The following is a 56,137-nucleotide window of genomic DNA, read 5'->3' as shown; positions in this document are numbered from 1 at the left end:
TCGGCGAGGTGGCTGGTTGGATCTCCAGCCGCGCCTCGCGCCGGTCCTTCTCGCCGGGGCGTCCGGCGCGTCACGTCGGCGAATTCGCGCTGGCCAGCGTCCGCGGCTCGCGGCAAGTCCCGTGGTGCGCCGCCGGATTACCCGCTACCGAGTCGGGTCCTTGCCGTTCGGCTGAGACGGCCCCGGTCCAGGCGACCACCAGCCCCACACCGTCTTCTCCCCGTGCCGCACCGTCGGCGCCACCCCGGTCGTGTAAGGCTCGATCTGCAGCAGCTGTCCCCATGACTGGTACGGCTGCCCGTTCAGATAGCTCGGCACCTCGGGCTCTTCCGCGATCTCTTCGAGCCAGCCGTTCGGGCCGCCGTTGGTGCTGGACGCCCACTTCGCCTCGTCGGCCAGCTGGCCGGGCGTGATCCGGTAGTCCGGCATCGCGGAGATGCCGTCGTGCGAGGTGACTGGGTTCGCGCACGGGTACACGAACGACGCGGGCCAGTCGATGTACACCGATTTGCCCGCGAGCTTGTCGGTGAGCGTGGTGAAGGTCGGCACGCGCGGGGCGGAGGCGGCGATCCAGCCGTCCTCGGTGAGGTCGTTGTCCACCATCACGATCCGCACCGACGTGGTTTCCGGCGGCAGGTCGCGCAGGTTGATCCGGGTGTCGTTCCAGCCGCCGGTGCCCGCGCCGGGCGGGAGGGCGAACTGGCCGCGCAGCACGCGCACGCCTTCGGGGGTGGTGACGCCGTACTCCAGGCTCACCGACGTCGGACGCCGGGGCTGGCTCGCGGTGGCGACCACGATCTGGCCGTTCTCGGTCCGGTCGGTGAGCGCGTACCAGTCGCTGCGCAGCCGTCCGGCGCGGGTCGTGGTGTCGAGGTAGCTGCTCCACATCGGCACCTGGTCCTGCTTGAACCCGTGCGGCGGTTCTGCCAGCGGGTCCTTGTCGTCGACCGGGCTGGTGTGGAAGCCGGTCTGGACCCGGCCGTTGTCCTGGTCCGGGTTCGGCAGCGGGTTCGGCGGGTTCTGCGTCACCGGCTTCTCCGGCACGGTCCGCTGCTCGGGCTGCGGGTGCAGGATGCTCTTCGCGGCGTCGCGTTCCACCATCACGTGGTCGGACAGGTTGCAGCTCTTGCCGAACAGGTGCCCGAAGTTGGCCGCGCCCAGGCTGTAGCTGTCGCGCTGGAAGTAGATCGCCGCGCCCATCGTGTAGATCTCGCCCGCCGCGACCAGGCCGCACACCACGACCAGCGACAGCGAGCCGAGCCGCAGCGACCGGCTCCGGCCTTCCTGCTGGGTCAGCGCCGGGCCCGGCCGGTGCGCCCGGACGTTCTCCACGAACGCGTAGATCCCGGCGACCGCGGCGGCCCCGAGCAGGATCGTCGACAGCGGGACGCCGCCGATCGACGGCGCGACGTTCGTCCACGGCACGCCGATCCGCGAGACGAACCAGTAGGTGTTCGGCCCGGTCGCGGCGAGCGCGCCGACCACCAGCAGCACCGAGAGGAAGGCCGCGCGGTTGCGGTTGGAGCGCAGCACGGTCGAACTGGTCGCCAGCGCGGTCAGCGCCGCCATCGACGCGCCGACCGCGGCGAACGCGCCGAAGTGGTGGGTCCATTTCGTCGGGGTCAGCGCGAGCAGCAGGAAGAACAGCGCGGTGGTGCCGATCAGCCGGCGGCTGGGCCCGAGCGCCGCGCCGGGGATCCGGCCGCGGCGCAGCAGCACCACCAGGCAGGTGACCGTGCAGAGCAGCACGAGCAGCACCGGGAACCGGCGCGGCGCGGAGCCGTCCGGCAGGTTCTCGAACAGCAATTGGTACCGCGCGAGTTCCTGGAACCAGGACAGGTTCGGGCCGACCGCGGTGCGGATGCGGGTGGCCTCCTGGACGGTCGCGAACGTCTGGTCGGCGAACATCACCACGAGCACCAGGAAGCCGGACGCGAGGATCGGCGCGAGCATCGGCAGCCAGCCGCTCGCCGACCGCTGCCGGACCAGCTTGAACAGCGGTTTCCCGGCGACCAGGAACGGCGCGACGGCGATCAGCCCGGTCGGCGTCGCGGCGAGGGTGAACGCGGCCGCGGTCAGGCCGAGGCACAGCGGCAGCAGGCGGCGGGTGACCAGCGCGCGTTCGACCGCGCAGATCGCCAGCAGCGACCCGAGCGCGGCGACCGGTTCCGGCCGGACGCCGTTGTTGTAGGGCATCCACCAGACCAGGAACACCGCCGCGGCGGCCCAGCCCGCCGCGCGGCTGCGGCGGACCTGGGTGCCCAGCCGCGGCATCACCTCGCGGCTGATCAGCAGCCAGCTGATCACGCCGAGCAGGTACGAGGGCAGCCGGATCCACGGCGGCACCGTGCTGACGTGCGTCATCAGCTCGTACAGGTGGTAAAACCACCCGAACGGGGCCTCCGCGACGCCGAACCAGCGGTGGTAGTTCGTCAGGTACCCGGTGGCCTCGGTGACCCGGGCCATGGTGAGGATGTAGCCGTCGTCCGAGGTCACCGGCCCGATGAAGACCCACGCGCCGAGCACGCCGAAGACCGTCGCGTCGCGGCCGGTCAGCCGCCACCAGCCGACCGGGGCCCAGCGCGGCGCGCGGCGGGCGAAGCCGGAATCCATCCGCCAGACCGCGATCAGGCAGCCGAGGAACGACAGCGCGGCGAGGATGCCGACGACGAGCTTGAGCGTGGTCGGCGAGGTCTGGTAGCGGGTGTCCGGGACGACCGACACGTGCAGCCCGGCGATCGGGTCGCGCGCGGAGGTGATCGAGGAGTAGATGCCGAGGACCCGCGGCCGGACGTCGCCGGTGGTGTGGAAGATCGGGGTCTTGCCGACCGACAGCGTCATCTGGGTCGCGTCCGAGTCGAGCGTGACCGAGCAGCCGGTCTGCGGGAGCGGCTGCTGCGAGATTTGCTGGCCCTGGCTGGACGCGAGCAGCACGCCGTTGTCGACGCGCAGCTGCAGGCCGACGCCGTTGGCCGCGTGCTTGCCGGTGCGCCCGTCCGGGACGGTGGAGAACAGCAGCGCGGGGCCGTTCGTGCGCGCGTCGAGCGAGCGGATCGTCTCGCAGGGCAGCTCGGCCTTGAGGTTCTGGGCCCAGTACCCGGTCAAGGGCGCGTTGACGGCACGCGTGTCGGAGGCGGTGGGCCAGACGACTTCCGCGGTGTCCTGCACGACCGGCAGGAAGGGATAGGCCAGGGCGCACAGCGCCGAAAGCAACCCCAGCACTACGGCAATCGGACGCATTGGAAGAAATCTATTGGGTCATGGTTGACGCGGTTGCGCTGACCCCTCGTCCCGGGGCGTGAACCGCTCGTGGTGTACCGCGCTGGCCAGCGGCGCGCGGCTGCGCCAGCCGTGCCGTTCGAGGTCGGGGACCTCGGCCAGATTCGTTACCGGTCCTGCACAAAGCCAGGCCACCGGGCGGATCCCGGCGGGGATGCCGAGCAGCTTCGCGAGCACGGGTTCGCGGTAAAAACTCACCCACCCGACGCCGAGTCCCTCCGCGGTCGCGGCGAGCCAGAGGTTCTGGATCGCCAGGCAGACCGAGTACAGCCCGGCGTCGGCGATCGCGTGCCGTCCGAGCACCGCCGGGGCGCCGCGCTGCTCGTCGTAGGTGACGACGATGCCGAGGGTCGATTCGCGGATGCCTTCGACCTTGATCCTGGAGAACGTCTCCGCGCGCTCGCCGTCCAGGGAGGCGGCGAACACGTCGCGTTCCTCGTGCACGTGCCGGGCGAATTCCTCGCGCGCGTCCGGGTCGCGGACCAGGACGAAGTCCCACGGCTGGCTCATCCCGACGCTCGGCGCGGCGTGCGCGGCTTCGAGCACCCGGGTGAGCACGGCGTCGTCGATCGGTTCGCCGGTGAATTCGGCGCGGACGTCGCGGCGGCGGTGCAGGACGTCGTAGAACAACTCGTTCATTGGCTGAGCACCCATTCGACAGCGGCGGCTACGTCCGCGGTTTCCGTTGCGGACGGCCGGGGCGGGCGGCGCACGACGACCACCGGCAGGCCGAGTTCCCGCGCGGCGGTCAGCTTCGCGGCGGTCATCGCGCCGCCGCTGTCCTTGGTGACCAGCACGTCGATGTCGTGTTCGGTCATCAGCGCGCGTTCGCCGTCGAGGCGGAACGGGCCGCGGTCGAGCACGACCTCGTGCTGGCGCGGCAGCGGCTGGCCAGGCGGGTCGACGCAGCGGATCAGGAACCACAGCGGGTCGAGGTCGGCGAACGCGGCCAAGCCCTGGCGGCCGCTGGTGAGGAACACCCGGGTGCCGAGGCCGGGCAGCAGCGCGGCGGCTTCTTCGAGGTCGTCGGCCCAGTGCCAGCGGTCGTCGCCGGCCGGCTGCCAGCCGGGGCGGGCGAGCCGCAGGAGGGGAATGCCAGCAGCTTGCGCGGCGTGGAAAGCGTTGGCGCCGATGCGTTCCGCGAACGGATGTGTGGCGTCGACCACCGCCCGCACGCTGTGTTCGCGCAGCCAGGCCGTGAGTCCTTCGACACCGCCGAACCCGCCGATCCGCACCTCGCCGACCGGGAGGCGTGGTCGCGTGACGCGTCCGGCCAGCGACGAGATCACCGGGACGGCGCGTTCGTGCAACTGGGCGGCGAGATCGCGGGCTTCGGCGGTGCCGCCCAGGATCAGGACGGTCATCGCCCATACCCGACGGCCGAGCGCCACCGGTCGAGGGTGCGCAGGTTGGCGAGCGTTTCCGCCCAGGTCAGTTCCGGGCCCTGCCGGTCCGCGACGTGCGCGGCGACGTAATCCGCTTCCCGGGCGTAAATCCCTTGCGTGGCTTCGATTTCGATGACCTCCGGCTCGCCGTCCGACGGCGTCAGCACGATCGTCGAAACGCCCGGAGCGCGCAACTCGTGGATCCACGCGGGCTTCGGCACGTACAGTTGACCGGCGGTGCCGTAGATCCGGATGTGGTCGTCCTGCGTGAGCAGATAGCCGCAGGACATTTGGGCGATGATGTCGCCGGGCAGTCGCAGCAGGCCCATCGCGAACTCGTCGACGCCGCTTTCGGTGAGCCGTGCCATGCCGGTGACGCGCGTCGGCTCCACGGCCGGGATTCCGGTCGCGGCCTGCGAAACCAGCCGGGCCAGCGAGGTGCAGTAGCAGCCGACGTCGAGGATTCCGCCGCCGCCGAGCGCGGGGTCGCCGAGGCGGGCCGCGTCGTTCTCGTCGGAGTCGAAGCTGAACGTGACGTCCACGGCCCGGACCTCGCCGATCGCACCGCTTTCGATCAGCTCGACCAGCCGTCGCGTCTGCGGATGCATTCGGTACATGAACGCTTCCATGAGGAAAACGTCGTTGCGGCGCGCGGCATCGATGACCTTCTCCGCGTCGGCCGCGGTGAGGGTGAGCGGCTTCTCGCACAGCACGTGCTTGCCCGCTTCGGCGGCTCGGATCGCCCATTCTTCGTGCTGCGCGTGCGGAGTGGCGACGTAGACCGCGTCGACGTCCGGGTCGGCGAGGAGTTCTTCGTAACTGCCGTAGGCCTTCAGGATTTCGTACCTGGCCGCGAAATCGCGCGCCCGTTCGGCAGTGCGCGAAGCCACCGCGGCGAGCACGCCGTGGCGGCTTTGCTCGACTCCTGCGGCGAATTCGGCGGCGATGGTCCCGGTGGCCAGCAGGCCCCAGCGCAGATCTGTCACAACGACTCCGGTTGGCTCGCCCGGTCCCGGGTGCTCGAATAGAGGAAACTGTCCGGGAATCCGCCCGCGGCGAGCACCCGGCCGACGAAAATCGTGGCCGCACGGGTCATTCCGGCGGCCCGCGCCTGTCCGGCGATGTCCTTGAGCGTGCCGCGCACCACCGTTTCGCCGGGCTGGCTGGCCAGCGCGACGACAGCGGCGGGACAGTCCTCGCCGTAGTGCCCGGCGAGTTCTCCGGTGACGCGCTCGATGTGGTTGATGGCCAGGTGCAGCGCGAGAGTAGTGCCGGTGCGGGCGAAGTTCTCCAGCGTTTCGGCCTCCGGCATCGCGGTGGACCTCGCCTGCGCGCGCGTGATCACCAGGCTTTGCCCGATGCCCGGCACGGTCAGTTCGCGGCCGAGCACGGCGGCGGACGCGGCGAACGCCGGAACCCCGGGCACCATCTCGTACGGCACGCCTTCCGGTTCCAGCCGCCGGACCTGCTCGGCGACCGCGCTGTACAGCGACGGATCTCCCGAACACAGCCGTGCGACGTCATGTCCGGCTCGATGTGCTTCGACCAGTTTCGCGGTGATCTCGTCCAGGCTGAGGTTCGCGGTGTCGACGCGTTCGGCGTCCGGCGCGCAGTAGGCGAGCAGGTCGGTCGGCGTCATGCTGCCCGGATACAGGCACACCTGGCAGCGGGCGAGCAGGTCGCGGCCGCGCACGGTGATCAGGTCGGCCGCGCCCGGTCCGGCGCCGATGAAGTAAACGGTCATTTCCAGCTCCACTGCGTGACTGCTCGCGACGGCGTCCATCCGGTGAAGCCGCCGAGCGGTTTCGCGTGCTCCACGGAGATCCGTTGCAGTTCCCCGCCGTGCCGGGCGTACGCGGCGGCCAGGATCTGCTCGGCTTCGAGGGTGACACCGTGCGCGACGATCCGGGCGTCGGTTTCGACACACTGGTCGAGGACGCCGGGCACGGTCAAGCCTCCGCCGATGAAGATCGCGTCCGGGCGGGGGAGCCCGGCCAGCGCCTCGGGCGCCGGGCCGGTGACCACCTGTAATTCCGGTACGCCAAGGGCATTGGCGTTGCGCTGAATGCGTTCGGCGCGTGCCGGGTCGCGTTCGATCGCGACGGCGCGGTTCAGCGGATGCGCGCGGGACCATTCGATGCCGATGCTGCCCGCGCCCGCGCCGACGTCCCACAGGAGTTCTCCCGGAGCTGGCGCGAGGCGGGCGAGGGCGGACGCGCGGAGGTCGCGTTTGGTGAGCTGGCCGTCGTGTTCGAAGGCCTCGTCGGGGAGACCGGTGAGGGGGAGGCCGGGGCCTTGGCAGAGCACGGCGAAGACGGTGAGCGGGCCGGGGTCGTGCGTCCAGCCGTCGGTGATCCGTTCGTCGTCCGCGCCGAGGTCTTCCAAGGCGGTCAGGGAGGAATCGCCGTAGCCGCGGGCTTTGAGCAGCTCGCGCAGTTCTGTCGCGGAGCCGCCCAGGACCAGCAGTTTCCGGTTGGGGGCCAGCGCTCGCGCGACGCGGTGCACGGCGCGGCCGACGACCGTCACGACCTCGGTTTCCTCGAAGGACCAGCCGAGGCGCGCGCGGGCCAGCGTGGCTGAGGAGACCGCTGGATGGACGTCGAGCGCATAGCCGCGGTCACGGAGGGTGGTGGCGATGCCGGACAAGTACGGATCGCCGCTGGCCAGCACGCAAACCCGGCCGGTCTGCTTCGCCAGGATGTCGTCGAGCGCGGGGAGCAGCGGGCTCGGCCAGGACTGGGTCCGGAGGTCCGCGGGCAGGGATTTCAGCTGCCGTTCCGAACCGAGCACGACGTCCGCCCGCCGGACGGCGTCCCGGGCCGCGGGAGCGAGCCCGGCCCACCCGTCGGCCCCGATCCCGACCACCGTCAGGCGTGATTCTTCGCGCACGATTTCCCACCCTAAGCGAAGGCTTCGCTGTGCGATGATCGGCCGGACGCCGACCCACGAGGGAGTGCTCTTGAAGCCCTATCCGTTCACCGCTGTCGTCGGGATGCCGGACCTGCGTCTGGCGCTCGTCCTGTCCTCGATCTCGCCCGCGGTCGGCGGGGTGCTGGTGCGGGGCGAGAAGGGCACCGCGAAGTCGACCATGGTGCGCGCGCTCGCCGGGCTGCTGCCGGGCGTCGACGTGGTGGACGGGTGCCGGTTCTCCTGCGACCCGGCGGCCCCGGACCCGGCGTGCCCGGACGGCCCGCACGCGGCGGGCGCTCCCGCGCACCGGCGGCCGGCGCGGCTGGTGGAACTGCCGGTCGGCGCGGCCGAGGACCGGGTCGTCGGCTCGCTGAACCTGGAGAAGGCGCTGGCCGAAGGCGTCACCGACTACCAGCCCGGCCTGCTCGCCGCCGCGCACCGCGGGCTGCTGTACGTCGACGAGGTCAACCTGCTGCACGACCATCTGGTGGACACGCTGCTCGACGCGGCGGCGATGGGCCGGGCGACGGTCGAGCGCGAGGGCGTTTCGGTGTCGCATGCGGCGAGGTTCGTGCTGATCGGGACGATGAACCCGGAGGAAGGCGAGCTGCGGCCGCAGCTGCTCGACCGGTTCGGGCTGACGGTCGAGGTCGCGTCGAGCCGGGATCCGGAGCAGCGCGTCGAGGTCGTCCGGCGGCGGCTGGCCTATGAAGCGGATCCGGACGGTTTCGCGGAGGGCTATGCCTCGGCGGACGCGGCGCTGGCGGCGGAAATCGAGGCGGCGCAACGACTTTTGCCGTCGGTGAAACTGCCGGACGAGGCGCTGCGGCAGATCGCCGAGGTATGCGCGTCGTTCGAGGTCGACGGCATGCGCGCGGACATCGTGACGGCGCGGACGGCGGTCGCGCACGCGGCGTGGGCCGGGCGCGCCGAGGTCACCACCGAGGACATCCGGGTCGCCGCACGGCTCGCGCTGCCGCACCGGCGGCGGCGGAATCCGTTTGACGCGCCGGGGATTTCCGAGGAGCAGCTGGAACAAGCACTGGAGGACGCGCAACCGCCCGAGGGCCCGGACGACGACGGTCCTGGCGAGGGCGGCCCCGGTCCGGACGACGGTGGCCCGGTTCCGGACGGCGGCCCTTCCGATGGCGCTCCGCCCGCGAACAGCGGCGAAACTCCGGCCCCGTCGGGCAATGGGTCCTCGCCGCAGAAGACGGTCGGTGCCGGGGATACGTTTCGCGCCCGGGTTTTCCGGGTGAAGGGCACCGGCGAGGGCGAGCGTGGCCGACGGTCGCGCGCCATCACCGACACCGGCCGGACGATCGGGGTGCAGCCGCCCAGCGTGCGGGACGGACGTCCGCATCTGGTCGCCACGATCCGCGCGGCCGCACCGCATCAGCGGGCGCGGGGCAGGTCCGGAGCGGGTCTTGAAGTGCGGCCGGCGGACCTGCGGTTCGCGCTGCGCGAAGGCCGCGAAGGCAATCTTGTGCTGTTCTGTGTGGACGCGTCGGGTTCGATGGGCGCGCGGGCGCGGATGCGGGAAGTGAAGACCGCGGTGCTTTCCCTGCTGCTGGACGCATATCAGCGGCGGGACAAAGTCGGTCTGGTCACGTTCCGCGGCACGGACGCCGAACTCGCGCTCCCGCCGACGATCAGCGTCGAAGCCGCCGCGGCCCGGCTGGACGGCTTGCCGACCGGTGGCCGCACGCCGCTCGCCGAGGGATTGCTGGAGGCCGCGCGGGTGCTGCGGGTCGAGGCGATCCGGGACCCGAGGCGTCGGCCGCTGCTGGTGCTCGTCACCGACGGCCGCGCCACGAGCGGCGCTGACGCGGTGGCTCGAGCTAAGGCCGCCGCGGGCTTGCTCACCGACGTGACAACGATTGTGATGGACTGCGAGACCGGCCGGATGCGGCTGGGCTTGGCCGCGGAATTGGCTGGGCACTTGGGAGCCGAGCACGTGCCACTGTCCGATGTGGCCGCTGAATCGCTGGCTTCGGCAGTGCGGGAACGGACGGGGAGGGCTGCCTGATGCCGCAGGGAAAACCGGCTGTCGTGCCGAAGGACGGGCTCACCACGCGGCAGCGGCGCAACCGTCCGCTGCTCGCCGTGCACACCGGTGAAATGAAAGGGAAATCCACCGCGGCGTTCGGAATGGCGTTGCGCGCGTGGAACCAGGGCTGGTCGATCGGCGTGTTCCAGTTCGTGAAGTCGGCGAAATGGCGGGTCGGCGAGGAAGCCGCGTTCAAGGCGCTCGGGAAGCTGCACGACGACACCGGGCAGGGCGGTCCGGTCGAGTGGCACAAAATGGGCGAGGGCTGGAGCTGGTCGCGCAAACAAGGGTCCGAAGAGGACCATGCCGCCAACGCCCGCGAGGGCTGGGCGGAAATCAAACGCAGACTCGCCGCCGAGACGCATGACTTCTACGTCCTGGACGAATTCAGCTACCTGCTCAAATGGGGCTGGCTGGAGGTGGACGACGTAGTGTCCGCTTTGGCCTCGAGGCCTGGACACCAGCACGTCGTGATCACCGGCCGGTACGCGCCGCCGGAGCTGATCGAGGCCGCCGATCTGGTCGCCGAAATGACGAAGGTGAAGCACCCGATGGACGCCGGGCAGAAGGGCCAGCGGGGGATCGAGTGGTAGCACGGGTCGTCATCGCCGCGCCCGGTTCCGGGCACGGCAAAACCACCATCGCGGCCGGGCTGATGGCCGCGTTGCGCGCCGCCGGGCACACCGTGTCCGGGCACAAGGTCGGCCCGGACTTCATCGACCCCAGCTACCATTCGCTCGCCACCGGCCGTCCCGCGCGGAACCTGGACCCGTTCCTGCAGGGTGAGGACACGCTGGTTCCATTGCTGCGCCACGGTTCCGCGGGCGCGGACCTCGCCGTCATCGAGGGCGTGATGGGCCTGTTCGACGGCGCGTTGGGCACCGAGGGTTATGCGTCGACCGCCCATGTCGCGCGGCTGCTCAACGCGCCGGTCGTGCTGGTGGTCGACGCCTCGGCGGCCTCGCGCAGCGTCGCGGCGACCGTGCTGGGGTTCGCGCAGTACGACACGCGTGTCCGGCTCGCCGGGGTGATCCTGAACAAACTGGGCTCGCAACGGCACGAGGACGAGATCGTCACCGCTCTGGAAGCGACGGGCGTTCCCTTGCTGGGTGCGTTGCGGCGCAACGAAAACGTGCACGCGCCCAGTCGGCACCTCGGGCTCGTTCCGGCCGCCGAACGGGCCGCGGAGTCGCAGCGGTTGCTGCCGGAACTGGCCGAGTGGGTCGCTGCTGGCGTGGACCTCGAAGCCGTCGTGCGGGTGGCTCGGAGTGCTCCCGCGCTGACCGGTCCTTTGTGGAACGCCGGACCGGAGTGGGACAGTCCACGTGCGACACTCGCCGCTGCTGGCGGTCCGGCGTTCACTTTCCGCTACGCCGAGAACATCGACCTGCTGGCGGCTCGCGGGATCGACGTCGTGGACATCGACCCCTTGCGGGACAAAGACTTGCCACCTGGTTGTGCTGGGCTCTACTTCGGTGGCGGATTCCCGGAAGTGCACGCCGCCGAGCTGTCGTCCAATGAGGAACTCCGGACGGCCGTCGGCGCGGCGATCGACGCGGGAATGCCGGTGAGCGCGGAATGCGCGGGCTTGCTGTACTTGTGCCGGTCGCTGGACGGATTGCCGATGGTCGGCGCCGTCGCCGCGGACGCGACCATGACTGCGCGCGGAAAGCTCGGCTACCGCCGGGCGGTCTCAGTCGCGGACAATGTGCTCGCCGCGGCCGGGCAGCGCGTCACCGGGCACGAATTCCACCGCACCGAAATCGCTCCCGCACACGGGGAAACCGCCGCGTGGGGCTGGGACCGCGGCCTGGACGGCTTCGCTTCGGCTTCCCTGCACGCGTCGTACCTGCACGTTCATTGGGCCGGACATCCCGAGCTGGCGGACCGGTTCGCCTCGCGGGTACGCGCCTATTCCCTGGCTGCGGTCCATGGCTGAGTACGACCTCCACCACCACGGCGATCGCGAAGTCGGCGAGGGTCTCGTCGATCTTGCTGTGAACGTTCGGCTCCCGGCTCCGCCAGCGTGGCTTCGCGCGGAACTCGCTGCCGCCCTGGACAATCTCGCCGCCTACCCGGATCCGACTCAGGCCGCGGAAGCCGTTGCCGCACGGCACGGCCGGGAGTTCGACGATGTCCTGGTAACCGCTGGCGCCGCGGAAGCGTTCACGCTGCTGGCTTCGGCAATTCCGGCTCAGCACGCGGTGGTGATCCATCCGCAATTCACCGAACCGGAAGCCGCTCTGCGCGCCGCCGGACATACTGTCGACCGAGTGATCCTGTCCGAAGTGGACGGATACCGGCTGGACCCGGCGTTGGTTCCTTCTTCCGCCGACTTGGTCTTCGTCGGCAACCCGACCAACCCGACGTCGGTCCTGCACCCGGCCGATTCGCTCCGAGCTCTGGTACGCCCTGGCCGGGTGCTCGTCGTGGACGAGGCTTTCCTCGACGCCGTCCCCGGAGAAGTCGAAAGCCTTGCTGGGGAACGTATTCCGGGTGTGGTGGTATTGCGCAGCCTCACCAAGACGTGGGGCCTGGCGGGCTTGCGAGCCGGATACGTCCTCGGCGAACCCTCGCTGCTCGCCCGGCTGCGCACGGTTCAGCCACCCTGGTCAGTGTCCACTTTGGCCGCTGTCGCGACGGTCGCCTGCTGCCGTCCGGAAGCGTTGGAAGAGGCCGAAAAACTAGCCGTCGCAGCGGAAGCCGATCGCGACTATCTCGAATCCGGCCTCGCCGCCTTGGGCATTCCCGTGCTCGGCGTGCCGCGTGGCCCGTTCGTCTTGATCCGGGTCCCCGACGGAAACCAGGTCCGGCTGCGCTTGCGGGAAGCGGGTTATGCCGTCCGCCGCGGCGACACTTTTCCCGGACTGGGGCCGGAGCACCTGCGAATCGCCGTCCGCGACCGCGCGACGACGGACGCTTTCCTCGCCGCACTGGTCAGCGTTTCTGGAGCGCGATGAATTCGTCCAGCCAGGCGTAGTTCGGCGCTGCCGTGCCGTCCGGGTTCTTGTGGACCGTCGCTCGCGCGAACACGCTGTTGAGCAGCCAAGGCGGGGTTTCGGGCCCGAAGTCCGCTCCCTTGAGTGCGGAAATGCCCTGGTCGATGCCGTAGGTGGCGACGGCGAGCTTGCCGGTCGCGCGGAACTTCGTCATCTGGTCGGTCAAGAAGGTCTTGTTGTTCTCGAACCACGGGCTGGTGCGGAGGAAATCGTCCCAGCGAGGTCGGAGGAACGGCTCGTGCAGCGCGTTGCGAATGACCTGCCAGACTTTGGTGTCCCGGGGAACGCGGTACTTGGCCGCGTACTCGGCCGAGATCGGGTCGGCGAGGTGTTTCTTCCACAGCTGAACCAGTGAAAACTCGGTGACGAGGAATTTCTTGCCGCCGAGCTTGGGCAGCACATAGTCGAGAAACGGCTGCACGTCGCCCGGCGCTCCGACGTGCGGATGAAGGTCGGTGCCCGCGATCTCCGGCGTGTCGCGAACGTAGTTCATCCAGCGTTCCGTGCCCGCGCCGGTCCACTTCGGATCGTCGAGATTGTTGAGCGCGCCCATATACAGGACGGTCTTTCCCCGGTGCTGCTTGAGCACGTGGGCGGCGATAGTCTCGTAGAATTCGTTGAGCGCGCCGTTGTTCCAGTCGGCTCGTGGGCATTCGATGAACGGCTCGTTGCCGATCACCAGGATGTCGACCTTGTCCAGGACCGCGGGGAGCACCTTGTCGACTCGCGCGAGATCGGCCTGCATCGCCGGAGTCCCGGGGCGCGGAATCTCTTTATGGGACTCGGGAAAGTACGGAAACTTGAGCGACAGCACAGTGCCGTAGTGACGATTGGCCGCTTCCAGCAGTGTCTTGATCGTCGGGTTTTCGGTGGCGTCGTGCTTGTCCAGATCGGGCATCGCGGTGAATCCGCGCACCCACTTCGCACCGGATCGTTGAAGCTCGTCCCAGCCCATGGTGTCCGGATCGGCGTTGAAGTTCGCGCCGAGTGCTCCGTCCGGTTGGGGTGCCGCTGTGTCCGGAGTCGGGCTTTCGGGCGTCGCGCTGCAGGCAGCCGTCGCGAGAATCGGAAGACCAGCGGACAACTGCAACAGCCGACGCCGGGTGAGGCGCGCGGAGGCGGGCGAACTGGGCGGCATGAGGTCCTTGGTAACACGGATCCGGCGCTCGCCGCAGCCTGGGACGGCTCGACCGCGCGGGCTTTGCCGGTACGATGGTGTTCCGGGGGTTTGGTCGTTCTGAGGGGAACGAATGGTGGTGTTCTCTTACTCGCGATTCGACACCTCGGATCTGCGTGGCCGGAGCGAGGGCGACGTCTTCGTCAACGTGGAAGCCGATCTCGCGGTCGTGGACGACGGAATCGTCCTCTGCGCCTGGGAGTCGTTTCCGGTGGCGGAGCTCTCCGCGGCGCTGCGGGAGTGGAAGTCCCGGCCGGAGGCGGATCGGCCGGACTTCGAGTTCTTGTCGCTTTCGATGAAAGAACGATGGTCGCTGCGGATCTGCCGCGCGCCCGGCGGCTGGCAGCTGATCGACGACGCGGCCCAGGTGGTCCGCGGCGTCGTGCGCCCCGTCGCGGAGATCGACGCGGCGATCGACGCCTTCGCGCGGAAGGTGCGTGCGGATGCCGTGCGTACGGAAGGTTCGTGGATCGCCGAGTTCGTCGGATGACGCGGCCGCTGAATCCGGACGAGCGTGCGGTGCTGCGGCACATCCTCGCCGGACATCCGGTGCTGCTCGCGCAGGTGGACCGGGCGGAGGTTGTTCGGGCCTGGGCTCCGGGTTCGGTGAGCGTCGACCTGACTGTGCCCGGTGCGATCCCGGACGGCGAGCTGAGCGGAGTGTTTCCCCGGGGCGCCGCGGTGGCGGACGTCGGCGAGATCCTCGTCTGGGTCACCCGGGGCGTACTGTCCGGTTTGGAATACGCCTGGTACACCGACGAACCCCCGGACTCCCTGCCGGACCCCGCGTCGATTTCGCTCTCGTGATTCAGGCTGTCGCCAGCAACGCCGCGGCCACCGCCGTCTCGACGCACCCGCCGAGGACGTCGCCGGTCACTCCGCCGAGGCGCTGGACGCATCGGGCCAGCAGAACCGCCGCTGCCGCGTAACCGAGTGCCACTGCGAGAACCCCGCGCCACCAAGGCAAACCGGGCGTCAGCGCGGCGACTCCCGCCGCGAGCGCGAAGACCGCCGCGGCGACCAGGACCGGGACCGATCCGGCGACCGTCGCGCCGAGCCCTTCGGGACGGGCCGAGGGAACCCCGCGCGCGCAGCACAACGAGAGCACGCACCGTCCACACAGGACAGACAGGACCGCCGCGGCGATCCCGTGCCCGTGCGCGATCGCGCCGGTCAGCGCGCCGGTCTGGACGAGCAGCACGAAAAGCAGCGTCGCGACGCCGGTTGGCCCCGAGTCGCCGCGGCGCATGACGTCAAGGGCTTTCGCGCGGTCGTAGGAGGCACCGAGCCCGTCGGCGGTGTCGGCGAGCCCGTCGAGGTGCAGCCCGCGGCTGCCCAGCGCCACCGCGCCCAGCCCCAGCGCGGCGACGGCCAGCGCCGGAAGCCCGAGCGCGACCCCGCCCGCCACGATGAGCCCCGCCACCGCGGCGAGCGGAAGCGCGGCTAGCGGGCCGAGCACCATCGCCACGCGCGCCACGCGCCGATCGATCTTGCGCGGTGCGGGGACCGGGACGGTGGTCAGGGTGCCTACGGCGAGACGGATGCCGTCGCTGAGCGGGGTCACGGCTGGAGTCCCACTGTCGCGGTGGGTGCGGGGGACGCAGCGGACGCCACAGTGGGGTGATTCACCGTGGCGGAACGGATCTCGCGCTGAGTGGCCGACCGGGCGCGGGATCGGATGTCGGCTCGAACTCGGAGCTGAACTTTGGACCGTGGTGCGGGCTGGGCTTCGGCGCGCGTGGGGTGGGTTTCGTGCGAGGCCTCGGGTCGTGGTGCGGGCTGGGCTTCGGAGGGAGCTGCGGACCGTGGTGCGGGCTGAGCCGTCGACTGGTCTGCGGGCCGGGCTCCGGTGCGCGTGGGTTCGGCTCCGTACGGGGCTTTGGGTCGTGGTGCGGGCTGAGTCGCCGACTGGTCTGCGGGCCGGGCTCCGGTGCGCGTGGGTTCGGCTCCGTACGGGGCTTTGGGTCGTGGTGCGGGCTGAGCCGCCGACCGGCCTCCGTGCCCGGCACCGGCCCGCGTGGATTCGGCTCCGTACGGGCCTTCAAGCCGTGGTGCGAGCCGAGCCCCGAACCGACCTCCGCCCGGAGCCGCCGACCGGCCCCCGAACCGAGTCCCGCATCGCATCGCGCGCTCAACCCTCGCCAAACCCCCGAACCGGCCCTCGGACAAACCCCCGCCCGGCAGCAACCCCCGCCTTCCCCGCACCCCGGTCACCCGAGGTCCGCCAGCAGGCCCATCTCCGCGATCACCGCGCGCGCCGCCCGCAGGGTCGGCACCGCCTGCACCGCGCCGCTGCCCTCGCCGAGCCGCAGGCCCAGGTCGAGGATCGGCGTCAACCCCAGCGCCTTCAACGCAAACGCTTGCGCGGGCTCGGTCGACCGGTGCCCGGCCAGCCACCACTGCTCCGCCCCGGGCGCGATGTCGCGGGCCACCAAGGCCGCGGTGGCGGAGAAGATTCCGTCCAGCACCACCGGAATCCCGCGGACTGCCGCTTCCACCAGGAACCCGGCCGTCGCGGCGAGGCAGGCGCTGCCGAGGGCGGTGAGTCGGTCGAACGGGTCGGAAACTGGGCGTCGCGCCAGCGCCGCGGCGACGACAGAGGTCTTGCGTTCCAACGCTTCCCCGGAAACACCGGTGCCGGTGCCGACCACCTCGGCCGCGGGCAGGCCCAACGCCGAAGCCACGACCGCGGCGCAAACCGTGGTGTTGCCGATGCCCATGTCGCCGGGGATGAGAATGTCCGCAGCGGACTCCGAGGCAGCGATGGCGCGTCCCGCCTCAAAAGCGGCAAGAGCCTCGCCGGGGGCCAAGGCGTCCTCGACGTCGATGGCACCCGAACCGCGGCGGATCTTGTGCGCGGTGACGTCCTCGGGAACGTCCTCGGCGTCCCAGTCCACGGCGATGTCGGCGACCCGCACCCGAGCCCCGACCTGAGCCGCGAGCACGGTCACCCCGCTGCGCCCGGCCAGGAACACGCGCACCATCGCCGCGGTGACCTCGCGGGGATACGCCGACTGGGCCGACACCCCGTGGTCGCCGGCGAAGACGACCACGCGGACGTCGTCCAGCGGGCGCGGCGGGACCACGCCGTGCGCGGCGCTCAGCCAGGCCGCGAGTTCTTCCAGCCTGCCGAGCGAGCCGACCGGTTTGACCAGGCCGTCCAAGCGCTCCAAGGCGGCGGCGCGGGCGGCGGCGTCCGGGACGGGGATGGCGAAACGCGGCACGGCTGGCTCCTTACGGAAGGTCGAGCGCCCGCCCGGCGACGATGAGCGACACCCGGTCGCTGTCGGCGGACACCCGGTTGTTGAGTGCGCCTAGCACATCACGGAACAGCCGTCCGGACACCGTTGCGGGCACCACACCGCTGCCGACCTCGTTGCTGACCGCGACGATCGGCACCCGCGCCTGGCTCCACGCGGCGAGGAAATCCTCGAGCCGGTCGTCCAGCCTGCGCTCCCAGCCCGTTTTGCCCGACCACGCGCCGACCTCGTCGAGCACCCGCGACAGCCAGGTGCCGAGGCAGTCGATCAGCAGCGGGCTCGTCGCGGTGCGCAGCACGGTCGCCAGGTCGGTGGTCTCGACCGTGGTCCAGTGGCGCGGGCGGCGGGCGCGGTGCGCCTCGACGCGGGCGGCCCATTCCGGGTCCTCCGCGGACGGGGGCAGCCCGGGAGCGACGTAGGTGAGGTGGGAGTGGTGCGCGACGAGCCGCTCCGCGTGCCTCGACTTGCCCGAGCGGACCCCGCCGAGAACGAGCACCTTGCCGTCGTCGCGTCCGTACCGGCGGAGGGCCTGCGCCAGGGTTTCGAGAGACCCGGCGAGCCGGTGCGTCAGCTTGGTCATACCCGGCATTCTCTCCCGCGCGCTACGGTTCGCCACGTGCCACTCCGACAAGCCGTCACCGCGGCCGGGCTGATCGCCGGATACGCCGCCGACGCCTGGTTCGGCGACCCCCGCCGGGGACATCCGGTCGCGGCCTTCGGCACCGCCGCTGGCCAGCTGGAACGCTGGTGGTGGGCCGATTCCAAGCCGCGCGGGGCGGTCTACGCGGCGGTCTGCGCGGGGTCGGCCGCCGCCTTCGGCTGGCTCGCCGAAAAAGCTTCCGGGGACCGGCTGGGTGTCCGGTTTGTCCTGACGGCGGGGGCGACGTGGGCCGTCCTCGGCGGCCGCGGGCTCGCCGCGGAGGGCCGAGAAATGGCGCGATTACTCGAATCGGGTGAATTGCCCGCCGCCCGGAAGCGGCTCAGCCACCTCTGCGCGCGCGACGCGACCGGCCTCGACGCGGCCGAACTGACCCGCGCGGCCACCGAATCGATCGCCGAGAACACTTCCGACGCGGTCGTCGCGCCGCTGCTGTGGGGCGCGGTCGCGGGCGTGCCGGGGCTGCTCGGGTACCGCGCGGTGAACACGCTCGACGCGATGGTCGGCTACCGCTCGCCGCGGCACCGCAACTTCGGCTGGTTCGCCGCGCGTACCGACGACTGGGCCAACCTGGTGCCCGCGCGCGTCGGCGCGGTGCTGACCGCGGCGGCCGCGCCGCTCGCTGGCGGGCACGCGCGGGCGGCTTGGCGGGCTTGGCGACGCGACGGCAGCGCGCATCCGAGCCCGAACGCGGGACAGGTCGAGGCCGCGTTCGCCGGGGCGCTGGGCATCCGGCTCGGCGGCACGAATACCTACCACGGCGAGGTCGAGCGCCGAAGCACGCTGGGCGACGGACGTCCGCCGGAGCCAGGGGATCTGCGGCGGGCGGTGCGGTTGTCGCGGCTGGCCGGAGCGGCGGCGCTGGTGGTCGCGGCGGGGATCGCGGCGGTTCGGTGAGCGGGTTGCGAGATGTCGGCCGCCGTGGGGAAGCGGGGCTGTGGGAGAAGACGGCGGGGCGAGCGCGTGCGGATCGGGACACCGCGAGCGGGGTTCTGCCGCGATGGTCGTCCGTCGGAGCCGAGCGAGACGCGTTGGGCTGGAGGATTGTGGCGTGGTGAGCAAGCAGTGGTGAGCGAGTCGGGGGAAACGGTGGCGCGATGAGCGGGCTGCTGATCGCCGGTACCACGTCGGACGCGGGAAAAAGCCTGGTCACCGCCGGGATCTGCCGTTGGTTCGCGCGGCGCGGCGTGCGGGTCGCCCCGTTCAAGGCGCAGAACATGTCCAACAACTCGATGGTCTGCGCGGACGGCGCGGAGATCGGCCGCGCGCAGTGGTTGCAGGCGCGGGCCGCGCGGGTGGAGCCGGAAGCCGCGATGAATCCCGTGCTGCTCAAGCCGGGCAGCGACCGGCGCAGTCACGTGATCGCGCTCGGCAAGCCGTACGGCACCCTCGAAGCCGGGGAGTACGCGACCGGCCGGGCCGGGCTCGCCGAGATCGCCTTCGGGGCGTTTGCGCAGCTGCGGCAACGGTTTGACCTCGTCGTCTGCGAGGGAGCGGGCAGTCCGGCGGAGATCAACCTCCGCTCCGGCGACTACGTGAACCTGGGCCTGGCCCGGCGGTTCTCCCTGCCGGTGCTGGTCGTCGGCGACATCGACCGCGGCGGGGTGCTGGCGGCGATGTTCGGCACGCTCGCCTTGCTGTCGGCCGAGGATCAGGCACTGGTGGCGGGGTGGCTGGTCAACAAGTTCCGCGGGGACGTCGGGTTGCTGCGGCCTGGGCTGAACAGCCTGGAGAAGGTCACTGGAAGGCCGGTGCTCGGCGTGCTGCCGTGGCTGGACCGGGTGTGGATCGACTCCGAGGACGCCCTCGCCGCGGCGGGCTGGCGGCACGAAGCCGCCCAGCGCGGGTTGCGGGTGGCGGTGGTCCGGTTCCCGCGGGCGTCCAACGCGACCGACGTGGACGCGCTCGCGGCGGAGCCGGGCGTGACGGTGAGCCTGACCGCCGATCCGGACACCGTCAGCGCGGCGGATCTCGTCGTGCTGCCGGGCTCTCGGGCCACTGTGGACGATCTGAACTGGTTGCGCACCAGGGGTTTGGCGGACGCGGTGACCGCGCGGGCCGCGGCGGCACGGCCAGTGCTGGGGATTTGCGGCGGGTACCAGATGCTCGCCGAGTCCATTGAGGACGACGTCGAATCCGGGGCCGGGTTCGTCGAGGGGCTGGGGCTGCTGCCGACTCGCGTCACGTTCGCCGAAGAGAAAGTGCTCGGCCGTCCGGTCGGCGAATGGCGCGGGCATCGGGTGGCGGCGTACGAGATCCACCACGGCAGTGCCGCCCCGGCGGACGCTGAGTCGTTTTTGGACGGTTATCGCGTCGGATCGGTCTGGGGCACGACGTGGCACGGTGCGCTGGAGAACGACGGGTTCCGCCGGGCGTGGCTCGCCGAGGCGGCGGCGCAGGCGGGCGTCGAATGGCGGGCCGCCGAGGGCGCGCCGGGGTTCGCGGACCTGCGCGAGGACATGCTGGACCGGCTGGCGGACGTGATCCAGTCCGAAGTGGACACCGGAATGCTGATGGCGCTGGCGGAGGCGGGCGCTCCGGGCGGGCTGCCGTTCGTGCCGCCGGGAGCGCCCTGACCGCTCAGTGCACGACCCGGCCGGTGGTGGGGAAATCGGTCTCGAGCGTGCACACCGCGTGCTGCTCCGGCGAGTCTGATGTGGACGGTTGCCGCGCTCCCAGGTGAACGTAGTCCGGCGGGACGCTGCTGGCGAAGTACTGCTTGGCTTCGGCCGAACACGCGCTGTGGAGCGTATCGGCGGCACCGCCGGGCAGCACGTGGAAGACCTCGATGTCGTGCGCGTCCTCGCAGGACACGGAACTGGCCTTGGCACCCGAGCGGAAGCAGTCGCCTGGGCTGGCGTGGAAGAGCGGGTCCGAACTGGCTGACGGACCGGCCACCGCGAGCGCGACCAGGAGCACTGCCAGCCACGCGCCGCTGATCGACAGCCCGGCGATCGCGAGCCCGCGGCCCGGGCTGCCGGACACCCGGATCCGGCGGAGCGCGATGATCCCGAACGCGATGCTGAGCGGCAGGCTGAACGCCGGAACGGCAAGGACCAGCGACGCGATCGCGAAGCCGTCGGCGCCGCGCGGTTGCACCGGCGGCGGTGGTGCGTCTTCGTAGCTCGGCCCGGTCGGTTTCGGCGGCAGCATGGGGTCCCCTCGGAAATGGCCCCCCGACCCGGGGTCGAGGATAGGGCCTGGCAACCCGTTGCGGGATAACGATTCAGGCCAGCCCGGCGTCGTGCACCAGGATCGCGACCTGGGTGCGGTTCGCGGCTTCGGTCTTGGCCATGATCCGTCCCAGATGGACCTTCACGGTCGCCTCGCTGAGCCCGAGCCCGCGGCCGATCTCGGCGTTGCTCGAACCCTGTCCAACGGCTACCGCGACCTCGCGTTCGCGGGGAGTCAGCGGTTCGAGCCGGGCGCGGGCGGACGTCGGGGTCGCGGCGGCGGCGAAATGCGTCAGCAGCCGCCGCGTGATCGACGGCGACAGCATCGCCTCGCCGCTGCCCACCACGTGCATCGCCTTGACCAGTTCGCGCGGCGGCGTGTCCTTCAGCAGGAAACCCGTGGCACCGTGGCGAAGCGCTTCGTGCACGTACTCGTCCAGGTCGAACGTCGTCAGCACGACCACCGCGGGCGCGTCCGGTTCGGCGGTCACCAGGCGGGTCACCTCCAGGCCGTCGACCTCGGGCATCTGCACGTCGGTCAGCACGAGATCGGGCCGGTGCTCGCGGACCAGCGCGAGCACTCCACGGCCGTCCCCGGCTTCCGCGACCACCTCGATCCCCGGATCGGACTCCAGGATCATCCGGATGCCGCTGCGCACGAGCACTTCGTCGTCGATCAGCAGGATTTTCAGCACGATTCCTCCGCTCGCAACGGGAACTCGGCCCGCACCCGGTAGCTGCCCGCTCCGTCCGGACCGGCGCGGAGCGTTCCGCCGGTCAGCGTGACGCGCTCGCGCATGCCGAGCACGCCGTAGCCCGCGCCGGGCAGCCCGGACGGATCTGCGAGCGGGTTGGCCACCTCGACCACCAGGTCGTCGTCGGAAGCGGACAGCCGCACGTCGATGGTCGTTCCGGGCGCGTGCTTCGCGGCGTTGGTCAGAGCCTCCTGCACGATCCGGTACGCCGCGCGCCCGATCGGATCGGGCACGTCCGGCATCGGATCCGGCAGGCTGGCGCGCACCCGCGCCCCGGCGGCGGCGAGGTCGTCGGCGAGCTGGCGGACCCCGCCGAGCGTCGGGTCCGGCAGCGAACGCGGTTCCGGGCCGTCGTCGCGGAGCACCCGCAGTATGTCGCGCAGCTCGTTGAGCGCGGCGGAACTCGATTCGCGGATCACCTCGGCGAGCTGCGCGGTCTCGTCGTCCTTGGCCCGTACGGAAAGCGCACCCGCCTGCAACGCGACGATGCTGACCCGGTGCGCGACGACGTCGTGCATCTCGCGCGCGATCCGCCGCCGCTCGGCCGTCACGGCCCGCTCGCCGAGCAGGTCACGCTCGCGTTCGGCCTGTTCCGCGCGGTCGCGCAGGGCGGCGAGCAGGGCCGCGCGCTGGTGCATCCACAGTCCGGCCAGCGCCGGGACCACGACCTGCAGCACGAGCGCGAGCCCGAACGTCTTCCAATCCGGCAGGTTCGCCGGCCGGACGAACGACACCATCAGCCCGGTTTCCGCCAGCACGGCGACCGCGGTGGGCCAGCGCAGCCCGCGCAGCGACGCGACGGTGTAGAGGGTGACGGAGGTGCCCCAGAGCGGCGGCGTCGCCAGCGCGACTCCTACCGACACCAGCATCGTGCTCAACGGGAACCGGCGGCGCAGCAGCACCGCCAGGAACATCACCGCGACCGCGATCGGCCAGAACCACGGACGGTTCGCGTCCGGCGGTTCTCCGGCCAGCGTCAGGCCGAGCACGGCCAGCGCCGCCGCCAAGTCGATCAGGTGGTTGCGCACCCCGCCACCGTAAGCCCTGCACAAAATTCCCCCACCGGCTGTGCGCGGGGGAAACGCCGGGTCAGCGGTCGGCGAACCCGGCGATCGAGCCGAGCAGACCGTCCACATGGGACTCGAAGCCGGGACGAGGCGGCTCCGGGCAGCCGGGCAGTTCCGTGCACCCGGGCACGATCCGCTGGAGGGCATCGGCGGTGCGGCGCTGGTGGAACGGATTGTCCGGGACCGAGGGGAGCACGCCGACCGGCATGGCTAGCGTGGCCAGTTCGGCGTCGGTGACGCCGCGCAGGGTCTCGCCGCGCAGCAGAGCGCGCGGGACTGGGCCGGTGCGGGCGTCCACGGCGGCGTCCCCGGCGGTGGCGGGCCAGGCCAGCAGGAGCCGGTCGATACGCCGCGGGAAGGCCAGCGCGAGCCGGACGGCCGCGGAGCACCCGTTCGAACCGGCGACGACCACGACGGGCCGGTCCGGCAGGAACGCGGCGAGGTGCGCGGCTTCGGCGGACCAGTCCGGCGGCCTGCGGAGCCGGTCGGGCGCCAGCACGGTCCGGCCGTCCCGGCCGAGGCCCCCGGTGACGCCCGGGCGCGTCCAGAACCGCTCGGCGTCCATGTCGTCCCAGAGTCCGCCGTGGACCAGCAGAAGGGTGCTCGCCATCGCGCGCTCCAGTTGCCGAAGGGCCTGCCCGGGGTATTCTGCCGGAAGTCGCGACCAGACCCAGCCGGGGAGTGCGGATCATGTCCTACGCCGTCGATTTCACCACCGTGTCGACAGTCGGCCTGGAGTCGTCCCCGGTCGCGGACGCGCTCGCCGGGCTGCGCGCGAACGAGGCGCGCTACTTCAAGAACAAGTACGACCACGTCTTCACCGTCGAACCCGCGGCCGACGTCCCGGAGATCGTCGACTGGGTGCACCGGATCCTCAAGGAAGAACGCGATCTCGTCATTTCCTCGCGGCCGCTGGAAGCGACCGAGTTCGAGGTCGACGGCATCCGGATGGCTTACGTCTTCTACGAGAGCGGGCTGTCGGTCAACGTCATGTACACCCTCGAAGAGTCCGGCAAGCGGGCCGTGGGGTTCAAGCTTTCCGACGGCATGGACGTCCCGGAGGAACTCGCCGACAAGTTCAAGTTCGCGCGCCAGAAGTCGAAGCTGGCCGGGACGATCCGCGGGTCTTACTTCGTCATCAAGAACGAGTACTGACCCGCAGCGCGGCGCTGCGCAGGCACAGCAGCAACGGCAGCGAACCGTCGTCGCGCAGCCGTGCCGGCAGGGCGTTCGCTTCGATCAGCGGTACACCCTCGTTCAGTTCTTCGCCCAAGGCGGCCAGATCGATCTCCAGGACGGTGACTCCGGCGCTGTAGAGCCGTTCCGCGCCCTTCGTGCGGCGGCGGGCGAGTTCCATGCTGTCGACCGACAGCTGGGTCACGCCGAAGAATTCCGGTTTCGCGCCGCGTTCGAGCCAGCGGGCGAAGCCGGTCAGCCGCGTCGACGAGATTTCCCCGGGCTGGACGGCGGCTTCCTCGCACAGTTCCCGTTCCATTCCGGCGCACACCGCGGTGTGCAGGTTCCGGCGCGTTCCTCCTTGCGGGGTACGGAGATCCTGCGGTTCCAGGCTGCCGCTGCCAGACGGCGCGAGCAGCAGTCCGCTGGCCGAGTTCCGGGCGGACTGGCGGACAGCGACCAGCAGGCCGTCGGACGTGAAGGCGATCGTGGACACGCCGACGAGATCGGCGAGCGTGCTCGCGGCGAGCGTGCGCAGGGCACCGGACGAGTCGGTCAGCTCCTCGGCGCGTAGGTCGTACTCGCGGCCGTCGGCGGTGTTCGTGATGCGCAGCGACGCGAGTTCGTTGCTGCAGACCGCGTCGAAGAACCGCGCGCGGTGCAGGACGATCGGAGCCGGTCGCGCACCGGCGACCGGCAGCGGTTCGCCGCGCATGCCGACGATCGGGCCGTTGAACAGCAACCGGCCGCGCGCCCGCAACGGCAGTACGTGCGGCGCGGTGGCTTTCAGCTTCGCGGGCAGCCGGTACGGGTCTTCGGCGATGGCGATGCCGAAGGTGGCTTCGGCGAGCGCCGCGTCGATGGCGTCGCTGACCAGCGCCGTGCCCCGGGCGGGAATCGCCAGGTACCGCGCGCCGGGGTAGGCCGGCGGCGGCGGGGTGTCCGCGGTCGGGAACGGCGCGGCGATCGCGGTGAACTCGTAACCGGCCCAGCGTTTCCGCAGCAAGCGGATGTCGCGGGTGAGGGTGAGCAGGCCCAGCAGCAGCGCGACGACCGACAGCGCGACGCCGAACGCGCTCGGCAGGATCGTGACCGCTCCAAGCACAACCCCGAGCGCGGACACGGCGACCGGCCATTCCCCGGCTCCGACGAAGAAGAGATAGTCGGCCGTGGCCCGGGCCCGGCGGGTCAGTTTTCCCATCGCCGCACTGTTTAGCACGGATCGGCACGGTTGTCGGCCGCTTTCGGCAAGCAGCCCAGCGCCGGACCCGGCGGGAATCTGTGCAAGCGCGCATTACCCGATCCGGCATCGATCCGGCAGGGCGCGTCGGCGTTCCGAACCAGCCCCTCGGCGGCAGTCCTCGAGTCGTTGCGATCCGGCGCCCACGGGGCAGGGACAAAACTCCGGACAGCGCCCTGGGCGATTCGGTCCGCTCTTCCGGTTCGCCCCGCTCTTCCGGTCGGCGCGACGCCACTGGGAACGAAATCCGTTGCGGGCTGCGGAATCCGCAGTTTTATGCGCGACCATCTCCGCATTGCGTTCTCGCCGTTCAAGATCGCTCGACCGGAGCAATGCCGGGGCCTTGCCCCCGTGCGGAGAACCGTGCAAGGATCACTTCCGAAGGTAACAATTCGAGCTCAAGTTCGGCCATCCGGCGGAGCCGCAATTCCGGGCAGCTCGCCGGCCTTCGACGCATTAACTGGGGATGCTGTGGGGAGATCAGTGAACAACGGCGTCATCGAACGATTTCGCCCGCGTTAAACCGAGCACGGCCGTGACCAAGCCGGGGCCGGGCGAGACCTCGCGGGTCTCGCTCTCCCGGTCCCGCAGTCGTGCGGCTTTCCGGTGCGCCCCGGCGGGGAGACCCCTGTCCGGAAAGGGCTCGGGGAGCGCGCGGGAAAGTTCGATGTCGTTGTCCGGCAACGGGATTCGCTAAGCGGGCGGAAGCACGGCGGCGCGGCCGCGGCCATGCCCACCAGCGGCGCGCCCGCGACCTGGCTGATCGCTCGACCCGTCAGCACGAGAACCATGTCCGCTAGGAGTCCACGTCGATGAAGAACACCGACCACAGCGAGGTGTCCATGACTTCTTCTCCGTCCAGCGCCGAAAAGAAAGCCCTTCCGGGCGTATGGAGCTGCAACGAATGGGACCCGCTGACGGAGGTGATCGTCGGCAATCCCCTCGGGGCGCGGCTTCCCCATCCCGACAAGAGCACCCACCTCGCGGAATTCGCCGGTTACCCGGTCGAAAAGATTCCGGTCGGCGCGTTTCCGGAACAGGTGCTCGAGGAAGCCGAGGAAGACCTCACCGCGATGGTGAAGTCGCTGGAGGACCTCGGCATCGTCGTCCGCAGGCCGGAGACCTGGCCGCACGACGCGGAGGTCTCCACCCCCTTCTGGTCCACGAAGGGCTACTACAACTACTGCCCGCGCGACATCTTCCTGGTGCTGGGAAACCAGATCATCGAGACGCCGAACGTCATCCGCGGCCGCTTCCTCGAGTCCTACAGCTACCGCAAGATCCTGCTCGACTACCTCAAGGCGGGCGCGAAATGGTACAGCGCGCCGAAACCGATGCTGCTGGACACTCTTTTCGAGGTGGACCACGAGCTTCCGATCCCCCGGGAGGACGAGCCGGTCTTCGACGCCGCCAACGTCCTGCGGTTCGGCCGCGACCTGGTGTACCTGATCAGCTCGACGGGCAATGAACTGGGCGCGCAATGGCTCCAGACGATCCTGGGCGACGAGTTCAAGGTCCACCTCTGCCGGATCAACTACCACGGCAGCCACATCGACACCTCGGTGGTGGCGCTGCGGCCCGGATTGCTGCTGTGCAATCCGGAACGGGTGACCCGCGAAATGCTGCCCTCGATCTTCGACAACTGGAAGGTCATCTACAGCCCGCCGATGGTCGGAGCCGACCGGTTCGACAGCGACTACCTGGCGCGCTCCATCGGGAGCGGCTGGATCGACATGAACCTGTTCAGCGTGCGCCCGGACCTCGTCGTGGTGGACCGCGACCAGCTTCCGCTGATCAAGCTCATCGAAGAACAGGGCATCGACGTCCTGCCATTGAAACTCCGCCATTCGCGGATGATGGGCGGCGGTTTCCATTGCGCGACGCTGGACACCAAGCGCGAGGGCAGCCTGGAGAACTACTTCGAGTGAGCGAGCCCGCTCATTCCGGGCGGGCCGGTGCGGCGCAGCGAAGCGCCGCTTAAAACGGGGGTATTGCGTTGAGCGACACAGATGTTCAGCGAAGTCTGTATGAGAAACACGAATCCCAGGTGCGGTCGTACTGTCGGCTGGTTCCCGACGAATTCACCAAAGCGACGAATGCCTACGTGCACACGTCCGCCGGGACCCGGTACATCGACTTCTTCTCCGGATGCGGGGCGCTGAACTACGGCCACAACGATCCGGACATGCGCGACGCGCTGGTCGAGTATCTCTCCGGCGACGGCATCGCCCACTCGCTGGACTTCCACTCGGAGGCGAAAGGCGTGTTCCTCCAGGAATTCGCCGACAAGATCCTCCGTCCCCGCGGCCTGGACTACAAAATGCAGTTCACCGGGCCGACGGGAACGAACGCGGTCGAGGCGGCGCTGAAACTGGCGCGCAAAATCACCGGCCGGGCCAACGTCATCGCATTCACGAACAGCTTCCACGGCGTTTCCCTCGGCTCGCTTGCCACGACCGGGAATCAGCACCACCGCGGCGCCGCCGGTCTCGCGCTGGCCGGAGTCACCCGCGCGCCCTACGCGGACTATTTCGGCCGGGAAGTGGACACTCTTCCCTGGCTTGAGCAGATGCTGTCCGACCCGTCCAGCGGCATCGACCCGCCCGCCGCGATCCTCGTGGAAACGGTGCAGGGCGAGGGCGGACTGAACTCCGCCTCCGCCGAATGGCTGCGCCGGCTGCGGGATCTCGCCACCCGGCACGGCGCGCTGCTGATCGTCGACGACGTCCAGGCCGGCTGCGGCCGGACCGGCAGCTTCTTCAGCTTCGAGCCCTCGGGCATCGTCCCCGACCTCGTGGTACTGGCGAAATCCCTGTCCGGCTTCGGGATTCCGCTGGCCGCGGTGCTTCTCCGTCCCGAACACGACGTGTGGCGGCCCGCCGAGCACAACGGAACGTTCCGCGGCAACAACCACGCGTTCGTCACCGGGCGAGTGGCGGTCGCCAAATTCTGGTCGGACGGCGAGTTCGCCGCCTCGATCGAAACGAAGTCCCGGGCGGTCGGGGCCGTGCTCGACTCGCTGCAGCAGCGAACCGGCCGGCTGCGCAAGGGCCGTGGCCTGATGCAAGGGCTGCGGTGCCGGAAAGCGGAGACCGCCGCCGAGATCCAGCAGCGCTGCCTCGACGCGGGCCTGCTGCTCGAAAGGTCCGGGCCGCAGGACGAAGTCCTGAAGCTGATGCCTCCCTTGACCATCGAGGACGAGGTGCTCGCCGAAGGGCTTTCCCGGTTCGCCGACGCGGTTTCGTCCGTGCGGGACGAATCGTGAGGCACCTGGCGGGCCAGTCCGGCCGCACCGCACGCATCCGCCGAAAAGCCGAAGCTCAGGAGGAGGTTTCCATGCCTTTGCCGTCCCAGGCAGGGACCAGCGCCCAGCGCACGAGCGGGGCCGCGGATCTGGCGGCAGCACGCGAGTGGGTGGAAGAATTCGTGATGAAGCCGCACGAGCAACTGGGCCGGGACGGCGCGGTGTGCCCGTTCGTCCAGGCCGCGATGAAAGCCGAGACGTTCCTGCTCGAAAAATGGCCGGTGGAACCGGACGCGACCGTGGACGACCTGGTGGAGTCGGTGACCAAGCTCGCCGACACGTTCGAGGCCCGGCGGTGGGCGAGCCGCAACCGGACGCTGCACACCATGGTCGTGGTCCTCGACGGGCTCCCGCCGGAGCGCTATCCGGTCCTCGACGACGTGCACGCGCTGGCCAAACCCGGCCTGGTGCGGCGGGGGCTGATGTTCGCCCAGTTCTATCCCGGCTGCGACGAACGGGCGGTGCGCAATCCCGCCCTCCGGATCGCCCAGGCCCCGGTCCCCATGCTGGCGATCCGCCGGATGGCCCAGCACGACGTGCTGTTCCTCGACTCGGACCCGGAATGGTTCGCCGCCTACGCCGAACGGTTCGCCGTCCGCTACCGCCGCGGCGACGTCGCGGATCCCGCGCTCAAGAACGCCTACTCCCGAGGCCGGGAGCGTTGGGGGGACCCGGCATGACCGTCTCCGGCCGAAACGGCAGCGTCCCGAAAAGCAGTGCTTCGAACGCCGCTGTCCCGAAAAGCGATATCCCGAAAAGCAGTATCCCGCCGGACCTCGGCGTCAGCAGCGACGCCGAACGCGACCTCCGGCTGGCGGAATCGGGCGGCGAGCCGATCACGGAGTTCTCCGGCGCCAGCACGCCCTACATCGATTACCAGAGCATCGACGTGCTCCTTTCGCTGCAGCACCCGCGATCCGGCACTCCCGCGGAACTGACCTTCTACGTGATGGGCCAGGTCAAGGAGCTGTTGTTCAAGCTCCTCTACGAAGAGCTCGAACGGACCCGCGCGCTGCTGGACGAAGATTCGGTCGCCGAGGCCGCGGTCAATCTGCGGCGGCTGCGGCGGGTCGTCGAACTGCTCAACGGAACCTGGAACGTGCTCTCCACGCTCACGCCGAACGAATTCAACGGTTTCCGCGACGTGCTGGGAGCGGCGTCCGGAATCCAGTCCTACATGTACCGGATGGTCGAGTTCGCGCTGGGGAACAAGGTGGCCGCGCTGGCCCGGCCGCACCGGCACGTGCCGCACGTCAACGCCCAGGTCCAGCGGGCTTTGCACGAACCCAGTGTGTACGACGCCGCGCTTCGCCTGCTCGCCCGTCGCGGGGCGGCGTTGCCCCCGTCGGTGCTGGACCGGGATTTCTCCCAGCCGTACGAGCCGGACAGCGCCGTGGAACGGGCCTGGGCAGAGGTCTACCGGGACAAGGCGGCCACCGATCCGCTGTTCCAGCTCGCCGAGGCGCTGATGGACGTGGCCGAGGGATTCTCCCGCTGGCGCTCGCTCCATCTGCTCACCGTCGAGCGGATCATCGGGTTCAAACCCGGCACCGGCGGCACCGAAGGCTCCGGCTGGCTGCGCCGGGTCGCCGAGCACCGGTTCTTTCCCGAGCTGTGGACCGCCAGGGGGCTTCTGTGACCGAAAGCCAGCTCGCCGGCACGCTCGCGTCGGCAATGGAGGAAGCCCGCCACCGGGACGCCGAGGACGTGCTCGCCCCCTTGCGCGACCGCTTCGTTTCCGCGCAACCCGGCACCATTTACCTCAACGGCAGTTCGCTGGGCCGGTTGCCCACCGCCACCGCGGAGCGCCTCGCCCGGATGGTCGGCGAAGAATGGGGAGCGAATCTCGCCGAAGCCCGCACTCAATGGCTCGACCTGGGCGAACGCGTTGGCGACAGCATCGCGCGGCACGCCTTGGGCGCTGGCCCCGGCGAAGTCGTGGTGGGTGAATGCACCAGCGTCCAGTTGTACAAGCTGGCCGTGGCGGCGCTGCGGGACCGAGCGGGACGCAGCACGGTCCTCACCTCCGACGACAACTTTCCGACCGACCGCTACGTCCTCGACGGCGTAGCGGCCGACCACGGGATGCGCGTCGTCACCCTGCCCGCTGACGCCGATACGGGTCTCGACGTGGACGTGCTACGCGCCGCCCTCGACGAGAACGTCGCTCTCGTCTCGCTTTCGCTGGTCTCCTTCCGTTCCGGCGCGCTGCTGGACATGGCCGAAGTCAACCGGCTGGTGCACGACGCGGGTGCGCTGGTGCTGTGGGACCTCAGCCACGCGGTCGGCGCCGTGTCCATCGAACTGGAGGCCACCGGGGCGGACCTGGCCGTCGGCTCGGGCTACAAGCACCTGTACGGCGGCCCCGGCGCCCCGGCCTTCCTCTACGTCCGCCGCGCGCTGCAGGACCGGCTCCGGCAGCCGATCCAAGGCTGGTTCGGGCATCGCCGGCAGCTCGAGATGCTGCCGGACTACGAACCCGATCCGACGGTCCGCCGCTTCCAGACCGGATTTCCCCCGGTCCTGGCGCTGACCGCACTCGCCGCGGGGGTCGACCTCGTCGCCGAAGCGGGCATGGACGCGGTGCACGCCAAGGGATTGGCGCTGTCCGAACTGCTCCAGGAGCTGGTGGCCGAACACCTTTTCCCGCTCGGCTACAGCCTCGCGAGCCCAGCGGACGCCCGGCGGCGGGGTGTGCACCTCACGCTGCGGCATCCTGGCGCGCCCCGGATCCATCCGCTGGCTTCCCGCGCCGGGCTGGCGATCGACCACATGCCCCCGGATCTGCTCCGGCTGTCCGCCACCCCGCTCAACACCCGCTTCGCCGACGTCGTCGAAGCCGTGGACCGCCTCCGCACGGTGACCGGCGAATTCCTCGGCGAGCGCGGGTAATGCCCGACACTCCGCCGAAAGACCCGAGATTGGCAGATCCTTCCATGCCCGATGCGTTGCCGGTCCTCTACATCGATTGCCGCCCCGGTTCGGTCGCGGCGCTCGCGGCCCACGGGGCCGCGGTCACCTGCGTGGTCAATGCGAAAGACGCGGCCAAGGCCCGGAATGTTCCGGGCGTCTCCCGGGTGGTCGTCGTCCGCGACACCACCGATTGCGAGGACGTGCTGTGCGCGCTTCGCCGGGACAGCGTCAGCTTGACCGATTACACCGCCATTTGCGGGAACGACGAATACAACCTTTACGCCGCTTCGGTCATGGCCATGGTGGCGGGAAAACCCGGGCCGTCCCCGGACCACGTCGTCTCCATGCGGGACAAGTTCGTCCAGAAAAGCCTGGTCAGAAAGGCGGGCGTGGCGGTGACGCCGTGCCGGGCGGTCGACCATCTCGACGAGCTCAGAGCGGCTCCGCCGGAATTCCCGATCGTGATCAAGCCGCCCGCCGTTTCCGGTTCCAAGGACACCTTCATCCTGCGTTCGGCCGCGGATCTGGAGCGAGCGGCGAAACAATGCGCCGAAGCGGGAGTACTCGGCCCCTGGGTGGTCGAGGATTTCGTGCCCGGCGGCGAGATCCAGGTGGACGGCTCGATCAGAAACGGCGAACTGGTTCTGGTGAGCATTTCCCGCTATCTGCAGAATTGCATCAAGATCCACGAAGGCGCTCTCGCCGCCGCGGTCGTGCTGGACCCTGGCGTCGAACCCGATCTTTACGCGAAAGCGCGGGATCTCGCGGCACGCGTGCTTCCCGCGCTCGGCCACCGCGACGGGGTGTTCCACCTCGAAGCCTATGAGCACCCCGACGGGCACCTGGTGTTCGGCGAGTGCGGCGGCCGCGTCGGCGGCGGATTGACCGACGAGGTCGTACTCCGGAAATTCGGAGTTTCGCTGCACGACGAATGGGCCCGGACGATCCTCGGATTGCCCACCGGGGTGACCGAACCGGTCGTGCCGGATCCGGCGAGCTTCGGAGATGTCCACCTCAAGGCGCCGCCGGGACTGCTACTGTCGGTTCCCGGCACCGAGGAACTGCGGGCACGGCCCGGCGTCGTATTCGGCGAAGTCGAAGTCCAGGTCGGCGAGCAATTGGGGAACATGAATGAAGACTCGTTCTTCCGGGCGGCGCGCGCGGTGGTCACCGGCGAAGACGAACGGGAAACGCAAGGCCTGCTGCGCGACCTCGGCGAGTGGTTTTCCGGCGCCGTGCGAGTGGACACTTCGGTCGCCGGCTGATCCGGCACGGCCCAGCACTGAGGCAGGCGAATGAACAGCACGGCTCAACGGCAGCCGGCCGAACGGGCGACCGGAATGTTCCGCGCGCTGCGCGTGCGGAACTACCGGTTGTTCACTTTCGGCAGGCTGATCTCCAGCATCGGCGTGTGGATCCAGCGCATCGCCCAGGACTGGCTGGTCATTTCGCTCACCGGCAGCGCCTCGGCGCTCGGCGTGACCACCGCGCTGCAATTCCTGCCGATCCTGCTCTTCGGCCTGTGGGGCGGACTGCTGGCCGACCGGTTTTCCCGGCGGATGCTGCTGGTGGTTTCCCAGACGGCGATGGGCGTGATCGCTCTCGGGCTGGCGGTGCTCGTCTACTTCGGCCGCGCGGAGATCTGGCACGTCTACGTCGCCGCTTTCCTCCTGGGCGTCGCCAGCGCGGTGGAAACGCCTGCCCGGCAGTCGTTCCTCACGGAAATGGTCGGAAAAGACCTGCTCCACAACGCGGTCAGCCTGGACTCGGCCTGCTTCCAGGTGGCGAGCCTCGCGGGCCCGGCGATCTCCGGGGCGCTCATCCAGCTGGGGGGCACCTCGACCGCGTTCGCGCTGACTGCCGCCTCCTGCGTCGTCGTCGTTGCTTCGCTCTGGCTTCTCCGGCCCGCGGAGCTGCATCCCCACACGCCGACGCCGCGGGCGCCCGGCCAGGTCCGCGAAGGACTGCGGCATGTCCGCGGGCATCCCGCGCTGCTCTGGCCGATCTTCCTGATGGCGTTCCTCGGGACCTTCGCGTTCAATTTCGCGCTCGTCCTTCCCGTGTACACCGCCGATATCTTCCATTCGGGCGCGGAAACCTTCGGCTGGCTCACGACTTTCCTCGCGATCGGATCGGTCGGGGGAGCGCTGGGCGCGGCCTGGCTGCGGCGCGCCCGGCTGCGCCTCGTGCTCGCGACCGCGCTCGGCTTCTGCGTAGTCCAGCTCGCTGCCGCCGCTTCGCCGTCGGTGTGGCTCTTCGCCGTCCTCATGGTGCCCACCGGAGCACTCGGGGTCGTCGTCCACGCCAGCGCCACCTCGGTCGTGCAAAGCTCGTGCGACCCGGACATGCGCGGCCGGGCGATGGGGGTGTACACCCTGGCGTACATGGGCGGCATCCCCATCAGCGGGCCCTTGGTCGGCTGGGTGATGGAGCACTACGGAGCCCGCCCCGGCTACGCGATCAGCACGGCCGTCGCCCTCGCCGGGGCGCTGATCGCCGTCGCGGCGGTCGCCAGGATCCATTACCGCGGCACTCGCGGAACTGCGGATTCGCCGGTTTCTTCCCCTCAGCCGAAACCGCGCGCGTCATGACCGCGGCACACCCGCTTTCGCCGACGGTCGACGCGATCCGCCGCCGCGGGCATCTCCGGCTCGGCGTGAGCACGGGCATCCGCGGCCTGTCGTGGACCGATGGCGCCGGAGTCCGCCGCGGCTTGGACGTCGACACCGGCCGCGCCGTCGCGGCCGCGCTCTTCGGCGGTCCCGGCCGGATCGAGTACACCGAGGTCGACCCGGAGGGCCGGATCCCCGCGCTGACCTCCGGCGAGGTCGACCTGCTCGCGTGCAACGCCACCTGGACGTTCAGCCGCGAATGCGGCGAGCACGTCGCCTTCGTTCTCACCACGTGCTACGACGAAGGCGCCATCCTGGTGCGGCGGGACAGCGGGATCGCCTCGGCCGAGGATCTCGACGGGCGCACCTTGGGCATGTGCGAGGGCACGAGCAGCGAGGAAGCGCTGCGGGCCTGGTTCGGTCCGCGCGGCAAAACCGTGCACTGCAAGCTTTTTCCCTCTCCGGCTTCGGCACTCGCCGCGTATGTCGACGGCGAAATCGTGGGTTACGTCGCGGACGGCGTGGTCGTGGCCGGAGAACGCACCCGGCTCGAAAATCCGGACGACCACTTCGTGCTGCCCGAGCGCGTGTCCATGGAACCGATGGGCCCGGTGGTCAGAGACGACGATCCGCAGTGGGCGAAGCTCGTCCGCTGGGTGCTTTTCGCGCTCATCGCCGCGGAGGCGGAAGGACTCGCCTCGGACCGGGTACGGGAAGGGGCCGCGGAGGATTTTCCCTTGCTGGCGGGCCAGTCCCGGCTGGCGGCGAAGGCGGGGCTGCATCCGGAGTGGATTTCCGCCGTGATCGGCGAAGTCGGGAACTACGGCGAAATCTACGAACGCAATCTCGGGGAAGTCTCCGGATTGTGCGTCCCTCGCGGCTACAACGAACTTTGGCTGCGCGGCGGACTGATGTACGCACCGCCGCTCGGGTGAAGATCGTTCGGCCGCCGCCGATCGGAAGGACCGGAAGAATGAAAACAGCAATTGACCGGCCACCGGTCCGCTGATACCATTTCGCAAATGGGGATTTCGGATTTGTCGTCGATCACGCTCAGAAAACCCGAGGTCAGGGACGCGCCGGAGATCTGGCGTCTCGCCCGGCGTTCGGCGAACGACGCGTGCGGTTATCGCCATTGCCTTCTCCTGTGCCAGGATTTCTCCGCTACTTCCGTTGTCGCCTTCCGCGAGGGCGCGCTGATCGGCTTCGTCGCGGGCTATCTGCGGCCCCGTGCGCCGAAAGTCCTGTTCGCCTCTCAGGTCGCCGTCGATCCCGAGGTCGCCGAGCCCGGCCCGGTCGTCCGCGGCATGCTGGACACGCTGATCGGCCGCACGGAACTGAGCGGCCTCAGCCATTTCGAGACCTCGATCAGGCAGAGCGACGACCCGGCCCGGACCCTGCTGCGCGAGTTCGCCCGGGAACGCGAGATCCGGATCGAATTCAGCGTGCTTTTCGGTGAATGGGAATTCCCCGTCCAGCACGAGACGGAAGTGCTGTGCCGAGTGGGCCCGCTGTCGGCTCAGTGAAGCCGGAAGAGGGAGCGGTCCCGCTGTTCGCCGCGAGGTGATCCGCGGCTTCGCTTCTTCCTGAATGGCGTTCGGCGCGACCCTGGATTCAGCGGGGGCAGGAGTCCGCCGAGCCGGAATCGTCGCGTCCGCCCACCTGCCGCACGGGAGCGCCGAATGAGCGACACCTCTCTCGATTCCGATCTTTCGCGCTCGTTGTCCCGGCGGCAGATGACCATGCTCGGTCTCGGGTCCGCGATCGGCACCGGGTTGTTCCTCGGCGCGGGATCGTCGATTTCGGTGGCGGGACCCGCCGTGCTCGTCAGCTACCTCGTCGGAGCGGTCATCGCCGCGATCGTGGCGATCGCGCTGGCGGAAATGACCAGCGCGCTGCCGGTCCGGGGCTCGTTCGGAGCCATCGCCGGGCGGTACCTGGGACCGCTGGCCGGGTTCGCCGTCCGGTGGACCTACTGGTTCGCGCTCGTCGTCGGCATCGGCAGCGAGGTCGTGGCCGCCGCCATCTACCTGAACTTCTGGTGGCCGCAAGTGCCGGTCTGGCTGTCCGTCGCGGTGTTCTCGCTGCTGCTGACCCTCGTGAACCTGACCCACGTCCGGTTCTTCGGCACGGCCGAATCCGTGTTCGCCGGGATCAAGGTGCTCGCGATCGGCGTCTTCCTCGTCCTCGGCCTCGTGCTCGTCCTTTTCGGACTGCCCGGCCGGCCCGCCACCGGATTCGGGAATCTGGTCTCGCACGGCGGTTTTCTCCCGCACGGGCCCGGCGCGATGTGGCTGGTCATGTCGATCGTGGTCGTCGGCTTCGCCGGGATCGAGGTGGTCGCGGTCAGCGCACCGGAGGCCCGGCAGCCCGGTGCCGCGCTGCGGTCCGCGACGCGTTCGGTCATCACCCGGCTCTCGCTGTTCTATCTGCTGGCGATCCTGCTCATGCTGGCCATCCGGCCGTGGACCGAACTGTCGCGGGTGCACGGTCTGGAGGGCAGCCCGTTCGTCGCCACGTTCGCCAGCGCGGACATCCCCGCCGCCGCGACCATCACCAACTTCGTTCTCATCGTCACCGCGCTGTCCGCGGCCAACGCGAACCTGTACGCCGCCGCGCGCATGCTGCATTCGCTGGCGCACGACGGATTCGCTCCCCGGCGGCTGAGCCGCACCAACCGGCGCGGGCTGCCGTGGGCGGCGACCCTGGCGTCCACCGTCGGCCTGCTCGTGGCCGCCGTCCTGGCCGCCTACGCCGGGCAGGCGACGTTCGGCATTCTGCTCGCCACCGGAGCTTTCGGCATCATCGCCACGTGGATCGCCATCCTGGTGACGCTGCTGGTGTTTCGCCGGAAAGGGGCGGCGACGGGGTCGAGCATCCGGCTGCCGGGCGGCCCCGTGCTTCCCGTGCTGGGCATCCTCGTGCTGCTCTCGGTGCTCGCCACCGGGATCTTCGTGCCGGACATGCGGCTCGCCTGCTTGGTCGGCGTCCCGTTCGTCCTCGCGGTCACGGCCGTGTACTTGCTGTTCGTGCGCCGCCGGACTTCCGTGGTGCCAGGGGAATCCGCCCCCGGGCTGGCCGGGGAATGAAAAGGGCGGATGCGACGCCGTTGTCGCACCCGCCCGACAGCCGGGACCAGCGCGGCGGCAGTGACGCGCCGGTCCCGAAACCGAACGGAGCGGGCGCGGCGACGGTGACGCGCCCGCTCCGAGTCCTCAGGAGATCGGCCGGTCCGTCGGCGCGATCGGGGCCGGGAGCACGCCCCGGCCGGTGAGGAAGGCGTCCACGCCGGCCGCGCACGAGCGGCCCTCCGCGATCGCCCACACGATCAAGGACTGCCCGCGGCCCATGTCGCCCGCCACGAACACATTGTCCACAGTGGTCCGGAAGTTCTTGTCCCGCACGACGTTGCCGCGCTGGTCCAGTTCCACGCCAAGGTCGGTCAGCAGGCCCTCGCGCTGCGGGCCGAGGAAGCCCATCGCCAGCAGCACCAGCTGCGCGGGCAGCTCCGTTTCGGTGCCCTCGACCGGAACGAACTTGCCGCCCTCGTTGCGCACCTCGACCAGTTTCAGCGCGCGCACCCGGCCGTTCTCGTCGGCCAGGAACTCCTGGGTGTTGACCGAGTACAGCCGCTCGCCGCCCTCCTCGTGCGCGGAGCTGACCCGGTAGATCATCGGGTACATCGGCCACGGATGCGCTTCCGAACGCGACTCCGGCGGCTTCGGCATGATCTCCAGCTGGGTCACCGACTTCGCGCCCTGCCGGTGCGACGTGCCGACGCAGTCCGCGCCGGTGTCGCCGCCGCCGATGACCACGACGTCGAGGCCCTTGGCCGAATACGGCGATTCCTCGAGCTCGCCGGAAGCGACCCGGTTGGCCGGAGGCAGGAACTCCATCGCCTGGTAGATGCCCTCGGCCGAACGGCCCTCGATCGGCAGGTCGCGCCACGCCGTCGCGCCGCCCGCCAGGACCACCGCGTCGTGGTTGTCCTTGAGCTCCTCGACGGTCACGTCCACGCCGACGTTCACCGACGTCCGGAATTCCGTGCCCTCGGCCCGCATCTGGTCGAGGCGGCGGTCGAGCCGGAACTTCTCCATCTTGAACTCGGGAATGCCGTACCGCAGCAGGCCGCCGATCTTGTCCGCCCGCTCGTAGACCACGACGGTGTGGCCCGCGCGGGTCAGCTGCTGCGCCGCGGCCAGCCCGGACGGACCGGACCCGACCACGGCCACCTTCTTGCCGGTCTTGGCGACCGGGACCTGCGGCGTGACCCAGCCTTCCTCGAAAGCCCGGTCGATGATCGAGATCTCGACCCGCTTGATCGACACCGGATCGTCGTTGATGCCGAGCACGCACGCGGTTTCGCACGGCGCCGGGCACAGCGTGCCGGTGAACTCCGGGAAGTTGTTCGTGGCGTGCAGCCGTTCCGCGGCCTGCTGCCAGTCCTCCCGCCACACCAGCGTGTTCCACTCCGGGATCAGGTTCCCGAGCGGACAGCCCTGGTGACAGAACGGGATCCCGCAGTCCATGCAGCGCCCGGCCTGCTTCTCCAGCTTGGTCGTCGCGAAGTCCTCGTAGACCTCTCGCCAGTCCAGCAGCCGCAGGTCCACCGGACGCCGCTTCGGTTCCTCGCGCGTGGTGGTCAGAAAGCCCTTGGGGTCAGCCATGTGCGGCCTCCATGATCGCCTCGTTCACGTCCCGCCCGTCGCGTTCGGCCGCGACCTGAGCGGCGAGAACGCGCTTGTAGTCCTTCGGCATGACCTTGCCGAACCGGTCGACCGCACTGTCCCAGTCCGCCAGCAAAGCCCGCGCGACGGCGGATTCCGTTTCGTTGTAGTGCTTTTCGATGGTTTCGCGGAGGAAGTCCACGTCCGCGGCGTCCAGCGGGTCGATGTCGACCATCTCCGGGTTGACCCGGTGCGCCGGCAGGTCCAGCACGTACGCCACACCGCCGGACATGCCCGCCGCGAAGTTGCGGCCGATCCCGCCCAGCACGACCATCCGGCCGCCGGTCATGTACTCGCCGCCGTGGTCGCCGACGCCCTCGACGACCGCCAGCGCGCCCGAGTTGCGCACGCAGAACCGCTCGCCGACCTGGCCGCGGATGAAGATTTCGCCGCTCGTGGCCCCGTACGCGATCACGTTGCCCGCGATGATGTGGTTCTCCGCGACGATCGGCGATTCCTTCGGCGGCCGCACGATGATCCGCCCGCCGGACAGGCCCTTGCCGACGTAGTCGTTGCCGTCGCCGTAGAGCCGCAGCGTGATGCCCTTCGGCACGAACGCGCCGAACGACTGGCCCGCGGTCCCGGTGAAGGTGACGTCGATGGTGTCGTCGGGAAGCCCTTCGCCGCCCCACTTCTTCGTCAGCTCCGAGCCGAGCATGGTGCCGACGGTGCGGTTCACGTTGCGCACCGGCAGTTCCAGCCGCACCTTGTCGCCCGCCGCCAGCGCGCCCTCGGCGAGCTGGATCAGCGTGTTGTCGAGCGCCTTGTCCAGGCCGTGGTCCTGTTTGACGGCCTGGTGCCGCACCGCGCGCGGCGGCAGCTCGGGCACGTGGAAGATCGGCGACAGGTCGAGCCCGGCGGCCTTCCAGTGGTCGACCGCCTTGCGCTTGTCGAGCAGCTCGGCGTGGCCCACGGCCTCCTCGACCGACCGGAAACCCAGCTCCGCCAGGTATTCCCGGACCTCCTGGGCGATGAACTCGAAGAAGTTCACCACGTACTCGGCCTTGCCGCTGAACTTCTCGCGCAGCTTCGGGTTCTGCGTCGCGACGCCGACCGGACAGGTGTCGAGGTGGCACACGCGCATCATGATGCAGCCCGACACCACCAGCGGCGCGGTCGCGAAGCCGAATTCCTCGGCGCCGAGCAGCATCGCGATCACGACGTCGCGGCCGGTCTTGAGCTGGCCGTCGGTCTGCACCACGATCCGGTCGCGCAGCCGGTTGGCCAGCAGCGTCTGCTGCGTTTCGGCCAGGCCCAGCTCCCACGGTCCGCCCGCGTGCTTGATCGAGGACAGCGGCGAGGCTCCGGTGCCGCCGTCGTGGCCGGAGATCAGCACGACGTCCGCGTGCGCCTTGGACACGCCCGCGGCGACCGTGCCGACACCGACCTCGGACACGAGCTTCACGTGGATGCGCGCGTCCGGGTTGGCGTTCTTGAGGTCGTGGATCAGCTGAGCCAGGTCCTCGATGGAATAGATGTCGTGGTGCGGCGGCGGGGAAATCAGCCCGACGCCCGGCGTGGAGTGCCGCGTCTTCGCGATCCACGGGTACACCTTGCCGCCGGGCAGCTGCCCGCCCTCGCCGGGCTTCGCGCCCTGCGCCATCTTGATCTGGATGTCGTCGGAGTTCACCAGGTACTCGCTGGTGACGCCGAACCGGCCGCTGGCGACCTGCTTGACCGCGCTGCGCCGCTCCGGGTCGTACAGCCGCTCCGGGTCCTCGCCGCCCTCGCCGGTGTTCGACTTGCCGCCGAGGCGGTTCATCGCGATCGCCAGCGTCTGGTGCATTTCCATCGAGATCGAGCCGTACGAGATGGCCCCGGTGGCGAACCGCTTCACGATCTCCGAAACCGGCTCGACCTCTTCGATCGGCACCGGCGTGCGCTCGCCGTACTTGAAGTCGAACAGCCCGCGCAGCGTCAGCAGTTTTTCGGCCTGATCATTGACCGCCTTCGTGTACTCCTTGAAGATCTCGTATTTCCCGGTGCGCGTGGAGTGCTGCAGCTTGAACACCGTCTGCGGGTTGAACAGGTGCGGCTCGCCTTCGCGCCGCCACTGGTAGTCCGCGCCGGTTTCCAGCTCGCGGTGGCTCGCCCGGACGCCGTCGACCGGGAAGGCCCGCACGTGCCGCTGCGCGACCTCTTCGGCGAGCGTGTCGAAACCGACGCCGCCGAGCCGGGAAGTCGTTCCGGTGAAACAGGTGTCGATCACTTCGGCGCCGAGGCCGACCGCCTCGAAGATCTGCGCGCCGGTGTAGGAGGCCACAGTGGACACGCCCATCTTGGACATGGTCTTGCGGACACCCTTGCCGAGCGCCTTGATCAGGTTCGCGGTGGCCTGCTTGGGAGTCACGCCCGGGATGAGGCCCCGGTGCGCCATTTCCTCGACCGTCGCCATCGCCAGGTACGGGTTCACCGCGGCCACGCCGTAGCCGACCAGCAGCGCGATGTGGTGCACCTCGCGCGCGTCGCCGGCTTCCACGATGAGGCCGACCTGCGTGCGCGTCTTCTCCCGCACCAGGTGGTGGTGGACCGCGCCGGTGAGCAGCAGCGACGGGATCGGCGCGTGGTCGGCGTCGACCCCGCGGTCGGACAGCACGATCAGCCGCGCGCCGTCCTCGATCGCCTCGGACACCTCGGCGCGGATCTCGTCGAGCCGCTGCACCAGCGCCTCGCCGCCACCGGCCACCTTGTACCGGCCCATGACGGTGACCGCCTGGAACTCCGGCAGGTCGCCGTCGTCGTTGACGTGCACCAGTTTCGCGAGCTGGTCGTTGTCCAGCACCGGGAACGGCAGCACGATCCGGCGGCAGGACGACGCGTCGGCGGTCAGCAGGTTCGGCTCCGCGCCGATCTGCGTGCCCAGCGCGGTCACCAGCTCCTCGCGGATCGCGTCCAGCGGCGGGTTGGTCACCTGGGCGAACAGCTGGATGAAGTAGTCGAACAGCGGACGCGACCCCGAGGAAAGGGACGCGAGCGGCGAATCGTTGCCCATCGACCCGATCGGCTCCGCGCCGGTGCGGGCCATCGGCTCGAGGATGGTTTCCAGCTCTTCCTCGGTGTAGCCGAACGCCTGCTGCCGGCGCACGAGCGCGGCGTGCAGCGGGACCTCGCGGTCGCGTTCGGGCAAGTCCTCCAGGCGGAGCAGCCCGGCGTCGACCCATTCGTCGTACGGGTGCTCGGACGCGAGCTGGCCCTTGATCTCCTCGTCCTCGACGATCCGCCCGGCGACGGTGTCCACGAGGAACATCCGGCCCGGCTCGAGCCGTCCCTTGCGGACGATCTTGGCCTGGTCCAGCTCCAGCACGCCGACCTCGCTGGCGAGCACCACGAGGCCGTCGTCGGTGACCCAGTAGCGGCCCGGGCGCAGGCCGTTGCGGTCCAGCACCGCGCCGATCTGCGCGCCGTCGGTGAAAGCCACCAGCGCCGGGCCGTCCCACGGCTCCATGAGGGTGGAGTGGAATTCGTAGAAGGCGCGGCGCGCGGGGTCCATTTCCTGATGGTTCTCCCACGCCTCCGGGATCATCATCAGCACCGCGTGCGGCAGCGACCGGCCGCCGAGGTGGAGCAGCTCCAGCACCTCGTCGAAGGACGCCGAGTCGCTCGCGCCTCGCGTGATGACCGGGTAGATCCGCTTGAGGTCGCCCGGGATGAGGTCCGTTTCCAGCAGCGCCTCGCGGGCGTCCATCCAGTTGCGGTTGCCCTTGAGGGTGTTGATCTCGCCGTTGTGCGCCACGTAGCGGTACGGATGCGCGAGCGGCCACGACGGGAAAGTGTTGGTGGAGAAGCGGGAGTGCACCAGGCCGATGGCGCTCGTCACGCGCTCGTCGGTGAGGTCGAGGAAGAACTTCTCGACCTGCGGCTCGGTCAGCATTCCCTTGTAGACAATCGTGCGCGAGGACAGCGACGGGAAGTACACGTCATCCTCGACCAGTTCGTGCTCAACGCGCTTGCGCACGCAGAAGGCGGCGCGCTCGAGGGCGAGACCGTCGAGGTTGTTCTTGCGCCCGGCCAGGAACAGCTGGGTGAAGTGCGGCATGGTCTGCGCCGCGGTCGGGCCGCAGTGCGCGGTGTCGACCGGCAGCTCGCGCCAGCCCACCACGCGCATGTCCTCCTCGGCGGCGATCCGCTCGATGGTGGTCATGGCGCGGCCGCGGCGCTTTTCGCCCTTCGGCAGGAACGCGGTGCCGACGGCGTAACTGCCTTCGGGCGGCAGCTCGAACCCGGCGACCTCGCGGTAGAACGCGTCGGGAACCTGGATCAGCAGGCCGGCGCCGTCCCCGGTGTCCGGTTCGGCCCCGCGTGCGCCGCGATGTTCCAGATTCTTCAACGCGACAAGCGCTTTCGCCACGATCTGATGGTCTCGGCGACCGGTCAGGTCCGCGACGAACGCCACCCCGCAGGCATCGTGCTCGTAAGCGGGGTCGTAGAGGCCTTCAGTGGCCGGGGTGCTCGAACGGTGGGTCACGGCTGGCCGCCTCCCAAGGCGTTGGCGCGGTTTCTTTCACTCCGGAGGGGGGTTCAGCACTGAACCGGTTAACGAAGTGGTCCGAAACCGCGATGGTCAGTCGAGAAGGGAAACCATCCGGTGCCTTCGCGGTCGCGAGGCGCGGCACTGCGTCGCGATGCGCGGCTGACCGCGGCCGGTCGGAGACCGGGCCGGGTGCCGGATGGTTTGTCACCGCACGGCGATGGGCGGCGGAAAAGTTCTGCACGTCGCTGTACAGGCGCACGCGCCGGGGTCGGTCGGCCTGTGTGGTGGGGGCCGGCCGGGGCGCGTGGTGGTGACTCCCGGGTTCGCCGGGTCTTATGACGATAGTGTGAATTCGCTGTGATCGACATACGTCGTCGCGCTCTCGTGGGAAAGGCCACGCATACGTTGACGCCTTCCGGGGTACTCCCATATGTCGGGCCGTCTCTCCCGGCAGGCGGTCAGCAAGGGTGCTGACCTGCGCAAACCTGCCTGCCCTCCGGGTGTCAACCCCGCGCTCGCCGCTGGTTGACTGGTGGTCATGAGGGTGAGCGCCGATGACTGATCGTTATCTGTCCGTGGCAGTGGCCGGGATGCACGAGATTGAAATACGGCGTTCACGGTTCCTGTGCGCGCTCGCCCCGGTGGCGGACGAGGCGGCCGCGCGGGAGGTCGTCGCGGCCCGCCGCCGGGCGGAACCCTCGGCGCGGCACCACTGTCACGCGTTCGTCCTCGGTCCGGACGGCCGCACCCAGCGTTCGAGCGACGACGGCGAGCCCGCCGGGACGGCCGGAGTGCCGATGCTGGAGGTGTTGCGCCGCCGGGAAGTCACCGACACGGTCGCGGTGGTGTCGCGGCATTTCGGCGGCGTGCTGCTCGGCGCGGGCGGGCTGATCCGTGCGTACGGGCAAGCGGTGTCCGACGCGCTCGACGCGGTGGGCCTGGTGGAGTACCGGCGGTTGCGGCTGTTCGAGGTGACGATGGACTACGCGCGGGCCGGCCGCTTCGAGAACGATCTCCGCGCCTCGCCGTACGTGCTGCACGAGACGCGTTTCGAGGCCTCGGCCCACTTCGAGGTCGGGCTGGTCCCCGGCGAGGAGGAACGATTCAGCGGCTGGCTGGCCGACCTCACCGGCGGCGAGGCGGTCGCGACCGAACTGGGGGAGCAGTGGGTGCGCGGGTAGCCGCGCACCGGCTCAGGCCCGGAAGATCAAGCGGCGACCGGTTTTCCGCCCAGCGCGCGCTCCCCGGCCTCGGTGAGCACCGCGGGCACCCGCTTCCCGCACGTTCCGTCCTGCGCGGGAGCGATCAGCCCCTTGCGGACGAGATCGCGGACAGTGCCCTGGTCGCAGCAGCTCAGCCCCTCGACGAACAGGTCCGGTTCGCAGCTGCAGCTGATTTCCGCGCGCCCCTCGGCGACGGCGCGCAGGGTTGCCCGCTCCCGATGGTTCAACTCGGCGGTCACGGCGGTCCCTCCTTCTGTCCCGGCCCCTGGATACCCGGGAACAGTTCCAGTGTCCGCCGCGATTGCCGGATTGTCGCGTATTTCACTCCTTTTTACGGGGTATGTCGCGGGTGATTCCGGGGTGCTCCTCAGACGCCCCACCAGGTCTGCGCGAGGGAGCCGAAAGTCGGTTCCGGCGGGGCTGGGAGGACGTTAAGATACCAGCGGAAGTTGCTGTACACGTGCAGGAGCGCATACTTGAGGCAGCGGCGGGAGAAATCCGGGCCGAGGTCGGACGGACGGTAACCGTAAGCGAGCAGGAGACTGCGCAGAAATGCCGAGTCGCCGCTCGAAACGAACAAGCCGACCGCCGCGAACTCGTATTCCGGCGCGCCGCGCATCGCCGGTTCGAAATCGAACAGCCCGGTCAGCCGCCAGCTGTCCCCTTCCCGGGCGACCATCAGGTGGTCGCGCATGACTTCGGTGTGCAACGGCGCCGTTTCCGGCTTTCCCACCTCGACCGCGTCCACGAATTCCGGCAGCTGCGCGAGCCAGTGTTCGGGCAGTTTCGTCGCGCGGTGGTGGTCGAGCAGCTTTTCCCGTTGCCCGGCAAGGAACGCGGTCCAGTCCGGGGGAGCGAGCACGGACAATGCCGGGTCGTGCACGGAGTGCAAGGCGGACAGCGCCTCGCCGATCTCCGAGGCGAGCGCGAGTTTGTCCGCTGTGGACAGTTCGGACCAGACCTGGCCGAGCGTGCGCCCGCGAAGCCGTTCCATCACGATGTAACCCCAGCCGTCGCGGGTCCCGGCGTGCACGACGCCGGGAGTGGGGACGGGGAGCTTGCCGGACAGGACCTCCAGCATCGTGCGCTCGGTGGTCAGCTCGCCGAGGTACACCGGCGGATAGAGCTTCAGGACGAGCTGGTCGCCGACGGCGTACACCGGCAGCGAACCGTCCTCGAAGGGCACGGGTTCGCCGGGCTCGCCGAGCGTCCGGAGAAGGACGCGCACCGCGGGCAGCAGATCCTCGCGGGTGAGCTGGTCGGACTCGGCCTCGGTGGCGGCGGGCGGGAACATGCGCCGACGGTATCGACGCGGCCCGGCGCGAGGTAGCGAATTACCTGCTGCGTTCGAGCAGGGTGCGCACGGCGGGTCCGATAAGCCGTTCGATCTCGTCGGCGGGCGCGGTGGCCAGGGGTTCCTTGCGGGTGACCGAGCGGACCAGCCCGATGCCGAGCAGCCAGGCCATCGCGAGGTCGGCGCGCAGTTCGGCGTCCGGCTCGTCGGTGAGCCCGGACAGCGCGCGGGTGTATTCGGCGTCGAGCTGCGCGCGGAGGGCTTCGTCGGCGCGATCGGTGCCCGAGGACCGCAGGTAGGTCTCGATCGAACGGGACGCCGCGTCGTCGCCTTCGAGCAGGCTCCGCAGCGCCGCGGAGAACAGCCGCTCGGGCGGGGTCGTCTCGACCTGGGCCAGTCCGCCGCGCGCCATCACGTGCTCGAACAGCGCGTCCTTGCTGCCGAAGTACCGGAACAGCAGTGCTTGGTTGACCCCCGCGCGGTGCGCGATGTCGCGCACCGTGGTGCGGTCGAAGCCGCGGTCGGCGAACAGCTCCGCCGCGGCGTCCAGCAGCGCGGCTTTGGTCGCCGTCGCGTCGCGTTTGCGCGAAGGCTGGTCCGCGGCCATCGGTTCCCCCTGGGGTGCGCTGGTGTGCGCGAAGAGGTTAACCCGGCGGCTCGCGGGCCGGCCGGACGAACTACGCGGACCAGGCGACCGGCAGCTCCTCGGGGCCGTAGACGAGCGTGTTGTGCTTGTACGCCAAAGCTTCCTTCGGCACCGCCAGGCGCAGGCCGGGCACGCGGCGGAACAACGCGGTCAGCGCCTCCTGCATTTCGACCCGCGCGAGCTGCTGGCCGATGCACTGGTGCGCGCCGAACCCGAAGGCGACGTGCGTACGCGGCGATTCCCGGGCGAAGTCCAGCCGGTCGGCGTGCGGATAGCGGTCCTCGTCGCGGTTGGCCGAGTTCAGCGCGGCGATCAGCCACTCGCCCGGGGCGATCGTCTGGTCGCCGACCTTGACTTCTTCGGTGGCGTACCGCAGCACGCCGAACTGCACCACCGACAGGTAGCGCAGCAGTTCCTCGACCGCCCGCGGCGGGTCGGCGAGGGCCTGCTCGCGCTGCTCCGGGTGTTCCAGCAGCACCAGCGCGCTGAGCGCGATCATGTTGGCGGTGGTCTCGTGGCCGGCGACCAGCAGGCTGAGGCCGAGCATGATCAGCTCGTCCAGATCGAGCGGTTCGCCGGAGGCCTCGGCCCGGACGATGAGCCTGCTGAACAGGTCGTCCCGCGGGTCCTGCTGTTTCCCCGCGAACAGTTTCCCCAGGTAGCCGGCCAGTTCGTGGTAGGCCCGCTCGGTGGACTCGGGGTCCTGGTCGGTGCTGACCAGCACGCTGCTCTGGCGCTGGAACAGTTTGCGGTCGGCATACGGGACGCCCAGGAGTTCGCAGATCGCCAGCGACGGGATCGGCAGCGCGAAATCCTCGACCAGATCGGCGCGGCCGGGCTTGGCGAGCATCGCGTCGAGATGCTGCTCGACCTGCTCGCGGACGTACTCGCGCAGCCGCTCCACCCGCCGGACGGTGAACTCGGCGACGACCATCTTGCGCAGCCGCGAATGCTCCGCGCCGTCGAGCTGGATGATCGAACCCGGGTCGACCTCGGCGTAGGGGTTCTGATCCGCTTTGACGTGCACCGACGACGCTCCGCGCGAGCTGAGCGCCGGGTCGGCGAGCACCGCGCGGACGTCGTCGTAGCGGGTGACCAGCCAGGTGTCGAATCCGGCCGGGCAGCGGATCCGGGACACCGGCGCGGTCTCGCGCAGCGAGGCGTACTCGGCGGGCGGATCGAACGGGCAGCCAGCCGGGCGGGCGGTCGGAAGGGCCGGGGTCTCGGGCGGGGTGGGCATGCGGATGGCGCCTTTCCTCCGACGGTGCGGGCATCTTCCACTGTGGAGACGCCCGCGCCGTCGTGGGGCCGGTGAGCGGGATAGGCGACGGAAGGACCACAGCTCTGCCCGATTCACCCACCCCGGTTAGACCGGTTCGGTGATCGGCTCGTCGGCGAAACGGCGGGCGACCCGTTCCGCCCCCGCGCGCGCCCAAGCGGTGGTGGCGAGGACGGCGAGCGCGATGATGAGCGTGGTGCCGCCCGCGACGGCCCACCAGGCGGTGGCGTAACCGGTGAGCGGGGTGGCCGCCGCGGCGAGGATGGTGCCCGCGACGGCGACGCCGAGGGTTTGCCCGACCTGCCGGGAGGTGGACGCGACCGCGGCGGCGACTCCGGCCTGGGAGCGGGGCATGCCGCTCACCGCGGCATTGGTGATCGGCGGGTTCAGCAGCCCGAAGCCCAGGCCGAAAACGCCGTACGCGAGCGCGAGCGCCCAGAGCGGCGTGGTGGCGGACGAGGTGGCGAGCAGGATGGCAACGGCGGTCATTGAGATCCCAGCGGTCAGCAGTGGAATCCGCGCGCCGCGAGTGGCGAGGAGACGGCCTGCCAGCGGCGCGGCGATGGTCACGGCCACGGCGGTCGGCAGCAGCATCAATCCGGATTGCAGTGCCGACAGCCCGCGCACGTCCTGCAGGTACAGCGGCGACAGGAACAGGAACGTGCCGAACGCGGCCAGCCCGCACACCGCGCTGACGGTGGCCGACGAGAACGGCGCACTTCGGAAGAACCGCAGTTCGACCAGCGGCTCCCGGCGACGGAGTTCCCACCGGATCAGCGCGAGCAAGGCGAGTGCGCCGAGCGCGCCGAGGCTGACGATCGCCGGCGAACCCCAGCCGAGCCGCTGGCCCTCGATCGCCGCGGTCACCACCGAACCGAGCAGCACCACGACCAGCAGCTGCCCCACCGGATCCGGACGGCGGGGCCGGGGCGCGCGCGATTCCGGGACGTAACGCGCGGTCAGCACGAACGCGGCGACGACCACCGGGACGTTGACCCAGAAAATCGCCCGCCAGCCGACGCTTTCGGCGAGCACCCCGCCGAGTACCGGGCCGACGCCCAGCGAGATCCCGACGATCGACCCCCACACCCCGATCGCCCGCGCCCGTTCGCCCGGGTCGGAGAAGACGTTCGTGATGATCGACATCGCGACCGGGTTCAGCATCGCGCCGCCGAGAGCCTGCACGATCCGCGCGGCGACCAGCCAGCCGATCGACGGGGCCACGCTGCACAGCAGCGAGCCGAGTCCGAAAAGGACCAGTCCGGCCAGGAAGGTTCGCTTGCGCCCCAACCGGTCTCCGGTGGCTCCGGCGAGCATCAGGAAGCACGCGATCACGAGTGTGTAGGAGTCGATCGTCCATTGCAGACCGTTGATCGACGCGTCGAGATCGGCGCGGATAACCGGGAGCGCGACGTTGACGATGGTGTTGTCCATCGCGACGACGAGGATGCTGGAGCACAAAATCGCGAGAATGCCGAGGCGTCCGCGTGCGGTGTCGGCTCCCATTCAGTGCTCCTTCCAATCAGAGGCGATGGTGTCGCCCGCTGCCCATGCTTCGGCGGCGTAACCGTCCGGGCGCACGAGAACGGCGGCTAAGTCGTGCCAATCCCGGTTCGAGCGCACAGCATTCTCTTCGTCCGGGACCGCCGTGGAGCCGAAAGCGACGAGAGTCAAGCGGTCCGGCCGGAGCGCTCGATGGAGGGTGCGGCCGTCGGCGAGCGGGAGATTGGGGACGCGACGGCCGGCGAGACCGCCGTCCTCGGCGTACGAAACGTCCAATCCGGACAGCCAGCCGCTCAGTTCGTCCGCGGTGTCGCCGTCGCGGCCGATGAGGTCGGACATCAAGTCCCGCAACGCTTTTCCCCCGGGGGTGAAGGTGACCATGAGTGCGGCCTGGGCGAGGGTGTTCGCCGCGAGCCGGGCCGCGATGGGGCGGCGTTCGGCGTCGTAGGACTGCGCGCCGTCGACGATCCGCCGCGGCGCGCGGCTGTGCACCTCCATGGCGAGCTTCCACGCGAGGTTCGCCGCGTCCTGCACGCCCACGTTGAGCCCCTGCCCGCCCGCCGGAAGATGAACGTGGGCCGCGTCGCCAGCGAGGAACACCCGGCCGGTGCGGTACTGCTCGACATGGCGCGTGGTGTCGCCCGTTCGCGAAGCCCAGAGCACTTCGGTGATGCCGAAATCGTCGTCGGCGAGCCGTTTGAGCGTCGCGCGCAGTTCGGCTTCGCTGGGGATCTGGGCCTGGCGGCGGGCGGCTTCCTCGGGCGGGAGGCCGGTGTCGCCGGGTTCGTGGCCGAAGACGCGGTAAATGCCGCCGGGCAGCGGAAGCGCGCTGTAGGAGCCGCGTTCCCAGTCCCAGTTGTGCGGATGCGCCGGCGGGCGTCGCAGCCGGACGTCGGCGAGGAAACCCATTGTGGACGCAGGTGTTCCGGGGAAGGCGAGGCCGAGCGCGTGCCTGGTCGCGCTGTGTGCGCCGTCCGCGCCCACGACGTAGCGGGCGCGGACGGCGTCGCCGGTTTCCGAGATGATGGTGACGCCTTGCTCGTCCTGCGTCAGGTCGGCGAGTTTCCAGCCGTGTTCGATCGCGACGCCCTGCGCGGCGAGATGCTCGGCGAGCAGCCGCTCGGTTTCCGGCTGCGGGAGCAGGAGCACGAACGGGAACGAAGTGTCGAGCCTGGCGTAGCTCAACCGGTTCGGCAACGCCGCGAAATGCGCCGCGGGCACGGGGTTTCCCGCCGCGACCATGCGCGCGGCCAGCGAACCGTGCTCGTCTGGGAGCGCGTCGAGGATCTCCAGGGTGCGCGGGTGGATCGTGGTCGCCCTCGATTGCCCCGCGCGCTCCGGATTCGCCTCGAAAACGCGGACCGCGACCCCGGCGCGGCGCAGGAAGGCGGCCGCCGCCATCCCGACGGGCCCGGCGCCGATCACCGCGACCTCGATGTCCATGGTTCCCCCTTGGCTGATGTCCGTCTGGCGAACTCTCTTGACGTCAAGGTATTCTCTTGCTGTCTTGATGTCGAGAGAAAGGCCCGTGCCGGTGAGCACAGCCCCGCGGGACGCGGTCGACGACCTGGTGGACGCCGTCCGGCGCGGGGGCGGCGACGAGAGCGTGCTGGGCGCGAAATCGCTGTCCTACCGGCTGCGGCGGGTCGCGCACCAGCTGGAGCTGGCGATGCGCCGCGAACTGTCCGCGCACGGGATCGAGTTGTGGGAGCTGGAAATGCTCGCCGCGCTCAAGCGCGCGCCCGGGCACCGGCTGACGCCCGGGCAGGTGATGGCGGCGGTCGAGTTGACCTCGGGTTCGGTCACGCACCGGATCACCCGGCTGGAGGCGCGCGGCTGGGTCCGCCGCGACAAGGACCCGGGCGACCGGCGTTCGGTGCTGGTGTCCCTCACCGCGGAAGGCAAACGGCAGGCGCTCGCGTCGTTCGAGCTCAAGACGGAGATCGAACGCGAGCTCGCGAAGGCTCTCGACCCGGAAACCATCGACGTGGTGAACGACGCGCTGCGGCGGGTTTCGCACCACCTCAAGGGAAAGGACCACGAATGAAGCGGGAAACCCTTGGTACGGCTGCGGTTGTCGCGGGCCTCGCCGCCGCCGCGCCGTCGGTGTGGCAGACGGTCACGCACATCACCGATCCGACCTACCGCGCACCGGAGGTGCGGAACGGCGAAGGGCACGTGCAGTACCACATGGCGCGCGAAGCCCTGATCACCGTGGGCGCTTTCGGTGCGGTGGGAACCGGTTTGGCGGCCGGACGGGATCGCTCCCCGGCGCTGTGGCGGGCAATGGCTTGTGCCGCAGGGGGTTTCGTGGCGGCGATGTGGTCCGGCGGGCCGACGACCGGGGTGTGGGCGCCGAATCGGAAGGCGCTGGCGATTCACGTGGTGTCGACGGGCGCGTTGTCGGTCGGTGTCGCGTTGCTGCGGCCCAGGCGTCGTTAGAGGAAGATCCGGGCGTTCTCCAGCCACGTTTTCGCGTCGTCGCCGATCGCGGCCAGTCCGGTTTCGTCCAGGGGGCGGCGCTGGGTGACGCGAAGGCAGAAATCCCTCGCGCTGCCCCGGATCCGCTGTGCGGCGTCGTCGGGACCCCAGGTCCAGAGGGCGCCGTCGGGGCCGGTCAGTTCGACCCGGAGCGGCTCGGTCGGCAGCGGCAGCCCGGCGGCGTAGAACGAAAGCCCGCGCCCGGCGACACCCAAGGCGGCGATGTGCTTGAGCCGGTCCGTCGGGCGGTGCTCGACGCCCACGGTGTCGTAGATGTCTTGCCCGTGCGCCCAGGTTTCCATCAGCCGAAGCGCCACCGCCAGCGTCGGCGAGGACTCCGAGCCGTACCACGGGAACGCCTGGTCCAGCGGGATTTCGCCGAGCACCGCCGCCGCTTCGGCGCGTCCGGCGCGCCAGTCGTCCAGCAATTCCGCACGCGGTCGCGCGGCTTCCGCCGCCGCGATCGCGTCGGCGTCTTCGTCCAGTGCCGCGGCGAACTTCTCCGGCGTGCGGACGGCGAGGACGACGTTCGCGTCGGCCGCCGCGAGATGCGCGATCTGGTGGCCGATCGTCCACCCTTCGGCCGGGGTCGGTCTCGACCAGTCGGGTTCCGCGGACACCACCGCGTCGAGATCGTCGCCCTCCGCGAGCAAATCCGGCAAGGCGGATTCCCGGGTTATTTCAGACAAATCCAGGCCGTAGTCCAGCATGCGACCACGCTATCCACCCCGCGGCCGCCGCGGGCGCTTTCGCTCTGCTGCTTTCGGAAGCTCCTGGCGGATTGACGCGCGGACGGCCCGGGTGTAAGCATGTAAGCACCTGCTTACAAAGGGATCCGGGGAGTCGTTGGCATGACCACCACGCACACCGAACCGCTCGCCTACCCGTTCAACGAGGAGGCGGGCCTCGCGCTCAACGAGGCCTACACCGCCGCCCGCGAGAACGCCGGGATGATCCGCGTCCAGATGCCGCACGGCGAGCCCGCCTGGCTCGCCACCCGGTACGCCGACGCCCGGCTCGTGCTCGGCGACCGGCGGTTTTCCCGCGCGCTGGCGCAGGAAAGCGACGAACCGCGGATGTCGGAATACCGGCGTCCGGGCGGCATCCTCTCGATGGACCCGCCGGATCACACCCGGCTGCGCACGCTCGTCGCGAAGGCGTTCACCGCGCGGCGGGTCGAGGAACTGCGGCCGCGGGTCGCGCGGCTGGCAAACGAGCTGATCGACCAGTTGCGCGAGCACGGGCAACCGGCGGACCTGGTCGACCTGTACGCGCTGCCGATCCCGGTCGCGGTGATCTGCGAACTGCTCGGCGTCCCGGTGGGCGACCGGCCGCAGTTCCGCGAATGGAGCGACGCGGCGTTGTCGACCACGCGGCTCACGCCAGAGGAATCGGAACGCAGCCGCGAGGAACTGCGGGCCTACATGGCCGGTCTGATCGCGGAGCATCGCGCGCAGCCGCAGGACGATCTGATGACCGCGCTGATCGAGGCCCGCGACGTCCGGGATCGGCTCACGGAACTGGAATTGGTGGACCTGTGCGTCGGGATTCTGGTCGCCGGCCACGAAACGACCGCCAGCCAGATTCCCAACTTCGTGTACGCGTTGCTGGACCAGCACGAGCACTGGGAACGGTTGTGCGCGGATCCGTCGCTGATCCCGACCGCGGTGGAAGAGCTGCTTCGCTTCGTCCCGCTCGGCGCTGGGGCTGGTTTCGCCCGTTACGCGACGGAGGACGTCGAGGTCGGCGATGTCCTGGTGCGCAAGGGGGAACCGGTGCTGGTGGCGGTCGGCGCGGCGAACCGGGACCGGCTGCAGTTCACCGCGGCGGACCAGCTCGTGCTGGACCGCGGCGACAACCACCACCTCGGCTTCGGGCACGGCGTGCACCACTGCCTTGGCGCCCCGCTCGCGCGGCTGGAACTGCAGGAGGCGTTGCGGGCGCTGACGAGGGAGTTGCCGGGCCTGCGGCTGGCCGGGGATATTGAGTGGAAGACACAGATGCTGGTCCGCGGACCGCGGTCGATGCCGATCGGATGGTGACCATGCCCTGGAACATCGAGGTCGACGGGGGAACGTGCATCGGCAGCGGGATGTGCGCGTCGCTGATGCCGGAGACGTTCGCGCTGGACGGTGCCACCGCGCGCGCCGTCAGGGACTCCGTCGAACCGGACGAAACCGTGCTGGACGCCGCGGATTCCTGCCCGGCGATGGCGATCACCGTGCGGGACGGGACCGCCGTCGTCGGCCCGCGGCCTTAGCACCGGCCCGCCGTCCGTGAGGGGAACCCGGCCTCAAAGGTTCCCCTCACGGAAAACGCCGTCCTCGGTGACCACCGCAGTGATGAGCGCCGAGGGAGTGACGTCGAAGGCCGGGTTGAACACCGCCGCACCCTCCGGTGCGATCCGCACGCCGCCGAACTTCGTCAGTTCCCCGCCCGCGCGTTCCTCGATGGCGATGTCCGCGCCGGTGGCGATGGTGGTGTCCACAGTGGACGTCGGTGCGACCACCACGAACGGAACACCGTGGTGCGCGGCGGCGATGGCCAGCCCATAGGTCCCGATCTTGTTGGCCACGTCGCCGTTCGCCGCGATCCGGTCCGCGCCGACGAGGACGCAGTCCACCAGCCCGCGCGCCATCGCCGCGGCTGCCGCGCCGTCCGGTTGCACGCGGTAGGGCACCCCGGCTCGCTCGAGTTCCCAAGCGGTGAGCCGGGAGCCCTGCAGCAACGGCCGCGTCTCGTCGACCAGCACCGACTCCACCAGCCCGCGCGCGTGCAGGTGCCAGACGACTCCGAGCGCAGTGCCCCACGCGACGGTCGCCAGCTGTCCGGTATTGCAATGGCTGAGCAGCCGCAACGGCCTGCGCGGGCACGAATCCAGGACGACTTCCGCCGCGTGGGCCGACGCGGCGCGGTTGCGGTGCTCGTCCTCGTCGAGCATCGCCTGCGCCTCGGCCAGCACCGCGTCGGCTCCGCGGGGCAGTTGAGCCAGCGCCCGGGAAACGCCCCACGCGAGATTGACCGCCGTCGGCCGGGCCTGCGCGATCCGTTCCGCCTCCGCCCGCACGTCACCGCCTTGGTAGGCCGCGAGTGCAACGCCCAGCGCGCCCGCCGCTCCCAACGCTGGTGCGCCGCGAACCGCCAGCCGCTGGATCGCGTCGACCAGTTCGGTCACCGTGCGCAGCGTGAGCGTGCGGTACTCGCCCGGAAGCGCGACCTGGTCCACGATCACGATCGCCCCGTCGGCCCAGTCGACTGTCCTGCGCATGCGCCCTCCCGTCCGGAAATCCCGTGGAGGATCGCCGTCGGCGTGCGCGACGATCCGCCTCGTGACCATTGAACGGCAGAACCCGCCTGCCCTGCATCCGACTCCCGGCTACCACCACGTGACCACCGTCGACGCGCGCCGCACCGTGCATCTCGCGGGCCAGTGCCCGTTGACGATCGACGGCGAGGTCGTTCCCGGCGACGTCCTGGCGCAGGTGGACCAGGTCGTCGCCAACACGGAGGTCGCACTGACGCACGCCGGCGCGACCTCCGAGGACGTCGTGCGCACGGTGATTTACGTGGCCACCGCCGATCGGCCGACGCTGGCCGCGGTGTGGGAACGGTTCACGAACTCCTCGATCGCCGCGGCGTTCACCACCGCGAGCACGCTCGTCGGCGTGACCTGCCTGGGCTTTCCGGGCCAGCTCGTCGAAGTGGACGTGACCGCCGCGCTCGCCTGAGTCACCGTCCTGCCGCGGCCAGGCTGCAGCGGGACACGGTGTCGGTCAGCTCCGCGCGGTCGAGGTTCCGGCCGATGAGGACGAGCTTGCTGACCTGCGGTTGCTCGCCCCATTCACCGGCATCGGTCAGTTCGTAGATCCGGTGCACGCCCTGCAGCACGGTGCGGCGGTCGAAGGCGAGGATTCCCTTGAACCGGTACAGATCGTCGCCGCGTTCGGCCAGCAGGGCGGTGAGCCACTGTTCGAACGCGGCGCGGTCCAGGGGGTAGTCGAGTTCGATCGAGACCGATTCCAGCGTCGGGTCGTGGTGGTGAGCGTCGTCCTCGAGCCAGTCCGGGTCGGCGGCGACGGTGCGGTTCAGGTCGAAGGCGTTGATGCCGAGGATGTCGTCTAGGTCGACGCTGCCGTAACTGGACGTGAGGATGTCCGCGGTCGCGTTGACGGAGCGGAGCTGCGTGCGCAGTTCCTCGATTTCCGGCTCGGTGACCAGGTCGATTTTGTTGAGCACGATCCGGTCGGCGAACGCGATCTGGTTGCTCACCTGCCCGCCGACGCCGTCGTGCTCGCCCTCTTCGAGGTGGCTGCCGACGTGCCGCGCGTCGACCAGCGTCACGATCGCGTCCAGCGCGAAGGCCGAGGACACCTCGTCGTCCACGAAAAACGTCTGCGCGACCGGGTTCGGGTCGGCCATGCCGCTGGTTTCGATGAGGATCCGGTCGAACCGTTCGCGGCGGCGCAGCAGCGATTGCAGGATCTCGATCAAGTCGGTGCGCGCGGTGCAGCACAGGCAGCAGCCGTTGCTCATCTCGATGATCTTCTCGTCGCCG

51 protein-coding genes (1 of these 51 running past the window's edge) are annotated in these 56,137 nt (G+C 70.1%); 25 read left to right on the top strand and 26 right to left on the bottom strand.

What is annotated here, in order from left to right; all coding sequences use genetic code 11:
• Nucleotides 1–144: 144 nt before the first annotated feature.
• From ACZ63D_RS34270 to cbiE, 6 genes are read right to left on the bottom strand one after another with little or no spacing between them, the layout of a single operon-like run.
• Nucleotides 145–3,240 (bottom strand): arabinosyltransferase domain-containing protein, encoded by a 3,096-nt coding sequence (locus ACZ63D_RS34270; protein ID WP_465358459.1) that lies wholly within the window; start codon nucleotides 3,238–3,240, stop codon nucleotides 145–147.
• Between the two features lie 18 nt (nucleotides 3,241–3,258).
• Nucleotides 3,259–3,918 carry a 5,6-dimethylbenzimidazole synthase gene (gene bluB / locus ACZ63D_RS34265; protein ID WP_465358458.1) on the bottom strand — a complete coding sequence of 220 codons (660 nt, stop codon included), beginning with the start codon at nucleotides 3,916–3,918 and terminating at the stop codon, nucleotides 3,259–3,261.
• Nucleotides 3,915–4,643 carry a cobalt-precorrin-6A reductase gene (locus ACZ63D_RS34260; RefSeq protein WP_465358457.1) on the bottom strand — a complete coding sequence of 243 codons (729 nt, stop codon included), beginning with the start codon at nucleotides 4,641–4,643 and terminating at the stop codon, nucleotides 3,915–3,917. Before ACZ63D_RS34260 ends, bluB begins: the two co-directional genes overlap by 4 nt.
• The gene (locus ACZ63D_RS34255; protein WP_465358456.1) at nucleotides 4,640–5,650 is read right to left on the bottom strand and encodes a Gfo/Idh/MocA family protein; all 1,011 of its coding nucleotides are present in this window, start codon (nucleotides 5,648–5,650) and stop codon (nucleotides 4,640–4,642) included. The genes ACZ63D_RS34260 and ACZ63D_RS34255 overlap by 4 nt, the downstream gene beginning before the upstream one ends.
• Nucleotides 5,647–6,408 carry a precorrin-4 C(11)-methyltransferase gene (cobM, locus tag ACZ63D_RS34250; protein WP_465358455.1) on the bottom strand — a complete coding sequence of 254 codons (762 nt, stop codon included), beginning with the start codon at nucleotides 6,406–6,408 and terminating at the stop codon, nucleotides 5,647–5,649. The genes ACZ63D_RS34255 and cobM overlap by 4 nt, the downstream gene beginning before the upstream one ends.
• Complete coding sequence (gene cbiE, locus ACZ63D_RS34245; protein WP_465358454.1) at nucleotides 6,405–7,553, bottom strand: precorrin-6y C5,15-methyltransferase (decarboxylating) subunit CbiE; 1,149 nt, start codon at nucleotides 7,551–7,553, stop codon at nucleotides 6,405–6,407. Before cbiE ends, cobM begins: the two co-directional genes overlap by 4 nt.
• A 70-nt stretch (nucleotides 7,554–7,623) precedes the next feature.
• Between cbiE and ACZ63D_RS34240 the strand changes: the two genes are divergently transcribed.
• Genes ACZ63D_RS34240 through cobC form a run of 4 tightly spaced genes read left to right on the top strand, consistent with a single transcriptional unit; the run spans nucleotide 7,624 to nucleotide 12,584 of the window.
• Nucleotides 7,624–9,603 carry a putative cobaltochelatase gene (locus ACZ63D_RS34240; protein ID WP_465358453.1) on the top strand — a complete coding sequence of 660 codons (1,980 nt, stop codon included), beginning with the start codon at nucleotides 7,624–7,626 and terminating at the stop codon, nucleotides 9,601–9,603.
• Nucleotides 9,603–10,217, top strand: a complete 615-nt coding sequence (gene cobO / locus ACZ63D_RS34235) for a cob(I)yrinic acid a,c-diamide adenosyltransferase (RefSeq protein ID WP_465358452.1) — start codon at nucleotides 9,603–9,605, stop codon at nucleotides 10,215–10,217. The genes ACZ63D_RS34240 and cobO overlap by 1 nt, the downstream gene beginning before the upstream one ends.
• Nucleotides 10,211–11,563 carry a cobyrinate a,c-diamide synthase gene (locus ACZ63D_RS34230; RefSeq protein WP_465358451.1) on the top strand — a complete coding sequence of 451 codons (1,353 nt, stop codon included), beginning with the start codon at nucleotides 10,211–10,213 and terminating at the stop codon, nucleotides 11,561–11,563. The genes cobO and ACZ63D_RS34230 overlap by 7 nt, the downstream gene beginning before the upstream one ends.
• Nucleotides 11,556–12,584 (top strand): Rv2231c family pyridoxal phosphate-dependent protein CobC, encoded by a 1,029-nt coding sequence (gene cobC, locus ACZ63D_RS34225; protein WP_465358450.1) that lies wholly within the window; start codon nucleotides 11,556–11,558, stop codon nucleotides 12,582–12,584. The genes ACZ63D_RS34230 and cobC overlap by 8 nt, the downstream gene beginning before the upstream one ends.
• Here cobC and ACZ63D_RS34220 read toward each other — a convergent pair.
• Nucleotides 12,562–13,761: a hypothetical protein gene (locus ACZ63D_RS34220; RefSeq protein ID WP_465358449.1), complete on the bottom strand. Its 1,200-nt coding sequence runs from the start codon at nucleotides 13,759–13,761 to the stop codon at nucleotides 12,562–12,564. The two genes, cobC and ACZ63D_RS34220, sit on opposite strands and share 23 nt — an antisense overlap.
• 112 nt (nucleotides 13,762–13,873) lie before the next feature.
• On the opposite strand from ACZ63D_RS34220, the gene ACZ63D_RS34215 reads away from it, so the two are divergent.
• Both ACZ63D_RS34215 and ACZ63D_RS34210 read left to right on the top strand, forming a co-directional pair.
• Nucleotides 13,874–14,290 (top strand): DUF7878 domain-containing protein, encoded by a 417-nt coding sequence (locus tag ACZ63D_RS34215; RefSeq protein ID WP_465358448.1) that lies wholly within the window; start codon nucleotides 13,874–13,876, stop codon nucleotides 14,288–14,290.
• Nucleotides 14,287–14,607 (top strand): hypothetical protein, encoded by a 321-nt coding sequence (locus tag ACZ63D_RS34210; protein ID WP_465358447.1) that lies wholly within the window; start codon nucleotides 14,287–14,289, stop codon nucleotides 14,605–14,607. Before ACZ63D_RS34215 ends, ACZ63D_RS34210 begins: the two co-directional genes overlap by 4 nt.
• Before the next feature lies 1 nt (nucleotide 14,608).
• On the opposite strand, the gene ACZ63D_RS34205 is transcribed toward ACZ63D_RS34210, so the two are convergent.
• The 3 genes from ACZ63D_RS34205 to ACZ63D_RS34195 form a co-directional block, all read right to left on the bottom strand.
• A complete protein-coding gene (locus ACZ63D_RS34205; RefSeq protein ID WP_465358446.1) occupies nucleotides 14,609–15,364 on the bottom strand; it encodes an adenosylcobinamide-GDP ribazoletransferase in 756 nt (251 codons plus the stop codon).
• A 646-nt stretch (nucleotides 15,365–16,010) separates the two neighbouring features.
• A complete protein-coding gene (cobT, locus tag ACZ63D_RS34200) occupies nucleotides 16,011–17,024 on the bottom strand; it encodes a nicotinate-nucleotide--dimethylbenzimidazole phosphoribosyltransferase (RefSeq protein ID WP_465358445.1) in 1,014 nt (337 codons plus the stop codon).
• 10 nt (nucleotides 17,025–17,034) lie between these two features.
• Entirely contained in the window at nucleotides 17,035–17,640 is a 606-nt protein-coding gene (locus ACZ63D_RS34195) for a bifunctional adenosylcobinamide kinase/adenosylcobinamide-phosphate guanylyltransferase (protein WP_465358444.1), read from the bottom strand.
• Between the two features lie 36 nt (nucleotides 17,641–17,676).
• Between ACZ63D_RS34195 and ACZ63D_RS34190 the strand changes: the two genes are divergently transcribed.
• Nucleotides 17,677–18,615 (top strand): cobalamin biosynthesis protein, encoded by a 939-nt coding sequence (locus ACZ63D_RS34190; RefSeq protein WP_465358443.1) that lies wholly within the window; start codon nucleotides 17,677–17,679, stop codon nucleotides 18,613–18,615.
• Between the two features lie 200 nt (nucleotides 18,616–18,815).
• The gene (locus tag ACZ63D_RS34185; protein ID WP_465358442.1) at nucleotides 18,816–20,294 is read left to right on the top strand and encodes a cobyric acid synthase; all 1,479 of its coding nucleotides are present in this window, start codon (nucleotides 18,816–18,818) and stop codon (nucleotides 20,292–20,294) included.
• Between the two features lie 4 nt (nucleotides 20,295–20,298).
• Here ACZ63D_RS34185 and ACZ63D_RS34180 read toward each other — a convergent pair whose 3' ends face one another.
• From ACZ63D_RS34180 to ACZ63D_RS34165, 4 genes are all read right to left on the bottom strand, one after another.
• A complete protein-coding gene (locus tag ACZ63D_RS34180; RefSeq protein ID WP_465358441.1) occupies nucleotides 20,299–20,871 on the bottom strand; it encodes a DUF4190 domain-containing protein in 573 nt (190 codons plus the stop codon).
• 73 nt (nucleotides 20,872–20,944) lie between these two features.
• Nucleotides 20,945–21,586 (bottom strand): response regulator, encoded by a 642-nt coding sequence (locus tag ACZ63D_RS34175; RefSeq protein ID WP_465358440.1) that lies wholly within the window; start codon nucleotides 21,584–21,586, stop codon nucleotides 20,945–20,947.
• Nucleotides 21,580–22,674, bottom strand: coding sequence for a sensor histidine kinase (locus ACZ63D_RS34170; protein ID WP_465358439.1), 1,095 nt, complete (start codon nucleotides 22,672–22,674; stop codon nucleotides 21,580–21,582). Before ACZ63D_RS34170 ends, ACZ63D_RS34175 begins: the two co-directional genes overlap by 7 nt.
• Nucleotides 22,675–22,735: 61 nt before the next feature.
• The gene (locus ACZ63D_RS34165) at nucleotides 22,736–23,323 is read right to left on the bottom strand and encodes an alpha/beta fold hydrolase (RefSeq protein WP_465358438.1); all 588 of its coding nucleotides are present in this window, start codon (nucleotides 23,321–23,323) and stop codon (nucleotides 22,736–22,738) included.
• An 80-nt stretch (nucleotides 23,324–23,403) separates the two neighbouring features.
• Between ACZ63D_RS34165 and ACZ63D_RS34160 the strand changes: the two genes are divergently transcribed.
• Nucleotides 23,404–23,868, top strand: a complete 465-nt coding sequence (locus ACZ63D_RS34160; RefSeq protein ID WP_465358437.1) for a phage tail protein — start codon at nucleotides 23,404–23,406, stop codon at nucleotides 23,866–23,868.
• On the opposite strand, the gene ACZ63D_RS34155 is transcribed toward ACZ63D_RS34160, so the two are convergent.
• Complete coding sequence (locus tag ACZ63D_RS34155; RefSeq protein ID WP_465358436.1) at nucleotides 23,852–25,090, bottom strand: hypothetical protein; 1,239 nt, start codon at nucleotides 25,088–25,090, stop codon at nucleotides 23,852–23,854. The genes ACZ63D_RS34160 and ACZ63D_RS34155 overlap by 17 nt on opposite strands.
• Nucleotides 25,091–25,941: 851 nt before the next feature.
• On the opposite strand from ACZ63D_RS34155, the gene ACZ63D_RS34150 reads away from it, so the two are divergent.
• The 10 genes from ACZ63D_RS34150 to ACZ63D_RS34105 all read left to right on the top strand — a co-directional run bounded on the left by ACZ63D_RS34150 (nucleotide 25,942) and on the right by ACZ63D_RS34105 (nucleotide 37,047).
• A complete protein-coding gene (locus tag ACZ63D_RS34150) occupies nucleotides 25,942–27,057 on the top strand; it encodes an inosamine-phosphate amidinotransferase 1 (RefSeq protein WP_465358435.1) in 1,116 nt (371 codons plus the stop codon).
• 68 nt (nucleotides 27,058–27,125) lie between these two features.
• A complete protein-coding gene (gene ectB / locus ACZ63D_RS34145) occupies nucleotides 27,126–28,394 on the top strand; it encodes a diaminobutyrate--2-oxoglutarate transaminase (RefSeq protein ID WP_465358434.1) in 1,269 nt (422 codons plus the stop codon).
• A 71-nt stretch (nucleotides 28,395–28,465) separates the two neighbouring features.
• Nucleotides 28,466–29,113 carry a DUF6875 domain-containing protein gene (locus ACZ63D_RS34140; RefSeq protein WP_465358433.1) on the top strand — a complete coding sequence of 216 codons (648 nt, stop codon included), beginning with the start codon at nucleotides 28,466–28,468 and terminating at the stop codon, nucleotides 29,111–29,113.
• Nucleotides 29,110–30,072 (top strand): tryptophan 2,3-dioxygenase, encoded by a 963-nt coding sequence (locus tag ACZ63D_RS34135; RefSeq protein WP_465358432.1) that lies wholly within the window; start codon nucleotides 29,110–29,112, stop codon nucleotides 30,070–30,072. The genes ACZ63D_RS34140 and ACZ63D_RS34135 overlap by 4 nt, the downstream gene beginning before the upstream one ends.
• Nucleotides 30,069–31,325, top strand: coding sequence for a kynureninase (locus tag ACZ63D_RS34130; protein WP_465358431.1), 1,257 nt, complete (start codon nucleotides 30,069–30,071; stop codon nucleotides 31,323–31,325). Before ACZ63D_RS34135 ends, ACZ63D_RS34130 begins: the two co-directional genes overlap by 4 nt.
• 314 nt (nucleotides 31,326–31,639) lie before the next feature.
• Entirely contained in the window at nucleotides 31,640–32,611 is a 972-nt protein-coding gene (locus tag ACZ63D_RS34125) for an ATP-grasp domain-containing protein (RefSeq protein ID WP_465358486.1), read from the top strand.
• A 30-nt stretch (nucleotides 32,612–32,641) separates the two neighbouring features.
• A complete protein-coding gene (locus ACZ63D_RS34120; RefSeq protein ID WP_465358430.1) occupies nucleotides 32,642–33,937 on the top strand; it encodes an MFS transporter in 1,296 nt (431 codons plus the stop codon).
• Nucleotides 33,934–34,893 (top strand): amino acid ABC transporter substrate-binding protein, encoded by a 960-nt coding sequence (locus tag ACZ63D_RS34115; protein ID WP_465358429.1) that lies wholly within the window; start codon nucleotides 33,934–33,936, stop codon nucleotides 34,891–34,893. Before ACZ63D_RS34120 ends, ACZ63D_RS34115 begins: the two co-directional genes overlap by 4 nt.
• A gap of 87 nt (nucleotides 34,894–34,980) precedes the next feature.
• On the top strand, nucleotides 34,981–35,484 hold the full coding sequence (locus ACZ63D_RS34110; protein ID WP_465358428.1) for a GNAT family protein: 504 nt from the start codon (nucleotides 34,981–34,983) through the stop codon (nucleotides 35,482–35,484).
• 156 nt (nucleotides 35,485–35,640) lie between these two features.
• Complete coding sequence (locus tag ACZ63D_RS34105; RefSeq protein WP_465358427.1) at nucleotides 35,641–37,047, top strand: amino acid permease; 1,407 nt, start codon at nucleotides 35,641–35,643, stop codon at nucleotides 37,045–37,047.
• 126 nt (nucleotides 37,048–37,173) lie between these two features.
• On the opposite strand, the gene ACZ63D_RS34100 is transcribed toward ACZ63D_RS34105, so the two are convergent.
• Nucleotides 37,174–38,625 (bottom strand): glutamate synthase subunit beta, encoded by a 1,452-nt coding sequence (locus ACZ63D_RS34100; protein WP_465358426.1) that lies wholly within the window; start codon nucleotides 38,623–38,625, stop codon nucleotides 37,174–37,176.
• Nucleotides 38,618–43,150 (bottom strand): glutamate synthase large subunit, encoded by a 4,533-nt coding sequence (gene gltB / locus ACZ63D_RS34095; RefSeq protein WP_465358425.1) that lies wholly within the window; start codon nucleotides 43,148–43,150, stop codon nucleotides 38,618–38,620. The genes ACZ63D_RS34100 and gltB overlap by 8 nt, the downstream gene beginning before the upstream one ends.
• Before the next feature lie 560 nt (nucleotides 43,151–43,710).
• On the opposite strand from gltB, the gene ACZ63D_RS34090 reads away from it, so the two are divergent.
• Complete coding sequence (locus tag ACZ63D_RS34090) at nucleotides 43,711–44,337, top strand: YigZ family protein (RefSeq protein ID WP_465358424.1); 627 nt, start codon at nucleotides 43,711–43,713, stop codon at nucleotides 44,335–44,337.
• A gap of 26 nt (nucleotides 44,338–44,363) precedes the next feature.
• Here ACZ63D_RS34090 and ACZ63D_RS34085 read toward each other — a convergent pair whose 3' ends face one another.
• The 6 genes from ACZ63D_RS34085 to ACZ63D_RS34060 form a co-directional block, all read right to left on the bottom strand.
• Nucleotides 44,364–44,618 carry a hypothetical protein gene (locus ACZ63D_RS34085; RefSeq protein WP_465358423.1) on the bottom strand — a complete coding sequence of 85 codons (255 nt, stop codon included), beginning with the start codon at nucleotides 44,616–44,618 and terminating at the stop codon, nucleotides 44,364–44,366.
• A 128-nt stretch (nucleotides 44,619–44,746) separates the two neighbouring features.
• Nucleotides 44,747–45,673 (bottom strand): aminoglycoside phosphotransferase family protein, encoded by a 927-nt coding sequence (locus ACZ63D_RS34080; protein WP_465358422.1) that lies wholly within the window; start codon nucleotides 45,671–45,673, stop codon nucleotides 44,747–44,749.
• Between the two features lie 40 nt (nucleotides 45,674–45,713).
• On the bottom strand, nucleotides 45,714–46,280 hold the full coding sequence (locus tag ACZ63D_RS34075; RefSeq protein WP_465358421.1) for a TetR family transcriptional regulator: 567 nt from the start codon (nucleotides 46,278–46,280) through the stop codon (nucleotides 45,714–45,716).
• Between the two features lie 70 nt (nucleotides 46,281–46,350).
• Entirely contained in the window at nucleotides 46,351–47,559 is a 1,209-nt protein-coding gene (locus tag ACZ63D_RS34070; protein ID WP_465358420.1) for a cytochrome P450, read from the bottom strand.
• Nucleotides 47,560–47,685: 126 nt separating this feature from the next.
• Nucleotides 47,686–49,104, bottom strand: coding sequence for an MFS transporter (locus ACZ63D_RS34065; protein ID WP_465358419.1), 1,419 nt, complete (start codon nucleotides 49,102–49,104; stop codon nucleotides 47,686–47,688).
• Complete coding sequence (locus ACZ63D_RS34060; protein WP_465358418.1) at nucleotides 49,105–50,544, bottom strand: FAD-dependent monooxygenase; 1,440 nt, start codon at nucleotides 50,542–50,544, stop codon at nucleotides 49,105–49,107.
• Nucleotides 50,545–50,635: 91 nt separating this feature from the next.
• Here ACZ63D_RS34060 and ACZ63D_RS34055 point away from each other — a divergent pair, with 91 nt between their 5' ends.
• A complete protein-coding gene (locus ACZ63D_RS34055) occupies nucleotides 50,636–51,148 on the top strand; it encodes a MarR family winged helix-turn-helix transcriptional regulator (RefSeq protein WP_465358417.1) in 513 nt (170 codons plus the stop codon).
• Nucleotides 51,145–51,543: a hypothetical protein gene (locus ACZ63D_RS34050; protein WP_465358416.1), complete on the top strand. Its 399-nt coding sequence runs from the start codon at nucleotides 51,145–51,147 to the stop codon at nucleotides 51,541–51,543. Before ACZ63D_RS34055 ends, ACZ63D_RS34050 begins: the two co-directional genes overlap by 4 nt.
• On the opposite strand, the gene ACZ63D_RS34045 is transcribed toward ACZ63D_RS34050, so the two are convergent.
• A complete protein-coding gene (locus tag ACZ63D_RS34045) occupies nucleotides 51,540–52,292 on the bottom strand; it encodes a TIGR03084 family metal-binding protein (protein ID WP_465358415.1) in 753 nt (250 codons plus the stop codon). The two genes, ACZ63D_RS34050 and ACZ63D_RS34045, sit on opposite strands and share 4 nt — an antisense overlap.
• A 141-nt stretch (nucleotides 52,293–52,433) precedes the next feature.
• Here ACZ63D_RS34045 and ACZ63D_RS34040 point away from each other — a divergent pair, with 141 nt between their 5' ends.
• Nucleotides 52,434–53,624 carry a cytochrome P450 gene (locus tag ACZ63D_RS34040; protein WP_465358414.1) on the top strand — a complete coding sequence of 397 codons (1,191 nt, stop codon included), beginning with the start codon at nucleotides 52,434–52,436 and terminating at the stop codon, nucleotides 53,622–53,624.
• A 2-nt stretch (nucleotides 53,625–53,626) separates the two neighbouring features.
• Nucleotides 53,627–53,842, top strand: a complete 216-nt coding sequence (locus tag ACZ63D_RS34035; protein WP_465358413.1) for a ferredoxin — start codon at nucleotides 53,627–53,629, stop codon at nucleotides 53,840–53,842.
• Nucleotides 53,843–53,875: 33 nt separating this feature from the next.
• Here ACZ63D_RS34035 and mtnA read toward each other — a convergent pair whose 3' ends face one another.
• Nucleotides 53,876–54,850 carry an S-methyl-5-thioribose-1-phosphate isomerase gene (mtnA, locus tag ACZ63D_RS34030; RefSeq protein WP_465358412.1) on the bottom strand — a complete coding sequence of 325 codons (975 nt, stop codon included), beginning with the start codon at nucleotides 54,848–54,850 and terminating at the stop codon, nucleotides 53,876–53,878.
• A 61-nt stretch (nucleotides 54,851–54,911) separates the two neighbouring features.
• Here mtnA and ACZ63D_RS34025 point away from each other — a divergent pair, with 61 nt between their 5' ends.
• Nucleotides 54,912–55,310, top strand: coding sequence for a RidA family protein (locus ACZ63D_RS34025; protein WP_465358411.1), 399 nt, complete (start codon nucleotides 54,912–54,914; stop codon nucleotides 55,308–55,310).
• Between the two features lies 1 nt (nucleotide 55,311).
• On the opposite strand, the gene ACZ63D_RS34020 is transcribed toward ACZ63D_RS34025, so the two are convergent.
• On the bottom strand, nucleotides 55,312–56,137 hold the 3' portion of the coding sequence (locus ACZ63D_RS34020) for a CobW family GTP-binding protein (protein ID WP_465358410.1). The gene runs 155 nt beyond the window's last position; 826 of the gene's 981 nt are visible here — the last part of the coding sequence; its start codon lies beyond the right edge, outside the window — the gene reads right to left on this strand; the stop codon is at nucleotides 55,312–55,314.

It is taken from the genome of Amycolatopsis sp. NPDC104775 (assembly GCF_055583325.1).
The sequence above is the reverse complement of the archived record's forward strand: the minus strand, read 5'-3'. Positions and strand labels throughout refer to the sequence as shown.

Bases quoted from the DNA above. Each gene is read 5' to 3' on its own strand.
- ACZ63D_RS34270 (WP_465358459.1), bottom strand. From the start codon at position 3,240: ATGCGTCCGATTGCCGTAGTGCTGGGGTTGCTTTCGGCGCTGTGCGCC.
- bluB (WP_465358458.1), bottom strand. From the start codon at position 3,918: ATGAACGAGTTGTTCTACGACGTCCTGCACCGCCGCCGCGACGTCCGC.
- ACZ63D_RS34260 (WP_465358457.1), bottom strand. From the start codon at position 4,643: ATGACCGTCCTGATCCTGGGCGGCACCGCCGAAGCCCGCGATCTCGCC.
- cobM (WP_465358455.1), bottom strand. From the start codon at position 6,408: ATGACCGTTTACTTCATCGGCGCCGGACCGGGCGCGGCCGACCTGATC.
- cobO (WP_465358452.1), top strand. From the start codon at position 9,603: ATGCCGCAGGGAAAACCGGCTGTCGTGCCGAAGGACGGGCTCACCACG.
- cobC (WP_465358450.1), top strand. From the start codon at position 11,556: ATGGCTGAGTACGACCTCCACCACCACGGCGATCGCGAAGTCGGCGAG.
- ACZ63D_RS34220 (WP_465358449.1), bottom strand. From the start codon at position 13,761: ATGCCGCCCAGTTCGCCCGCCTCCGCGCGCCTCACCCGGCGTCGGCTG.
- ACZ63D_RS34215 (WP_465358448.1), top strand. From the start codon at position 13,874: ATGGTGGTGTTCTCTTACTCGCGATTCGACACCTCGGATCTGCGTGGC.
- ACZ63D_RS34210 (WP_465358447.1), top strand. From the start codon at position 14,287: ATGACGCGGCCGCTGAATCCGGACGAGCGTGCGGTGCTGCGGCACATC.
- ACZ63D_RS34195 (WP_465358444.1), bottom strand. From the start codon at position 17,640: ATGACCAAGCTGACGCACCGGCTCGCCGGGTCTCTCGAAACCCTGGCG.
- ACZ63D_RS34185 (WP_465358442.1), top strand. From the start codon at position 18,816: ATGAGCGGGCTGCTGATCGCCGGTACCACGTCGGACGCGGGAAAAAGC.
- ACZ63D_RS34180 (WP_465358441.1), bottom strand. From the start codon at position 20,871: ATGCTGCCGCCGAAACCGACCGGGCCGAGCTACGAAGACGCACCACCG.
- ACZ63D_RS34165 (WP_465358438.1), bottom strand. From the start codon at position 23,323: ATGGCGAGCACCCTTCTGCTGGTCCACGGCGGACTCTGGGACGACATG.
- ACZ63D_RS34160 (WP_465358437.1), top strand. From the start codon at position 23,404: ATGTCCTACGCCGTCGATTTCACCACCGTGTCGACAGTCGGCCTGGAG.
- ACZ63D_RS34155 (WP_465358436.1), bottom strand. From the start codon at position 25,090: ATGGGAAAACTGACCCGCCGGGCCCGGGCCACGGCCGACTATCTCTTC.
- ACZ63D_RS34150 (WP_465358435.1), top strand. From the start codon at position 25,942: ATGAAGAACACCGACCACAGCGAGGTGTCCATGACTTCTTCTCCGTCC.
- ACZ63D_RS34140 (WP_465358433.1), top strand. From the start codon at position 28,466: ATGCCTTTGCCGTCCCAGGCAGGGACCAGCGCCCAGCGCACGAGCGGG.
- ACZ63D_RS34135 (WP_465358432.1), top strand. From the start codon at position 29,110: ATGACCGTCTCCGGCCGAAACGGCAGCGTCCCGAAAAGCAGTGCTTCG.
- ACZ63D_RS34125 (WP_465358486.1), top strand. From the start codon at position 31,640: ATGGCCATGGTGGCGGGAAAACCCGGGCCGTCCCCGGACCACGTCGTC.
- ACZ63D_RS34120 (WP_465358430.1), top strand. From the start codon at position 32,642: ATGAACAGCACGGCTCAACGGCAGCCGGCCGAACGGGCGACCGGAATG.
- ACZ63D_RS34115 (WP_465358429.1), top strand. From the start codon at position 33,934: ATGACCGCGGCACACCCGCTTTCGCCGACGGTCGACGCGATCCGCCGC.
- ACZ63D_RS34110 (WP_465358428.1), top strand. From the start codon at position 34,981: ATGGGGATTTCGGATTTGTCGTCGATCACGCTCAGAAAACCCGAGGTC.
- ACZ63D_RS34105 (WP_465358427.1), top strand. From the start codon at position 35,641: ATGAGCGACACCTCTCTCGATTCCGATCTTTCGCGCTCGTTGTCCCGG.
- ACZ63D_RS34100 (WP_465358426.1), bottom strand. From the start codon at position 38,625: ATGGCTGACCCCAAGGGCTTTCTGACCACCACGCGCGAGGAACCGAAG.
- ACZ63D_RS34090 (WP_465358424.1), top strand. From the start codon at position 43,711: ATGACTGATCGTTATCTGTCCGTGGCAGTGGCCGGGATGCACGAGATT.
- ACZ63D_RS34080 (WP_465358422.1), bottom strand. From the start codon at position 45,673: ATGTTCCCGCCCGCCGCCACCGAGGCCGAGTCCGACCAGCTCACCCGC.
- ACZ63D_RS34075 (WP_465358421.1), bottom strand. From the start codon at position 46,280: ATGGCCGCGGACCAGCCTTCGCGCAAACGCGACGCGACGGCGACCAAA.
- ACZ63D_RS34070 (WP_465358420.1), bottom strand. From the start codon at position 47,559: ATGCCCACCCCGCCCGAGACCCCGGCCCTTCCGACCGCCCGCCCGGCT.
- ACZ63D_RS34065 (WP_465358419.1), bottom strand. From the start codon at position 49,104: ATGGGAGCCGACACCGCACGCGGACGCCTCGGCATTCTCGCGATTTTG.
- ACZ63D_RS34060 (WP_465358418.1), bottom strand. From the start codon at position 50,544: ATGGACATCGAGGTCGCGGTGATCGGCGCCGGGCCCGTCGGGATGGCG.
- ACZ63D_RS34050 (WP_465358416.1), top strand. From the start codon at position 51,145: ATGAAGCGGGAAACCCTTGGTACGGCTGCGGTTGTCGCGGGCCTCGCC.
- ACZ63D_RS34045 (WP_465358415.1), bottom strand. From the start codon at position 52,292: ATGCTGGACTACGGCCTGGATTTGTCTGAAATAACCCGGGAATCCGCC.
- ACZ63D_RS34040 (WP_465358414.1), top strand. From the start codon at position 52,434: ATGACCACCACGCACACCGAACCGCTCGCCTACCCGTTCAACGAGGAG.
- ACZ63D_RS34035 (WP_465358413.1), top strand. From the start codon at position 53,627: ATGCCCTGGAACATCGAGGTCGACGGGGGAACGTGCATCGGCAGCGGG.
- mtnA (WP_465358412.1), bottom strand. From the start codon at position 54,850: ATGCGCAGGACAGTCGACTGGGCCGACGGGGCGATCGTGATCGTGGAC.